The organism is Methylobacterium sp. 001424705, assembly GCF_059816145.1.
The window spans coordinates 1-57,671 of sequence record NZ_JCBANU010000015.1 but is presented as its reverse complement, the minus strand read 5'-3'; the positions used below and the strand labels follow the sequence as shown (position 1 = coordinate 57,671).

Sequence of the window (57,671 nt, the reverse complement as noted above, 5' to 3'; positions counted from 1 at the left end):
GCCGGTCTGAAAGCGATCGGCGTAGGGGCTTTGCGTCTCGCGCATGGGGCGCTCCTGAATCGCGCTCGCGGACTGAGCGGCGGCGTTCTGAGGCGAGAGATGGGCGTGCGCCCCAGGAGACTCAAGGACAGGAGACTCAAGGACATGAAACTCACGGACGAGAGACGCTAGGACGAAACTCGGGCATGCGCCGCGAGATCACCGCGGCCCCGCGGTCTCACGGGGGCGGGCGGCCGGCCGGCACCGGCTGGCCGCCCGGGTCCGCGTCTGCGGCCTCGGGGGTCTCGAGATAGTAGTGGCGCAACAGGAACAGGCGCGCCCCGTTGACCGGTCCGGCCTCGGTAGCGAGGCCGAGGAGTTCCGCACCGGGACCGAAACGGCAGGTGACCCAGCGCTGACGCGCGGCCTGGCCGGGCCGCCCCGCCACCGCGTAGTCGACCCGGAGCTCGTCCGGCGTCGCGCCCGCGCCGATGCGCAGGAGCTTCACCGCGGTCTCGGGGGGCGCGAGCGCGGGCACGACCCGCCGGCAGATCATGGCGCGCTGACGATCGACCGAACTCTCGCAGCCGGCGAGGCCGAGGAGGGCGACGCCGGCAGCGAGCGCGATGCGGAGCCCGCGCGCGGCCGGTCCGGGGCTCACGCGCCGGCGCGCAGCCGCTCGGCGACCCGCAGGGCATAGTAGGTGAGCACGCCGTCGGCGCCCGCGCGCTTGAAGGCCAGCAGGCTCTCGACCATGGCGCGCTCGCCGTCGAGCCAGCCGTTGCGGGCGGCGGCCTCGATCATCGCGTACTCGCCCGAGACCTGATAGGCGAAGGTCGGCACGGCGAATTCGTCCTTCACCCGGCGGATGATGTCGAGATAGGGCAGGCCGGGCTTCACCATCACCGAATCGGCGCCCTCCGCGATGTCGAGGGCGACCTCCCGGATGGCCTCGTCGGAATTGCCCGGGTCCATCTGGTAGGTGCGCTTGTCGCCGACCAGGGCCGCCTGGGTGCCGATGGCGTCCCGGAACGGGCCGTAGAAGGCGCTGGCGTACTTGGCCGCGTAGGCCATGATCTGAACGTCGCGAAACCCGGCCCGGTCGAGGCCGGCCCGGATCGCGCCGACGCGCCCATCCATCATGTCGGAGGGCGCGATGATGTCGGTGCCGGCTTCGGCCTGGATCAGGCTCTGCTCGACCAGGAGAGCCACGGTCTCGTCGTTGAGGATGGCGCCGTCCTCCAGCAGGCCGTCATGGCCGTGGCTGGTATAGGGATCGAGGGCGACGTCGGTCATGATCCCGAGCTCGGGCACCGCCCGCTTCACCGCCCGCACCGCCCGGCAGACGAGGTTGTCGGGGTTGAGCGATTCCGAACCGGTGGGATCGCGCAGGCTGGGCTCGGTGTAGGGAAAGAACGAGATCGCCGGGATGCCCGCGCGGGCGGCCTTCTCGGCGTCCCGCACGATCTCGTCGACGCTGAGGCGCTCGACGCCCGGCATCGACGCGATGGGCTCGCGCCGGCCCGACCCCTCGATCACGAAGAGCGGCCAGATCAGGTCATCGACCGTGAGGGTATTCTCGCGCACGAGGCGGCGCGACCATTCGGCCTTGCGGTTTCGGCGCGGGCGCTGGGTGATGCCGAGCGGGGCCGGGCGAGCGGCCTCCTGGGCCGTCTCGACCGCCAGGGGACGCGGGGTCGCTGGTTCGTTGGTCATCGTGGGCGAACTCGATGGTTTTCGCCCCGGGCCGTGACCGGGAGCGGCCTTGGCCGGGGCGGGCGAGCACGGGCCTAACACATCCGGAAAAGCCTCCGAAACCCGTGATGCCGACGCAGGGATGGCTGGTCTTCGTCCACGGCAGGCCTGCGCCACGCGCACAGCGCAAGGGCCTCCGGAAACGCCCCTCCGATTGACGCCAAGCGCCAAAACCTCGTCTAAGCAGGCGATCCAGGCGGGAGGACTCATCCCTGGCGGGAGGACCCATGGCGGAGACGGGCGAAGCGGAGATCCTGTTGGAGCGGCGCGGGGCGGTGGGCCTCGTGACGTTGAACCGGCCGCGCGCCCTGAATGCCCTGTCCCTGGCGATGCTCGGGGCGATGCAGGCGCAGCTGGACATCTGGGCCGGCGACGCGGCGGTGACGCGGGTGGTGCTGCGCGGCCGGGGCGGGCGCGCCTTCTGCGCCGGCGGGGACATCCGCCAGATCTACGCCCTCGCCAAGGCCGGCGCGCCCGCGTCGGTCGATGCCTTCTGGCGCGCCGAGTACGGCCTCGACGCCACCGTGAAGCGGTTCGCCAAACCTGTGATCAGCCTAATCGAGGGCCTGGTCATGGGCGGCGGCAACGGCCTCTCCGTCCATGGCAGCCATCGGGTCTCGTCGGAAAGCTACAGCTTCGCCATGCCGGAAGTCGGGATCGGCCTGTTTCCCGATGTCGGCATGACCTTCGTGCTGCCGCGCCTGCCGGGATCTACGGGAACCTACCTCGCCCTGACCGGCGCCCGCATCGGACCGGGCGACGCCCACGCGGTGGGTCTGGCCACCCACCACGCCGCGGCGGGGGATTTCGACGGGATCGTCGACGATCTGGCCTCCGGCGCGCCGATCGCGGCGGTGCTCGGCGCCCATGCGCGGCCGGTGCCCGAGCCCGGGCCCCTGGTCGCGGCACGGGCCTGCATCGACGCGTGCTTCTGCGCCGACACCGTCGCGGAGATCCTGGCGCGCCTCGATGCGGACGGCGCACCCTTCGCCACCGAGGCCGCCGCCCTGATGCGCACGCGCTCGCCCACCAGCCTGGTTCTGGTGCGCGAGCAGATGCGCCGCGGCGCGGGCCTGAGCTTTCCCGAGGCGATGCTCACGGAATACCGGATGGTCAGCGCCCTGATGCGCGGCCACGACTTCTTCGAGGGCGTGCGCGCGGCCGTCATCGACAAGGACGGCGCGCCCGCCTGGGATCCCGCCACCCTGGACGCCGTCGACCCCGCGACGATCGCCGCGGCCTTCGCAGCCACGGGCGGGCCGGAGCCGTCCTTCACCGGATCGTCCGAGTCATGAGAAGAGGTCCGGCGTGCGCGGATTGACCAAGGTCCCCGGCTCCCGCGAAATCCGCGGACGCAATCAGGACGGGGGTGCCGACCGGATCGAGCGTGCGCCCCAGGTGCCGCAGACCGGCTGGGACGTGGTGCTGGTCTGGTTCATGCGCCTCACCGCCCTGTTCTGGCTCGCGAAGGCCGTCGCCACCTGGGCCGGCATCCTCGACATCCTGCCCGGCGGACGCCCCTTCGAATCGGAGACGCTCGGGCGCCAGAGCGTGATCGTCTACTTCGCGGTGATCGATCCGATGGCCGCGGTGGGCCTCTGGCTCACCAGCGCCTGGGGCGGTGTGGTCTGGCTGCTGGCCGCCACCAGCGCGCTCACCCTGGCGGTCCTGACCCCGCAGCTCCTGCCAATAGCGCCCGTCTACCTGGCAATACAGGCCGGGATTATTGCGTTGTATTTTATCTTGTCTTTCCTGGCGGCGCGGGAAATCCGGTAAACGTCGGGTTACGACGTTCGCTTCATCTTGCATTTACCCAGAGAGGTAAATCGCAAATTCATCCTATCGCTTAAACCGTCTTTCATCTGCGACTCCTAGGTTGGCTTCATGAGCGGTGGCGAAGAACACCGGCCCTGAAGCACAGAGATCTGAAGAGGCCCACGATGAAGTCCCAGGCTGCCAAGGTTAGCAAGACCGAAACCGCTCCCGAGACCGTCCCGGCCCACGGCTCGTATCTTGAGGCTCTGCACCTCGTCGAGCGCCTGCACCGCCGCCTCCTCGACGTGATCAAGGACGAGTTCGAGCGTCGCGACCGCGAGGACGTCAACAGCGTCCAGGCGCTGCTGCTCTACAATATCGGCGACAAGGAACTCACCGCGAGCGAGCTGCGCACCAAGGGCTACTATCTGGGCTCGAACGTCTCCTACAACGTCAAGAAGCTCGTCGAGGCCGGCTACCTGCACCACGCCCGGTCGAAGACCGACCGCCGCTCGGTCCGCATCAGCCTCACCGACAAGGGCCGTCAGGTCCACGACATCATCCAGAGCCTCTACGACAAGCACGCCCGCACCATCCAGCCGATCGGCGGCATCTCGGACGACGATTTCGGCCGCCTCAACACGGCGCTCAGCCGCCTGGAGCGCTTCTGGACCGACCAGATCCGCTACCGCCTCTAGGACCGGATCGCGGGCGATCGCGGCACCGCGCAAGCCCGGCTCGCCGGGCTTGTTCGCGTTCCGGGGCCCCGGTGACGGCGTCCCGCTCCGTCAGGAACCCGCGTGCTCGGCCGATTCCTCGCCCGCCGGCTTGCCGTCGTCCCGGGCGCGGTGGAGCATGAAGATGGCGAACACCATCGTGAGGATCAAGCCGGCGAGAACGCCGAGCTCGATCATCGAGGCCTGGAACAGCGCCTGCTTCTCCGGCGACCAGTCCTTGGCGTGGGTGATCTCCGACGATTGCAGGGTGATGACGAGGACCCGTCGGATCGAGGCGATGAGGCCGACGATGAGGAAGGGCTCGCAGGTCAGCTTGCCCGAGCGCATCGAAACCCGCACCGTGTGCAGGATCTCGATCAGCATCAGCAGGAACAGCAGCCGGTCGACCACCTCCAGGATCTGATCGGCCCCGCCCAGGTGGCGCACGGCTTCCCAGGTCAGCGCGGTGGCGTCGATCAGGGCGACGAGGGCGGTCAGGGCGAGGAGGATTCCGAGCGCCGCGTAGATCGCGTGCTCGGTGTGCAGGAAGACGAAGCTCGCCGCACGCGTGAGCCGGCCCTGATCGTCCCGGTCGTCGGACATGACGCGCTCCTCCTCTGTCGGGTCGATCAGACAGGATCGGCGGGCGGGCGTCCAGTGCGGCCACGCTTCGAGAGCGTGCCGGCCGGAGCGCCCGGGCCGGGCGACGCGATCACGACCGCGTCAGCCCCGGACGAGGATCGGCCGAAGGGGCCCGCGATCGGTCACAGCATGTCCTCGACCCGGATCGGCAGGGACCGGATCCGGCGGCCCGTGGCGTGGAACACCGCGTTGGCGATCGCGGCGTTGACGCCGATGATCCCGAGCTCCCCGAGGCCCTTGAGGCCGAGGGGATTCACGCCGTCGTCCGGGTCCGGCACGAGCAGGGCCTCGACCTCCGGCGCGTCCGCGGCGGTGGCGACGAGGTACTCGGCCAAATCCGCGTTGCGGTAATGGCCGCGGTCGAGGATCGTCTCCTCCAAAAGCGCTGAGCCGAGCCCCCAGATCATCCCGCCGGTGAGCTGACTCCGGGCGGTCAACGGGTTGAGGACGCGGCCGGCCGCGAAGGCGCCGAGGAGGCGCGGCACCCGGATCTCACCGGTCTCGTCGTGAATCAGCACCCGCGCGAACTGGGCGCCGAAGGCCCAGGACACGGCCTTGCCGCCGGCGCCTGTCCCGAGGGCTATCCGGCCCGATCCGATCGCCTCCAGGGCCTCCGGCCCCGACCCCTCGGGGGTGAAGGCCGCCACCGTCTCGATCCCGTTCGGGTCGAGGCCCGCGACGAGCGCCGCCAGCGGACAGGTCCGCCCGTCCGGGGCGACGAGATCGCCCGCATGCGGGCGCAGCGTGGCGGGATCGGCTCCGGCCAGGGGACCGGAACTGATGGCGGCCCGCGCCAGGCGGGCCCGGAGGGTCTCGCAGCCCTGTGCCAGGGTGTGGAGCAGGCTGGTCGTGGTGGAGGAGCCGCCCGAGAGCCCAGCCGCCGGCAGCGCCGTATCGCCCAGGGAGACCGTGACGGCCTCGGGCGTGGTCCCGAGCCACTCGGCGGCCCCGAGGGCGAGCAGCGTCGTGATCCCGTTGCCGATCTCGTGATGGGCGGTGGCGACGGTGGCGCGGCCATCGGCCCCGAGGTGGATCCGCATCGTGGCGGGGGAAATCTTCACCGGCCGGGCCGAGGCGGCGCAACCGAGCCCGATCCGCCAGGGGCCGTCGCGCATCCGCCCCGGTTCCGGATCGCGCGTCGCCCAGCCGAAGGCCTCCGCGCCGGCCTCGAAGCAGGCCATCAGCGGGCGCGAGGAGAACGGCTTCCCGGAGATCGGGTCGGCGGCCGTGTCGTTGCGACGGCGCAGGGCGATCGGGTCGATCCCGAGGGCGACCGCCATCTCGTCGACGGCGCTCTCCAGGGCGAAGAGGTAGGGCACCTCGGGCGGCGCCCGCATCGGCCCGGGGGTGTTGCGGTCGACCCGCACGGCGCGCTCGTCGGTGCGGACGGCCGGGCAGGCATAGAGGCTCGCGGTGACGTCGGTGCCCTCCATGGCGAAGGGATCGAAGCGCGAGGCGATGACCGCCGCCTCGTGCACGAGGGCGGTGAAGCGCCCGTCGGCGCTCGCCCCGAGGCGGATATCGTGCCGGCTTTCCGGACGGTAGTTGGCGATGGTGAAGCCATCCCGGCGGCTCGCGACCAGGGATACCGGCCGCCCGAGGGCGCGGGCCGCCAGGGCGACCGGGGCCGTGTACTGCGCCAGGGCGAGCTTCGCGCCGAAATGGCCGCCGATCAGGCCCGAGACCACCCGGATGTCGCCCGGATCGAGGCCGAGCTGCGCGGCGAGCCCGTGCCGGACCGCGCCGACGTAGCGCGACGGCTCGTGGACCGTGAGGCGCGGGCCGTCCCAGGTGCAGGTGGTGGTGAACAGTTCGATCGGGTTGTGGTGCTGGATCGGCGTCGCGTAGCGGGCGGACACGGCGACGTCGGCCCGCGCCAGGGCGTCGTCGGCGTCGCCGATCCGGGGGTCGTGGTGCTCCGGCTTCAGGTCGGCGAGGCACACGACCTCGGCCCCGGGCGCGTCGAATCCGTCGGCGAAGGCCTCGGCCGCGTAGTGCACCCGCGTGCGGGCTGCCGCCGCGCGGGCCGCCTCGACGGTCTCCGCCACCACCAGGGCGACGATCTGACCGGCATACGCGACCGCGTCCGATCCCAGCGGCAGGTGCCCGCTGTTGGCGTAGCCCCCGGCCATCAGGTGCTTCACCGGCCGGATCGCGCCAGCGAAATCCCGATGGGTGAAGATGCGCAGGCACCCCGGGACCGCCTGCGCGGCGGCGAGGTCGAAGCCGGTGATCCGTCCGCGCGGGATGGTGCTGGTGACCAGGGCGGCGTGGGCGAGACCCGGCAGGCGGGTGTCGGAGGCGTAGACCGCCGTACCCGTGACCTTGGCGGCGCCCTCGACGCGGGGATGGGGATGACCCAGCCAGGCGGGGGGATCGCGCAGATCGGTCGGTCTCGCCATCGGGCTCTCCTCGCCTCACGGCAGGGGTAACCGCCGTTCCGGGCCGGCCGATCCGGGCGCGACCGCGAGTCGCTCGTGTGTCCCCGTCGCGTCGCGAGGACAGGCCCTCAGCCCAGGAAGGGACGCAGGTGGTCCAGCACCAGGTCCGGTGCCTCCTCCTGCAGCAGGTGTCCGCAGGGGAGGGCGTGCCCCTCCACCCGGTCGGCCGTCTCGCGCCAGGTGGCGGCGACGTCGTAGAGTTCGCCGACCGTGCCCTGCGCCCCCCAGAGGGCGAGGAGCGGCGCGGTGACCCGGCGTCCGGCGGCGGCGTCGGCGGCATCGTGGTCGAGGTCGATCCCGGCCGCGGCGCGGTAATCCTCGCAGATCGCATGGAGGCTGCCGGGCGCGCGGTAGCAGCGCAGATATTCCCGGATCATCGCCTCGCTCGGGATCCCGGGCGTCCGGCTCTGGCCCGCGAGGTGATGGCGCAGATAGGCCTCCGGGTCGGCGCCGATCATCCGCTCGGGCAGGGGCGCCGGCTGGATCAGGAAGAACCACCAGAAGTACCGGGTCGCGAAGGCCCGGTCGGTGCGGGCGTACATCGTCAGCGTCGGGGCGATGTCGAGGACGGCGAGGCGGTCCACCGCGGCGGGGTGATCGAGGGCCAGGCGATGCGCGACGCGGCCGCCCCGATCGTGCCCGACGACCGCGAAGCGCTCGTAGCCGCAGGCGTGCATCAGCGCGACGGCATCGGCCGCCATGGCCCGCTTGGCGTAGGGGGCGTGATCGGCCGTCGAGTCCGGTCGATCCGAGTCGCCGTAGCCGCGCAGGTCGGGGGCGACCACCGGATGGCCGGCCTCCCGAAGCCGGGGCGCCACCGCGTGCCAGGTGGCGTGGGTCTGCGGATGACCGTGCAGGAGCAGCACCGGCAGACGCGGCCCGCCCGGGGACAGGGCGACCCGGAGACGCAGGTCGGGCAGCGTCGCGTCGGCGAGGTCGAAGCCCGACAGGAACGGACACGGCCCGCGGCTGAGGAGAGCGATCGGCGGCATGGTGTCCCCGGAAACGTCGCGGACAGGGTTCGACCGTCCCGGCGCCGTAGCTGTGCCGTCGGGGCCGGGCAGGGATTCGGCCCGCGGCGAGGATGGCACGGGCGGCGCGCGGCGGCGAGACTGCCGCGCCCGTGCCGGGCCGGCCATCGGGGGCGGCTGCGTCGGGGGGACCGCGCGTCTCAGCCCTTCCAGTTCTTCAAGGCCCCGAACGGGCTCAGCGCCGGGTCGGCCGCCGGCGGGTTCAGCACCGGCTCGACCTGCGCGATGGCGTCCGCCAGGGAGAAGGCCGAGCCGCTGGTCAGCTTGCCGCCGGCGGCATCCTTGTGGCCGCCGCCGCGAAAGCGCCGCGCGCCTTCCAGGGCGGTCTCGTTGTTGGAGCGGAAGGACATGGTTCCCGCCCGCTGCACGTTGAGCACGCGCTTGGCCCGGCCGCTCTCCATGATCAGGTCCGAGACCCGCTGGAAGGTGCCGGAATCGAGGCCGAAGGACATCAGCGTGCCGTCCGAGAGGGGATGGAACAGGTCCGAGCGGGCGAGCACCCGGGCGATGCGCATGCGGGTGGTGAGGGTGCGGTCGTCGCCTTCGTCCTCTGCGAGGTAGCCGTCGAGGATCGCCTTTCGCAGGACCGGCACCTGGCCCTCGATCACGGCCGGAGAGGCGCCCTCGCCAAGGAGGCGGGCCGCGCCGAGGAGGAGGTCGCCGACGAACCGGTCGTGCCAGGGATGCCCGATGGGCACGAGGTTCGAGACGTTGTCCCAGAACATCTCGTCGAGGCTCAGGCCGTTGCGGAAGGCCGGCCGGTCCTTGCGCCACAGATCGACGGCATCGACCGCCGTCACCAGGGCGCCGAGGATCGGATCCGCGCCGGTCTCGCGGGTCGCGTAGAGGACCCGGTGCTCGTAGGCCATGCGGGTGGCGCAGCAGGCCTCGTCGATGAGCACGACGATGTTCGGATCTTCCAGGTCAAAGCGCTGCAGACTCGGCGCCGCGGGATCGGCCTGCGGCGCGAGGCCCTGCTCGCGCAGCTGGTCGACCGAGGAGGCGTGGTGATCGAGGACGACGAGGCGGTGGCGCGCCGTCGGATCGCGGCGGCGGTTCAGGGCGGCGAAGTTGCGGATGAAGGTCACGGCCACCGCCTCGAGGCCGAGGTCGGTCATCACGATCATTTCCGGGGCGGACGCCTTGCCGAGGCGCTTCAGCTCGGTCTCGACCACCGGCCCGACATCGGAATAGCGCGGCACGTGCACGATGCGGGCGACCTCGGCGAACTGGCCGACCACCGTGGAGGCGCCGTAGCCGTCGAGGTCGTGGTGGGTGATCTGGGTGATGTTCAAGAACCTGTCCTCGGGCGAATCGCCAAGCGCGGGCTTCGGCTGTCCTGGGCGCCCTTATGCTGCACGCCCCGGTCCACGGCGAGCCCCCGCGCGGTGAGCCGCGGCGAGGCTGCGTCGGTTCCGCGGTGGATCGAGACCCGTCAGGGCTTGATTCCCGTGCCCGGACCGGGATTCTGCGAACAGACCACGAACACCAGCGACAGAACGATCGGAGGAACGTCCGCGATGGACCCGGACGATGCGGGCGCGATCCGCAAGATCATCCATATCGACATGGACGCCTTCTACGCCTCGGTGGAGCAGCGCGACGACCCGGCGTTGCGGGGCCGCCCGGTCGCGGTGGGCGGATCGCGCGAGCGCGGCGTGGTGGCGGCGGCGAGCTACGAGGCGCGGGCCTTCGGCGTCCGCTCGGCCATGCCCTCCGTCACGGCGCGCCGGCTCTGCCCCGACCTGGTCTTCGTCAAGCCGCGCTTCGAGGTCTACCGGGGGATCTCGGAGCAAATCCGGGCGGTCTTCGCCGAGCATACCGACCTGATCGAGCCCGTCGCCCTCGACGAGGCCTATCTCGACGTGACGGAGAATCGGCAGCGTCTGCCGACCGCCACCGCGGTGGCCCGCGCGATCCGGGCCTCGATCCGCGCGCAGACCGGCCTCGTGGCCTCGGCGGGCGTCTCCTACAACAAGTTCCTGGCCAAGGTGGCGTCCGACTTCCGCAAGCCCGACGCCCTGTTCGTGATCACCCCCGCCATGGGGCCGGCCTTCGTCGAGGACCTGCCGATCGGGCGCTTCCACGGGATCGGCCCCGTCACCGAAGCGCGGATGAAGGCGCTCGGCATCCTGACCGGACGCGACCTGCGCGCCCTCAGCCTGGAGACCCTGACGAAGCGGTTCGGCGCCTCGGCGCCCTACTATTATGGGGTGTCGCGGGGCATCGACGTCCGTCCGGTCCGGGCGAACCGGATTCGGAAATCCATCGGCGCCGAAAACACCTTCTCGGAGGACTCTGCCGATTACGGGGTGCTCGCGGGGCGCCTGGCGCCGATCCTCGACAAGGTCTGGGGCGCCGCCACCGCCAGGGAGGTCCGGGCCCGCACGGTGACGCTCAAGGTGAAGTTCGCGGATTTCGAGCAGATCACCCGGGCCCGCTCGCTGCCCGGCTTCGTCCCGGACCGCGCCGTCCTGGAGGAAACCGTTCTGGTCCTCCTGCGGGACCTGTTCCCCCTGCGGCGCAGCGTCCGCCTCCTCGGCGTCTCCCTCTCCGCCCTGGAACACGGCCCCGCGCCCGAGCCGCGCCAGCTCGGCCTCGGATTGTAATGGCGCGCCCGGTTCCCCGGCGTCAGGGACACGCCGCCGCGCCGGCGACGCGCCGGCCGCGCCGCAGAACGAGGAGGAAAGCGAGGCCGACCGCCGCCATTGCTGACCCCGCCACCGAGACCGCCGGATAGCCTCCGCCGAGGTCGATCACGAGGCCGCCTAGGGCCGCACCGATGGCGTTGCCGAGGTTGAACGCACCGATGTTCAGGGCCGAGGCGAGGTTGGGCGCCTCGCCGGCCTCCGCCATCACCCGCATCTGTAGGGGCGGCACCAGGGCGAAGCTCGCGACGCCCCAGAGCAGGATGAGCGGGGCGGCGACCCAGCGCGAGTCCATCCCGACGGCGAACACCCCGAGCAGCAGGACCAGGGCCACCAGGGAGGCGATGATGGTTCCGTCCACCGTGCGGTCGGCCAGGCGTCCGCCGGCCCAGTTCCCGAGGGTCAGGCCGACGCCGTAGACCACCAGCATGGCCGTGACGAAGGAGGCGTCCGCCCCCGTCTCGATGCGCAGGATCGGGACGATGTAGGTGAAGACCGTGAACATGGCGCTCGACCCGAGGACCGTGAGCGCGAGGGCGCCGAGGACGGCCGGCCGCGCCACGACGCGCAGCTCCGCGCGGATGTCGGGGGCGCCGTCCACGGGCAGGGGCGGCAAGGCCAGCCGCAGCGACAGCATCGCGACGGCGCCGATGCCGGCGATGCCCCAGAAGGCCGCGCGCCAGCCCAGCGCCTCCCCCACCCAGGCGGCGAGGGGCACGCCGCCGATCGTCGCGATGGTCAGGCCGGAGAACATCGCGGCCACGGCGGCCGCACGCCGCTCGGGCCGTACGAGGCTGGCGGCCACCACCGATCCGATCCCGAAGAAGGCGCCGTGGTTGAAGGCCGTGACGATCCGTGCCGCGAGCAGCATCGCGTAACCGTCGGCGAGGGCCGAAATCACGCTGCCCACTGTGAAGATGCCCATCAGGCCCACGAGAAGCGCCCGGCGCGGCACCCGCGCGAAGGCGAGGGTCATCAGCGGGGCGCCGATCAGGACGCCGAGCGCATAGGCGCTGACCAGCAGGCCGGCGGCCGGGATCGAGACGCCGAGATCGTTCGCGATCAGCGGCAGCATGCCCATCGGCGAGAATTCGGTGACGCCGATCCCGAAGGCGCCGATGCTCAGCGCCAGCAGGGCAGGATAGATTGTCATGGGGGTTGCCTCTCGGTCATTGTTCCCGACAGGCACATGATGCAGCGCGACACCGGGCGGTAGCCCGATCTCCGGACCGACATCTGTGCCTCAGGAGCACGAATGCCGCGAGACCGAATCGACCGGACGGGGGAGATGGCGGCCTTCCTCGCCATTGCGCGAGACGGCAGCCTGTCCGCGGCGGCCCGCGGGCTGGGGCTGACCGCCTCCGCCGTCAGCCGCATCGTCGCCCGCCTGGAAGCACGCCTCGGCGTGCAGCTGATCGTGCGGACCACCCGGACGCTGCGCCTTACCGCCGAAGGCGAGAGCTATGCCCGTGCCGCGCGCCGCATCCTCGCCGATATCGCCGAGAGCGAGAGCGCGGTCGCCGATCAGGCCTCCCCCCGCGGTCGGGTCCGGATCAGCACCGCCTCCGCCCATGGGCGTCTGGTGATCGTGCCGTTGCTGGCGGAATTCGTGACGCGCCATCCCGGCATCAGCGTCGACATCGACCTCAGCGACCAGGTCGCCGACATCCTCGGCGGACGGGCCGATGTGGCGATCCGCTTCGGGACTTTACCGGACAGCCCGCTCACCGCGCGCCGCCTCGGCGACACGGGCCGGACGGTCGTGGCCTCGCCCGCCTATCTGGCGCGGGTCGGAACGCCGGAGATCCCCGCGGATCTCGCCCGACACAACTGCCTCGACTTCAACTTCCGCCGCGCCGAGCCCGGGTGGCCGTTCCGGGAGGAGGGACGCGATTACCTCCTGGCGGTCTCCGGCTCCATGTCCGCCAACAACGGCGAGACGCTGGTCCAACTCGCCCTCGGCGGCATGGGCATCACCCGTGTCGGGCGCTTCCACATCGCCGACGAACTGGCGAGCGGGCGCCTCGTGCCGCTGCTGGAGCGCTACAATCCGCAGGACCGCGAGGCCATCCATGCGGTCTTCGTCGGCGGCCCGTCGATGCCGGCGCGCGTCCGGGTGCTGATCGACTTCCTGGCGGAGGCGCTGCGCTCGCCGAGGGGATCACCGCCGCCCGACACTCTCAGCCCAAACGAAAGGGGCGCCACCCTTTCGGACAGCGCCCCCTCGGATCAGCCGGTCCCGCGAGCGGGACCCGCGATCGCCCTTAGTTGAAGGGATCGATCTCGGCGGACTCGTAGCTCGTCACTTCCATGCCGACGCAGACTTCCTGGACGATGGGGGCAGACCACTTCATGACATCTCTCCTGGTTGGTTTGGGGGTATGAAAGCCGAACCCGGATGGGTTCGATCCACTCTTCGACGAGAAACGGCCTCGAAAGGCCGCGCCTTAGTTGAAGGGATCGATCTCGGCGGACTCGTAGCTGGTGACTTCCATGCCGACGCAGACTTCCTGGACGACGGGGGCGGACCACTTCATGGGAAACTCCTTCGTGTTCGACGTCCCTGATATGCCGTTGTGTTGGGCACAATACAAGTGGACGCTACACTTATATTTCTCATAGGATCGCGGGAAAGTTCCCATCCTGTGCCCGGGCGTTGCCGCGCTTTCGGCCCGGCACTCCGGACACCGGAGATATGATGCCGACACCTCGCCCGTGCGAGGGGGTCTGCGATGGGTCGGCCCCGGACCGGACGGCAGGGGCGCCACGGGTGCGGAGGAAAGATCCGGCCGAGGCCGGTTTCGGCTTGACGCCCCGGGGAGGGGAGGCGCACTGACGCGCCGCCGAACGGGCCTGCGCGGGGGTCACGACTCACCGCGCGGCGCGCGCTTCGGCTCCCTCTCGACGATTCCGATGCCCAGCGACAATCCAGACCGATCGCCCGCGCCGTGCGCGGCCGCCTCCGCTTCCTTCGCCTGACGCCCCGCTGACCGGGCCCGGGCGGCCCGGCGCGGGACGGCCCCTCACGGCCGGATCGCGCGCCCTGCGAGGTGAGCCCATGAACGAGATCGCTTCCTTCCCGACCGGCATCGATCCGGCCGTGCTCGCCGCCCGCCTGTCGGACGAGCGCGCGCCCGACATCGTCGAGGCGCTCAACGACGAGGCGCCCGAGGTCGCCGCCGCCATCCTACTGGGCCTGCCCGTGGAGCGGGCGATCGAGGTGCTCGATCAGCCCGAGCTCGACTGCGCCGCCGACATCATCGAGATGCTGCCGCGCGACCGGGTCGCCTCCTACCTGTCGGGCATGTCGGCCGACCGCATCACCGACCTCTTCCGCGAAATCGAGGAGCCCGGCCGCTCGGACCTGCGCGCCCGTCTCGACGCCGAGACCCGCGGGGCCGTCGACCGGCTGAGCACCTACGGCGAGGAGACCGTCGGCTCGCTGATGACGACGGAATTCGTCGCCGTGCCGGGCAACTGGACGGTGCAGCAGACCCTCGACCACGTCCGCCAGGTCGAGAAGACCCGCGAGACCATCTACGCGATCTTCGTCCTCGACCCGCGCACCCGGGCCCTGACCAAGGCGGTGCCCCTGCGTCGGCTGATCTCGGGCAATCCGGGCGACAACGTGCTCTCGGTGGCCCCGAACCGACGTCCGCTGGCGGTCTCGCCCACGGCCAGCCGCGAGGAGGCCGCCCGTCTGATCTCGCGCTACGACCTCCTGGCGCTCCCCGTCATCGACGCGGTCGGGCACGTCATCGGCATCGTCACGGTGGACGACATGATCGACGCGATGGTCGAGAAGCAGACCCAGGACGTGCAGCGCTTCGGCGGCATGGAAGCCCTGCCCGAGCCCTACATGGACATCGGCTTCGGCACGATGATCCGGAAGCGGGCGGGCTGGCTCTGCGCGCTCTTCCTCGGCGAGATGATGACGGCCACCGCCATGCAGGGCTTCGAGGGCGAGCTCGAAAAGGCCATCGTGCTGACCCTGTTCATCCCGCTGATCATGAGCTCGGGCGGCAATTCCGGCAGCCAGGCCACCTCGCTGCTCATCCGCGCCCTGGCCCTGCACGAGGTGCGCCTGCGCGACTGGTGGCGGGTGGCCCTGCGCGAGGTGCCCACCGGCCTCGTGCTCGGCACGATCCTCGGCGCGATCGGCATCGTCCGCATCGTGGTCTGGCAGAAGACCGGCCTCTACGACTACGGCGAGCACTGGATGCTGGTGGCAGCGACCGTGGGGGCGGCCCTTATCGGCATCGTCACCTTCGGCTCGCTCACCGGCTCGATGCTGCCGTTCCTGCTGCAGCGCCTCGGCTTCGATCCCGCCACCGCCTCGGCACCCTTCGTCGCCACCCTCGTCGACGTCACGGGCCTCGTCATCTACTTCTCGGTGGCGATGCTGATCCTGCGCGGAACGCTGCTGTAGAGTTTGTCAGGGATACGTGGAAACCGGTTGTACCGGAAAGACAAACGGACATGAAAAGGATCCTGAGCCTGTCTGGTTCCGGATGAACCTGACAGACTCGAAGGCCGCTTCAGGCCCGGGGCCGGAGGCTCAGGTCGCTGAGCACGGAGGTGGCGAGGCGGTCCGGCCCGATCTCGTGGGCGGAGTAGCCGACGAGGGCGGCGAGACTCTCGCGGGCCCGCCAGACGCGGCTCTTCACCGTGCCGATCTTGCAGCCCATCACCCTGGCGGCCTCGTCGTAGGTCATGTTGTCGATGGCCACCAGCGTCAGGGCCTGGCGCAGGGTCGTGGAGAGCCGCCCGATGGCAGCGTTGACGTCCTCCAGGTCGAGGACGGCGCCCTGCGCCGGCAGGGTCACCAGCTGCGCGGCGTAGCTGCCGTCGCTGTCCTCGACCTCGTGCACCCGCTTGCGCTGGCCGGAATAGAACGTGTTGCGCATGATGATGGTCAGCCAGCCGCACACGTTGGTGCCCGGCGTGAAGCTCTCGCGGTACATCCAGGCCCGCAGCATCGTGTCCTGGACCAGATCGTCGGCGCGCGCGGCGTCGCGGGTCAACGAGAGGGCGTATTTGCGCAGCCCCGGCGCATGGTCCCGGAGCCCCTGGCGGACCTCGGCCGTGAGAGTCTCGCCGCGGGCGGCGAGCACCGCCTCGAGACGGGCGAGCAACGCGGCGAACCGGTCGGGCGGGTCGTCATCGAGGGAGGCATAGGCATCGCGCAGGTGCTGCCCGAGGGTTCGTCGGATCGACGGCGCCAGCGGGGGAGCGTTCTCGGGACGGAGGCGGGTCGACGCAGCGGATCCAGATTGCGATGTCATCCAGTCACTTCTCATTCGGCCGGGAAGGGCATGAGCCCGATCCCCCTCAGTCCGCCCGAGTGTGCAAAACGAGAGATTTATCCGCATCAACACAGGTTAATGGGAAGACCTTCAAAGATTTATGCGCGAAATCGTACGTTTACGTCTGGATCGAAAGACAACCCGGCAAAAGTCTTCTCGAGAAAATACATGATAGCAAGACGCAAAGAACCCGCCACGGCCATTGCCGGGCGGGCCGAGTCCTGGGAGGCGTGTCCTGGGAGGCGAGTCCCGGGAGGAACGCGTGATGCGTCGTTCTTCAACCCTGCAGGAAAGCAAGTGTTCACTGCCTCGCGTCCGCGACAGGGCGATGTCACGCGCCCATCGGCCGAAGCCGGACCTGGCCTGGTCGACGGTGCAGGCGCCCCGGTGCGTCGCGGCATTCGACAGGGACCACCCCTCCGGGTCAGGCGCCCTCGATCAGGCGGAGATATTCGGCTTCGGGTACGCCGTAACTGCCCCCCGCCACGGCCAGCAGGCCGGTCCGGTCGAGAACCCCGATCCGCCCGCGACGTGCCTTGATCAGGCGGTTGCCCTCCAGGAGCTGCAGGGCGAGGGTCACCGTCGTGCGCTGGACGCCGAGCATGAAGGACAGGAAGTCATGGGTCACGGTGAGTTCGTCGCCGATGACCCGGTCGTGGCACATGAGCAGCCAGCGGGCGAGCCGGACCTCGATGTTGTAGCTCGCGTTGGCGAACGCGGTCTGCGCCGTTTGGACCAGGAGGGTCTGGACGAACCGCAGCAGCAGGTTGCGCAGCGTGAGGCTCTCCTCGGTGGCGGCCATCAGCACGGCGGCGTCGATGGCCAGCATCTCACCCGCGTTCTGGACGAAGTGGTCGTAGGGCGTGCGGTCACTCCCCAGCAGCACCGGTGCGGCACCGACCACGCCCTCGGGCCCGATGATGCCCACCTCGACCCTGCTCGTCCCGGAGGTCGTGATCGACGCGTAGCCGGCCTCCGGGAAGTAGAGGTCCTGAATCGGTCGATCCGGATAAATCAGACCTTGGCGCAGCTCCGTCGTCATCGCGCGCAGGTGCGGCTGAAGCAACCGATAATCACCTGGCGAGAGACGTTTGAGCAAGCGGTTACGGACGGCAGATTGCTCTAGCAGCGACACGGGCCTGTCCCTTGGGGCAAGAGCACAAATAGTCTCTCACGGACCCATATTCAGGAATATATACAAGCGATTTTGCGACTATCTGTACGATGTGAGACAAAGGCAAGCCCGCCAGGAGATCTGTCGGGTAGACGACATTCCTCCAATGTCGGGCACAACACCAAAGGCGTCGTGCCCTGTCCGACATGCTTCTTTGGGATTTATGAACGCTGCGGTTCGGGGAATATCGCAACAAACCGAGGGTCCTGGCCGTAGTGACGCAAGGGTTCGGCCGTTCTCGGCCGATGATCCTGCGAGCACGGCTCGGTTGGTCCACGCGCAGGCGGAGCAGCCCGGAATCGGTCGGGGGAGGGGTTCGACACCGTGACGGGTTGGGTGAACGCGAGAGGGTGCGATCGCGCGTGGCGACAGGCACCGGAGCGGTGTCGATGACGGCGTCGGACTCCGATCCGGATTTGCCGCATCGCCTAACCCTGCACGATGACGACGATGTGATGATTCCGCTGATCCGGAAGCTGGAGCGGTTCGGGCCGGTATCGACCGAAGATCGCGCGATCCTGACGCGGCTCTGTGGAGCCATCACGCTCGTCGGACCGCGCATGGAGATCGTGCGGGAGGGTGAGCGTCCCGACGGCGTCCATGTGCTCCTCGAAGGCATGGCCTGCCGGTGCAAGCTGCGGGCCAACGGAACCCGGCAGATCCTCGCCTATCTGGTCCCGGGTGATTTCTGCGACCTCGATACCGGCCTGCTCGACCGCCGGGACCACGCGATCACGAGCCTTTCGGCCTGCCGCTTCACGCGCATGGATTTCGTGCCCCTCGGGAACCTCGTCCGGGAGCAGGCCCCGCTGGTCATGACCCTGCGTCGGGCGAACCTTGTGGACGACGCGATCCTGCGCGAGTGGATCGTGAATCTCGGCTCCCGCTCGGCCATCGAGCGGATCGCACATCTGTTTCTCGAATTGCTGATGCGCCTGCGGGCCGTCGGACTGGTGCGGGGCGACGGCTACGATCTTCCGGTGTCCCAGCTCGATCTGGCGGATGCGACCGGCCTCGCGAGCGTGCACGTCAATCGCACGCTCCAGGATCTGAAGCGCCAGGGGTTGATCGAGCTGCGCTCGCGCATCCTGACGATCCGGAACGTCCAGCGGCTGACGAGCCTGGCCGGCTTCGATCCCCGTTACCTGTCGCTGGATCCCATGGCGTCCCGCTAGGGCGCATCCCGGTCGGCGACCCGAGTCAAGGATCTCTCGCCAAACGGGCCCCGAAACGCCTTACGCGATCGGACGGGCGACCGGGTGAGCCGCGCGGATCTCCTCGGGAAGCGCCTGAAAGTCGATGTAACCGGCTTCGCGCGCCATCGCATCGAGAGCGGACACTTCGTCGAGCGCGCTGCCGGTCCAGAGAACGGCGCCATTCGACTGCTGACGGACCTCGAAGATGCTCATGGTTCGTTAACCCTCGACCGGAAAAGGTCTATGATTGTCCTAACGTGACGGCTGGCAAAATGTTGCCGATCCTCGCACCGAGCGAGGTCGATGTCCCGGCGACCCGGACATCGCCCGAGAGGTGTGCCATGAATTTGCCGGTCTCGCCCCGCAAGCCCGTACTTCCCACCCGCGTCGAGTGCCCTGCCATGCGCCCCCCTCGGCCCGTGCCGTTCGGACACCGGTTTCGTTTCGCCCTCGCGGTGCTGGCCGGCGCCGCGTCGCTCGCCCCCGTCGCCCGCGCCGCGGAGCCGGCGGCGGTTCCCGATCCGGCCGCCGTCGCACCCGCCGTGACGGTGGCATCGGCCGTCGCCCGCGAGATCGTGGAGTTCGCTGTCGTGACCGGCACGCTGGTGCCCCGCGACGAGATCCTGGTGGCGCCCGAGATCGAGGGCCTTCGCATCACCGACCTGCTGGTGGAGGAGGGCGCCGGAGTCGCCCGGGGCCAGCCCCTGGCGCGGCTCTCCCTCGAGATGATCGTGACCCAGGAGGCGGCCAACGCCGCCGGCATCGCCAAGGCTCAGGCCGCGATCATCCAGGCCCGGAGCCAGATCGTGCAGGCCGAGGCGGCCCAGGTCGAGGCGAACCTTGCCCTCGAGCGCACGCGCAGCCTGATCCGCACCGGCAATGCCACGGCCGTGACCCTGGAGCAGCGCGTCTCCGCCGCCCAGGGCAACGAGGGCCGGCTCGCGGCCGCCCGGGGCGGACTTCAGCTGGCCGAGGCCGATCTGGCCACCGCGCGGGCCCAGGGCGCCGAGATCGCGTTGCGGCGTGCCCGAACCGAGATCCGCGCCCCCGAGGCCGGGATCGTCAGCCGACGCACCGCCCGGGTGGGGGCCACCGCGACCGCCGCCGGGGAGCCGATGTTCCGCCTGATCGCCCGGGGCGAGATCGAACTCGAAGGCGAGGTGCCGGAGGTATGGATGCCGCGGCTCCACGTCGGTGATCCGGCCCGCCTGGACTGGGACGAGGGGCGGACCCTGAAGGGGCGGGTGCGGCGCATCGATCCGGAGATCGATCGTACGACGCGCCTCGGACGCATCCGCATCGGCCTCGATCCCGATGCGAGCCTGCGCATCGGCGCCTTCGCCCGCGGCAAGGTCGAGGTCGCACGCCGCACCGGCGTCGCGGTGCCGCTCTCGGCGGTGCTCTACGGCGCCGATGGCGGCGCGAGCGTCTTCATCGTCGCCGGCGACCGCGTCGAGGCCCGCCGGATCGTGCCCGGCCTCGCCGCCGACGGCGTTCTGGAGGTTCGCTCCGGCGTGAAGGCGGGCGAGGTGGTGGTGGCCCGTGCCAGCAGCTTCCTGCGCGACGGCGATCGCGTCCGGCCCGTGGTTCCACCCATCAAGGCGGCCGAGGCCGCGACGCCTCCGGCGGCCGATGCCGCCTCCCGCTGATCGGACGATCCCATGCGCCTGAACATCTCGGCCTGGGCGATCCGCAAGCCGATCCCCTCCCTCGTCCTCTTCCTGGTGCTGGTGGTCCTCGGACTGGTCAGCTTCCGCGCGCTGCCGATCACGCGCTTTCCGAACATCGACATCCCCATCGTCTCCGTCCAGGTGCTGCAATCCGGGGCCGCGCCCTCGGAGCTGCAGACCCAGGTGACCAAGGTCGTCGAGGATGCGGTGGCGGGGGTGAAGGGCGTCAAGCACGTCATCTCGACGATCTCCGAGGGCGTCTCCAGCACCACGATCGAATTTCGCCTGGAGGTGAACAGCGACCGGGCGGTCAACGACGTCAAGGATGCCATCTCGAAAGTGCGGGTGAACCTGCCCCGCACCATCGAGGAGCCGATCATCAACCGCGTCGAGATCGCGGGCCTGCCGATCATGATCTACGGCGCCTCGGCGCCCGCGATGACGCCGGAAGACCTGTCATGGCTCATCGACGACGTCATCGCCCGGCAGGTGCAGAGCGTGAAGGGCGTCGGGGGCGTCGAGCGCCTCGGCGGCGTCGCCCGCGAGGTCCGCGTGACCCTCAAGCCCGACCGCCTGCTGGCGCTGGGGATCACGGCCGCGGACGTGAACCGGCAGCTGCGCCTGACCGCCGCCGACATGGCGGGCGGTCGCGGCGAACTCGGCGGGCAGGAGCAGTCCATCCGGACCCTGGCCGGGGCGGCCAGCCTCGACACCCTGGCGGAAACCTCGATCGTCGTCCCCGGCGGGCGCAAGGTCCGCCTCGACGAACTCGCCACCCTGGTGGACGGCTCGGAGGAGCCGCGCACCTTCGCGCGCTTCAACGGCGAGCCCGTGGTGGCCTTCGCGATCTCGCGCTCCACCGGTGCCAGCGACGCGGAGGTCGCCGTCGGCGTCGCCAAGCGCATCGCCGAACTCGGCACCCGCCATCCCGGTGTGCGCTTCGACCTGATCGACACCTCGGTCACCAACACGGTGGGCAATTACCACTCGGCGATGCTGTCCCTCGTGGAGGGGGCCGCCCTGGCGGTCGTCGTGGTCTTCCTGTTCCTGCGGGACTGGCGTGCCACCCTGATCGCCTCGATCGCCCTGCCGCTCTCGGTGCTGCCGACCTTCTGGGTGATGAGCAGCCTCGGCTTCTCCCTGAACGCCGTCAGCCTGCTCGCCATCACGCTGGTCACCGGCATCCTCGTCGACGACGCCATCGTGGAGATCGAGAACATCGTTCGGCACATGCGCATGGGGAAATCCCCCTACCGCGCCGCCCTGGAGGCCGCCGACGAGATCGGCCTCGCCGTCATCGCCATCACGGCGACGATCATGGCGATCTTCGCCCCCGTCTCCTTCATGAGCGGCATCGCCGGGCAGTACTTCAAGCAGTTCGGGCTCACCATCGCGGCGGCGGTGTTCATGTCGCTCCTGGTGGCCCGCCTGATCACGCCCCTGCTCGCCGCCTATTTCCTGCGCGATCACGGCCCCGATCACACCCACGAGGGCCCGGTGATGCGGGGCTACACCCGCGTGGTCGCCTGGTCGGTGCGCCACAAATTCATCACCCTGGTGCTCGGGCTCGCCTGCTTCGCCGGGTCGATCCTGTCCACCGGGCTGCTGCCGGCGGGCTTTCTCCCCGCGGAGGACGCCGCCCGCACCATCTTCGTGGTGGAACTGCCGCCGGGGGCTCGCCTCGCCGACACCACGCAGGTGACGGACGCCCTCGTGGAGCGCATCCGCGCCCTGCCGGAGGTGCGCAGCGTCTTCGTCGACGGCGGCCGGCAGCTCCCCGGGAAGAAGGAAGTCCGGCTCGCGACCTTCACCATCAATCTCACGCCGAAGAACACCCGCCATCGCACCCAGAAGCAGGTGGACATCGCCATCCGGGCGATCCTGCACGACGTGCCCGACATCCGATTCTGGGCCCTGCGCGAGGGCGGCCAGCGCGACGTGACCCTGATCGTGTCCGGCCCCGACAAGGCGGTGGTGGCGGAGACGGCGGCCAAGCTCCAGCGCGAGGCCGCGGGCGTACCCCACCTGGTCAACGTGCTCTCGACGGCCCCCTTGGACCGCACCGAGATCCGCATCCGCCCGAAGGCCGGGGTCGCGGCCGATCTCGGCGTCACCACCGACCTCATCGCCGAGACCGTGCGGGTCGGCACGATCGGCGACATCGGCGCGAATCTGGCCAAGTTCAACACCATCGACCGCCAAGTGCCGATCCGGGTGCAGCTGCCGGAGCGCCTGCGCGGCGACCTCTCGCAGCTCGAAACCCTGAAGGTCCCGGTCAAGGGCGGCGCGGCCGTGCCGCTCTCCACCGTGGCCGATCTCAGCCTCGGGCGCGGCCCCACAGCCATCGACCGCTACGACCGGGCCATCCGGGTCGCCCTGGAGGCCGACATGGAGGGCTCGGACGCCCTCGGCGCCCTGATCGGCGCCGTCCTCGCCCTGCCCACCGCCAAGGACCTCCCGCCCGGCGTCACCATTCGCCAGACGGGCGACGCCGAGGTGATGGGCGAGGTCTTCGAGGGCTTCGCCCTCGCCATGGGCGCCGGCCTGATGATGGTGTTCGGCGTGCTGGTGCTGCTGTTCGGGAACTTTCTGCAGCCGCTGACCATCCTGTTCTCGCTGCCGCTCTCCATCGGCGGCGCGATCCTCGGCCTCCTGATCTTCAACAAGCCGATCTCGATGCCGGTGGTGATCGGCATCCTCATGCTGATGGGCGTCGTGACCAAGAACGCCATCATGCTGGTGGATTTCGCCGTCGAGGAGATGGCCCGCGGCGTCGACCGTGCCACCGCGATCATCGATGCCGGCCGCAAGCGCGCCCGGCCGATCGTGATGACCACCATCGCCATGGCGGCCGGCATGGTGCCCTCCGCCATGGCGCTCGGCATCGGCGGCGAGTTCCGCGCGCCCATGGCGATCGCGGTCATCGGCGGCCTGATCGTCTCCACGGGCCTGTCGCTGGTCTTCGTGCCGGCGATCTTCGTCCTGGTGGACGACCTGTCGCGCCTCTTCGTGCGGGTCTTCGGCCGCTTCGTCGGACGCGTGGACGAGCCGACGGAGGGCGCGTTCGCGCGGCCGCCGACCCATTCGGCCAACGACCCGAAGCCGATCCTGCCGCCGCGCATCGCGGCCGAATAGGCCGCCAGCAGGGGGGCGAAACGAAAAGGCCCGGACCTTTCGGTCCGGGCCTTTTCGTCGGCGGTCCTGGGCTCGCGCGCGCTCAGCCCTCGCTGCGGGCGGCCAAGCGGCTCGCGGCGAAACAGAGGCCGCCGGCGACGATGAAGAGCACCACGAAGGTCTTCACGGTGGCGTAGAACAGCGCCGGCTCGATGCCCGCATCCGTGTAGAGCACGGCGCAGATGGCGGTGATCGGCAGGAGCAGGAGGATCAGGAGGGGGGTCAGCGGGCTGTTCATGGGCGGGTCTCTCAACCTCTGTCGGACCCGGTTCACCGGTCCCTGTGGCGTTTGCTGCGCCTCTCATAGCATCGCCCCGCACCCGGCGCCAAGCTGGATCGGCCACGCTTTCCTGCGGTCGATGAGCCCGGATCAGGCCGGGATCCGCACCGTGGCGCGCAGGCCCCCGAGCGGGCTGTCGTGCAGGCTGACGTCGCCGCCATGGGCCCGGGCGATGTCGCGGGCGATGGAGAGCCCGAGGCCGGAGCCGCCCGCATCCTGGCGCGCATCGTCAAGGCGCACGAAGGGCTTGAACACCTCCTCGCGCTGATCGGGCGGGATGCCCGGGCCGTCGTCGTCGATGGAGACCAGGAAGGCCCTCGCCTCGCGCCGCCCCGTGATCGCGACGGTCTCGCCGTAGCGGGCCGCGTTGGCCGCGAGGTTGAACAGGCAGCGCCGCATGGCGTCGGGCCGCAGGGTCAGCCGCGGATGGTCCTCGAGGTCCACCGCCTCCACATGGGCGCCGAGGCGCTCGACGTCGGTGCGCAGGTCCTCCAAGAGCGCGCGCATGTCGGTGGGCACCGCCACCTCGCCCGAATCGCCCCGGGCGAAGGCGAGGTAGGCTTCCAGCATGCGACTCATCTCGTCGACGTCGCGCTGCAGGTCCTCGACCTCGGGGGTCTGCTCGACCAGGGCGAGGGAGAGCTTGAACCGCGTGATGATGGTGCGCAGGTCGTGGCTGACCCCGTTGAGCATCGTCGTGCGCTGCTCCATCGCCCGCTCGATGCGCCGCTTCATCTCGATGAAGGCGTGGCCGGCCTGGCGCACCTCGCGGGCCCCGCGGGGCCGGAACTCGATCTCACGGCCCTTGCCGAAGCTCTCGGCGACGGCGGCCAGCCGCAGGATCGGCTTGATCTGGTTGCGCAGGAACAGGATCGCGACGCCGAGCAGCACCAGGGACGAGCCGCTCATCCAAAGGAGGAAAATGTGCGAATTCGAGGCGTAGGCCATGCTGCGCCGGGCGGTGACGCGCATCACGCCGTCGGGAATCGCGACCCGGATCTCGATGAGGCTGGAGCGGCCCACGGTGTCGATCCAGTAGGGCCGGCGGATCTGGCGCCGGATCTCCTCGGACAGGGCCTCGTCCAGGATCGAGAAGAAGGGCCGCGGCCCCGCCGGGGGGAGCTTGGCCCCCTTCAGGATGTCAACGTCGAGGTTGAGCCGGTCGTTGGCGATCCGGGTGAGGGTCTCGGAATCCTTGTCCTGCGGGTAGCTCTCATAGATGTCGATCAGCGCGGCGACGTCGGCGGTGACGGCGGAGGAAAGGCGGCGCGTCACGAGCTGCCAGTGGCGCTCCATGAAGGTGTAGGCGATCACAGACTGGAGCAGCACCACCGGCGCGATGATGATGATGAGCGATCGGGCGTAGAGGCCCTTGGGCAGGAGATCGCCGATGGCGCGGCTGACGATCCGCCACATCCGCCGGGGCCGGGGCAGGGCGGCGAGGCGGGTCGCCGTGCGCTGGAGCAGGCCGGTACCGGCCATGGGCTCAGTCGACCGCGAGGCGGTAACCCACGCCCCGCACCGTCTGCAGGAACAGGGGATTGGCCGGATCGACCTCGGTCTTCCGGCGCAGGCGGTTGATCTGCACGTCGATGCTGCGCTCGGCGGCGAGGCCGCCGCTTCCGGCCAGGGCCTCCCGTTCCACGTTGCCGCCGGCGGCCTGGGCCAGGAGGGTGAGGATCTCGCGCTCGCGCTCGGTGATCCGGATCAGCTCGTCCGCGCGGCGCAATTCGCCCCGGTCGATCCGGTAGGCGAAGGGTCCGAAGGTCACGGTGTCGTGGCTCTGGGCACGGCCGCCGGCCTCGTTGCGCCGCTTGATGATGTTCGACAGGCGCAGGATCAGCTCGCGCGGCTCGAAGGGCTTGGGCAGATAGTCGTCGGCGCCGATCTCCAGGCCCATGACCCGGTCGTTGGGATTCGAGCGCGCGGTCAGCATCAGGATCGGCACGCGCGAGGTCTGGCGGACTTCCCGGGCATAATCGAAACCGCTCTCGCCGGGCATCATCACGTCGAGCACCAGGGCATCGAAGACGAAACACTGCGCCTTGGTGCGGGCCTCGGGCACGTTCCCGGCCGCGGTGACGCGGAAGCCCTGCTCGTAGAGGAAACGCGACAGCAGTTCCCGTACCCGGCGATCGTCGTCGACCACCAGGACGTGAGGCGCATGGTCGGGAAGATCGGCGGTCGGGCGCGCCCCGGGCGTGGCCATCAGGCGGCCTTGCCGGCGCGCCGGGACATCAGGCGCTGCACGGCCGCGCGCGCGTCGGGTTCGATCATGCCGAAGAGGAAGCTCTCGGCGGAGAGGGGAGCCTCGCCGCCGCGCTCCGATGCCGCGAGGGCGCGCGCCACCCGCCGGCTCTGGACCCGCATGAGGTCGCCGGCGAGGTCCGCACCGGCCGCGGTGCAGAACAGCAGCCGCTGGCGCCGGTCGCTGGTGCCGGTCTTCTGCGCGATGTAGCCCTGCTCGATCAAATCCTTCAGCACCCGGTTCAGGCTCTGCTTGGTGATGCGCAGGATATCCAGGAGTTCGGCGATCGTAAGACCCGGATAGCGGTCGACGAAGTGCAGCACCCGGTGATGGGCCCGGCCGAAGCCGTACTGGGCCAGGATGCGGTCGGGGTCGCCGACGAAATCCCGGTAGGCGAAGAACAGAAGCTCGATGAGATCATCGCCGGAACCGGAGGACGGCAGCGGCGTATCGGCGTCGGCATCTCGCATCGCGTGGGCAGTCACGTCTCGGGCGACCTCGATGTACGTCAGCGTTGTTGACATGTTCCAGCCCGGACGCGACCCGTCAAGCCTGGGATCGGAGGACGCGTGACGGCACGCCGAGCCCCGTTCCCACAATGGGAACAGCCGATCGCGAGAACCGCCTACGTATCCGAACCGCGCGAACCCGTGAGACAGATGACCACGGGACGACAGGCCTTATCGGGCGTAGGCGCAGGAACCCGCCGTTGAGCCTCGCGTTCACTAGAACATTTCGTGAACCAGAGGATCCGAACATGGCCGGCACCCAGGCGAACAAGACCCAGGCATCCAAGTCCGACTCATCGAAGTCCGACTCATCGAAGTCCGGCACGTCCAAGTCTGACGCTTCGGAAGCTCACGAGAACCCCAAGACCGATCCGAAGGACGTCTCGAACCAGATCAAGGATCCGAGCGAGTGGACCACCGGCGGCGAGCCGATGACCGGCGCGCAAGCGTCCTACCTCAAGACCTTGTCCGAAGAGGCGAAGGACCCGGACGCGTTCGACCCCGATCTCGACAAGGCCGAGGCATCCCAGCGGATCGATGCCCTGCGCAAGGAATCCGGCAAGGCCTGACCGTCGCCGCGGGGCCGGCCGGCTCGATCCGATGGCCTGGACGGGTCGGGCAAGCGTGAAAGACGGACCGGGGGCCGACGCGCCCGGCCCGTCGCATCGGCTCAAGTCCGGACTTCGACGATCCGTTTAAGTCCTCCGCAAGGAAGGTCGCGTAACGTTTCCCACGATCGACGTCCGCGAAAGATTCCCTGGGGCCATGACCGAACTGGATTGCGAACAGGCCAGGGGTCGGCGGAGATTTCCGGCGCGGCACGATCTGCAGATCCTGGCCCGTCGCTTCCTCGAAGACACGTCCGGATCGACGGCCCTCGAGTACGGCCTGATCATGGCCATGGTCTTTCTGGCGATCGTGACCGCGATGCGGTACTTCGCCGACCAGACGACCGCGATGTACAACTATATCGGCGCTGCCCTCAACCGATCATCCTGAGTCCGAGCCTGTTTCGTCGCCGTGCATCCGCGTGACCATTCGGCAGATGTGACCCAGTCTCGGACGCGTTCGGTCCGCGAGCGCTCCGCAGTCCGAACGATCCCCGGCGCTGCATCGACGTAGAACACCGGGCCGGAAGCCGGCGGTCCGCGGGACGCCGTCCGCCCCCGCTTCGCGAAACAGGACGGCGGACGCGCGCCGCGACGCCGCCCACGCTTCGGCTGAACGGCGAGCCCCACCGGGCCCGTTTCGTCGCGGCGGCAATCACGACCTTTCGCTCCTCTCCAGCGCCGACGCTGCGACCGGCCCTCGCGCATCGATCGCGCAAACGGGTGGCACCCCGGCGCCATCGTGCCCCTTCCGACGCTTCGACTTAGGTGCGGCCACCAATCCAATCCGCAACTGCGAATCCAACCGCTAAAAAAAGTGCCGCAACGGCGTGTGAAGTTTCGCATGCCGTTCCACAGACTCGTGGGAAGCACCTAAGTGCAAGAGAACGAGCTTTCCGCCCCTCACCGTCCCGTGCCGGCCTCATTGCACAATTGCGCGACTTTCACATTGCCAGATTAAATGTATTCTTATACCTTTGATGTATTGAGATATACCTACAAAAGTATTGCTGTTAGATTCTGTACGGATTTTAACGTTGTGAAATCCTAGACACACTATAGACAAATCGATACATGGAGCGCAACGATGTCGTCCGGCCCCAATCCTTCCATCACGTACAAGAATTTCGTGGAACTGCGGCCGGCTTCAGACGGGTTCTTGGTGGGCAATGTCATGTCCGACCCGCCGGGCTACACGCTGACGGAAACCGCCAGCACCGGGTCAGGCGACAACCTCGGCGTGTTCGGCGATACGCCGAATGAGCCCATCACCGTGATACAGCCCGATGGGACACCCTACCCACAGAGCCTCACCTACTATGGCAAGACCGGCACCGATGGCACCGTCGTGCGCTTTCCAACGACAGGCGAGAAAGCCGGCAGTTACGTCTACATCCTGTTCACCAACCAAGACGGCTTTCAGTACAACAATTCCGTCTCGAACGTGGACCAGTCGCCCCTCGCCCTCTGTTTCGGGTCCGGCACGCGCATCCTGACGACGCGGGGCGAGGTCGCCGTCGAGGACCTGCAGGTCGGCGACCGCGCCGTCACCGCCTCCGGCCGCCACCGTACGATCACCTGGACCGGCCATCGCGATCTCGGGGCAGAGCGGCCGCTGCCCGCCGACCAGTCGCCCATCCGCATCCGGGCCGGCGCCTTCGGCCACGGCCTGCCCAGGCGCGACCTCTTCCTCTCCCCCGGGCATCCCGTCCTCGTCGGCGCCGATGCCGAGGCGCAGGGCGGCGTACTCGTGCCGGTCATGTGCCTGGTCAACGGAACCACCATCGCCCGCACCAGCCTGGCGCGCGTCTCCTACTGGCACGTGGAACTCGACGCCCACGACATCCTCCTCGCCGAGGGCCTGCCCGCCGAGAGCTTCCTCGACTTCGGCTGCCGCCCCTTCTTCGAGGAGGCGTCGGATCACAGGCTGCACCATCCGGACTTCGTGCCGCCGGGGCTGTCGGCCCGGTGCCGCTCGGTCGCCCTCGACGGCCCCCTCGTCGAGGCGGAGCGCGCCCGTCTCGATACCGTCTTCGCCCAGATTCTCGCCGAGCACTGCGACTGGGATGCGGGCACCCGCCACTTCGCTCCCGCCGCCCAGTAGGCGCCGGTTCGTCCACGATCCGGCGCCTTCGCGACACCCAGAGCACGCCCCCAGTCCTTACGCCCGACGAGACCGTCAGAATCTACCGAGTTGTGCATTTCGACGAGCCGCTTCGGCCGGGCGAAGAACGTGGATCAGCATCCATCGCCGTTGCGGTCTCCATCATGGCAATCGCTCGGCGCGACACACACGGAACGACCTTGTCTCCGGCAAATCGGTCGGACGGCATCCCGCGCAACCCAATCCATGAGAGGCCCGCACCATGGCATCGACGCAGACGTTTTCCCGCTTCTACTCGCTGGGAACGGCCGACAGTAAGAACGGCGACGACATGATCGCGATCGGCAGCAGATCGGGAGGGACGGAGGGCCAGTTCGTGCTCAGCGATCTGCCGTCGACCGACGGGTCCGACGACCCGAACATCCTGGGCGACACCCCGGCCGACAAGATGCAGATCGTCCAAACCGTCGGGGATCAATCGACCACGTTCACCAATCGGGAGTATGTCGGCCAGCTCGGAGATTCGGGCGGCGTCGTCACCCGCGTCTTTTCAGCAGCCAGGGGTGAGTACGTCTACCTCCTCTACTCGAACGATGTTTACGAGCCGGGGCAATCCATCACCGTCCAGCAGGATCCCTACGCCCTCTGCTTCGGATCCGGCACGCGCATCCTGACGACGCGGGGCGAGGTCGCCGTCGAGGACCTGCAGGTCGGCGACCGCGCCGTCACCGCCTCCGGCCGCCACCGTACGATCACCTGGACCGGCCATCGCGATCTCGGGGCAGAGCGGCCGCTGCCCGCCGACCAGTCGCCCATCCGCATCCGGGCCGGCGCCTTCGGCCACGGCCTGCCCAGGCGCGACCTCTTCCTCTCCCCCGGGCATCCCGTCCTCGTCGGCGCCGATGCCGAGGCGCAGGGCGGCGTACTCGTGCCGGTCATGTGCCTGGTCAACGGAACCACCATCGCCCGCACCAGCCTGGCGCGCGTCTCCTACTGGCACGTGGAACTCGACGCCCACGACATCCTCCTCGCCGAGGGACTGCCCGCCGAGAGCTTCCTCGACTTCGGCTGCCGCCCCTTCTTCGTGGAGGCGTCGGATCACAGGCTGCACCATCCGGACTTCGTGCCGCCGGGGCTGTCGGCCCGGTGCCGCCCGGTCGCCCTCGACGGCCCCCTCGTCGAGGCAGAGCGCGCCCGTCTCGATACCGTCTTCGCCCAGACCCTCACCGAGGACTGCGCCTGGGATGTCGGCGTTCATCGTTTCGGTCTGGCGGCTGCCTAGGCCATACTGCAGGGTTTCGACGCATGCATGCAGGCTCGCTGTCCCTCGACGCCTTCCTCAGCCGACGATCCGCCGAACGCCGCCTCGCGCGGCTCACGCACGATGTCGGCCTGCCTGAAGGCCGGGGGCTGGAGTTCGGTGCAGCGTCGAATTCGACGCCCTTGCCGGAAGGTCTGCGCGTCACCTATCTCGACCACGCCGTCGACGCCGCTGCCGTTCACCCCGACGCTGTCCAGGCCGATTATGCCTGGAGCGGCTCGACATCTCTGGCCGAGCGGATCGGGCGGACGGATTACGACTTTGCCATCGCTGTCCATGCCGCCCACCGCGTCCCAAACCTTCTCGGCTGGTTTCGTGGTATCCATGCCGTGCTGCGTCCTGGCGGTGTCCTCAATCTCTCCTTACCGGACCGCCGCTACACCTCCGACGTAAGCCGGCGGGAGAGCACGATCGCCGAATTGGTCGAAGCGGATCTTCTCGCGTACGAACAGCCGAGCCCACGGCAGATCTTCGCTCACACCTACGAAACGCGCACCGTCGATCCTGCCGCAGTCTGGGAGGGCACGGATGTGTCACAGGCCCGGCGCCTCTTCGCGGAATCGGCTCTGCCTCTCGCGCACGCGCGCGCGGCTGAAGCGCTCGCCTCAAAGCATCATGCGGCATGTCATTGCTGGGTCTTCACCCCCCTGTCGTTTCTCACCGTCATCGAAGAGGCGACCCGCCTCGGTCGATTTCCCTTCGTCTTTAACCAGATCGCCGGGACGGATCCCGGCGGACACGAGTTCTTCGTGTCGATGCGGCGCGATGTGCAGGAAGATCAGCAGGTTCTTCGCCCGATGCAGGAAGGCTCGATCCAATATCTCCGGGCGATCCTGGACCGACAGCGCCGGATCGCCGAGCTCGTCGCCCGTGACTGACGGAGGGGCCCGGCGAACGCGTCCAAGCCCCGAGAGGCAGGCGCGCTCCGGCTCTGAGTTCGCACTGTCGACCCGACTTGCCGGGAGGGCTGTCCCCGAAGCAAAGAATGTGGACGGTTGCTGCGTTCCGACAGATTGGTTCTCGTCGATGGGCAGTCGTCTCTGAGGCACCGGAGCACCCGGACCGGTTCGCCTGTGGCCTTTCGCGGGCTGGGGAAGGCGCCTTTGGAGAAAGCGCGTGGCAGGAACAGTGAGCCACGGGAGTTTCAGGCTTGCCGGCGGTCGATCGGCTGGACCTCCGCGCGGTCAGGCTGTCGGCTCGATCCTGATCCAGAAGCCCGCCCTCCTGACCATGCCGAGGCCGACCGATCGGGCGAGAGTTTCGAGAGCGGCAACCGGGTCGAACAGATTGAACACGCCAGAGACGCGTTGGTCCACGACAGCTGGGTCCAATAAAACGAAGCCCGCGTAATAGGGTCTGATCTGTTCGACGATATGACCGAGCGTCTCGTTGTCGACGACCGCAAGTCCGGTCGTCCAGGACGACTGGGCATCGACATCGACCTTGCTGAGACGGACCTCCGCTCCATCGAGGCTGAGGCGCTCGCTCGCCTTGATCGTCATCCGGCGCCCGGCCCCCGACAGGGTTCCCCCACCGGTCAAGCCCGTGATGCCCACGTGCCCGTCCCGACGATCGAAGACGAACGCGCCGGCCGAAGCGGCAAACCGGACCAGTCCGAGGTCGACGACAAAGGGCCGGGTATCCGCGCGTGCGACGTTGAGCATCATCCTGCCGCGGACAAACTGGAGACCGCGCTCCTCCGGTCCGAGCGCGAGATTGAGCGACGAACGCGGTGCGAGGATCACGTCGCTCCCGTCGGCGAGCTCGAACTGCTCATGCTGGGCCGTGCGCGTGTAATGATCGCTGAGAACGTCCTCCATCGGCACGAAGCGCTGCAGCAGCGCTGCGCCGGCCCCACCGCTGGCACTGAGCCCGACCAAGCCCTTCAGGACCGCCCGACGGTCGCGCCGCATCGCCGGGTCCTGCATCTGGGCGACCGCACCGCGCGGAAGCCCGGACTGGGCCAACACGTCGAACGGCTGAAGGCCGCCCGACATCCGATTCCAAGCCTCGGCATTGCCCGGGCTCGCGCGGCGCCAGCGCTCGAAGTCGCGAAGCTGCCGTTCCGTCATATCGCCGGAGTTCAGCGCAACCATCCACTTGATCGCGGCGCGCCCGGTCTCGCCGATCCGGGGATCGGCAATTTCGTCCCGCGTTCGGGCCTTCGCCATGCCCTCAACTCTCCAACCTGGCGACGTAGACGGCCGAAAACCCTTGCGTCATGTATTTGCTCACGGCACCGAGCGAGACATTCAGGTGCTGGGCGATGTCCTTGTTCGACATACCATCGATCTGGCTCATCAGGAACGCCGTTCGAGCCCGGACCGACAGGTTCGCCAGGACTTCGTCCACCTTCTGCAACGCCTGCAGAATGATGAGGCGCTCCTCCGGCGAGACGTCTACCGCTTCCGGGATGGTGAGGAGAGCCTCTTCGTAGGCGTTCTGGAGTGTCTTTCGACGGCGCGCATCGAAGATGATGCGCTTGGCGATCGTCGTCATCATGGCCCGCGGCTCGCGTACGCTCTCCATGTTCGGCAGCGTAAGAAGCGACAGGAACACGTCCGCGACGATGTCCTCCGGAGCGTGCACGGTCCATGTTTGCCGCGACAGCCACGAGCCGAGCCAGGACGAATGCTCCCGGAACAGCGTCTCGATCAGCCTTGAATTCTGTCCAGCCACGACGCTAGCCATTTGAACCCCCGCACGCGTGCTGCCGTGCCTCGCTCACCGAGCGATTCCGGCCATTGCCCACCTCATCTGCTTCCATTTACAAGCTTTTGAGAATTCATCCTCTAGAAATCCTATCTATACAGTCTTGTTATTTCGATTTATGAGACTTGCTACTTCTGTATATTTGTCCAAACTGCGCTTTTTATATCCGTCAAAGAGAGATTACACACAATCAACCAGCCTCTCTGTCACCACTAATTTTTCCTATAGACTGAAACCTAGACCAGAATAGATATGCATACCGCGTGCCATAGATTGATAAATTTACATCTTGAGCAGATCTACGCAATCTATCTTTCGGACAAATTGCAACGGACAGCCTGAACGAGGCTCATGGGCGGTTGCAGAGCACGGATCAGAGCCACGGCGTGACGCGGGCGGTCGCAGCGCGGCCCCATCTGGCGCAAACGGTTTGCGATCGGTCCGATCATCCGCGTGTTGGAGGCCCGTAGCCGATGTGAAGCCGGTCGCCGGTCCCAGTCCTTTGCGGCTGTGATGGCATCGCCCTCGACGGCAAGGTCGCGGACGACCGGGGTGCCTCGACGCCGGGTCGGATCTGAACCCGATCGTCGACATGCGCCCGCGAGCGCTTCCCCCTGGAAAAGGCTTCCGAGCCGGCCGGGGCGGAAGGTGGAAAAATCAGGATCGCGACGCTCTGACGGACGCTCGGACGGCCCCCTTCGCGAGGGCACGGCACGAGGTGGATTGCAGGCCACACGGATCCGCAGTGAGCGGGGCGAGTCGGTACGCGCCGGGCTCGCATTGAAAGCCTTTGCGTCACAAACCGCGGCCCCGACGTCGGCATAGATCGCGGCCTGGAACCGGATAGCCATCGGTGGTCGAGCGAACGAGCTGGACCGCGTTCGTGGGCGGGATCAGGCTGGAGGACCGAACCGCGAGAGCGATGTCCGCACGCGGGAGGCATTCCGCCTGCGCAAGACCGAAGGTCTGTGGTCAGCCGGCGCCATTCTCGGAACGGACCAAGCCGCCCGCCCGCCCGCGCTTCGGGCGAAGCCGATCGATCGGCGCGGAGCCGCTGTCACGAAAGGGTACGCGAGTTAATCGGTCGCGCCCCCATCGTCTCCATGCCCGTCGCTCCGGAGACACCTCCGGCTGCGGATCGACGGGCGATGGGTGGCGGATGTAACGCCGCCGTGAGCCGAAGAAGGCTTCGACCCCGACGAGCTAGAGCCGTGCCCTGGCGGATTGAATCGCTTGGGGTAGGCAGTCTGGATTGCGTGCGATTAACTGAGCGGGCTTGTGAGGGAGGATTGCCATGCCTTCAGCCCTGTCGATCGATCTGCGCGAGCGCGTGGTCGCCGCGATTGAAGCGGGCTCATCGCGGCGTCAGGCAGCCCAACGCTTCGGTATCGGGGCAGCCAGCGCGATCCGGTGGCACGAACGCTACCGGCAGGACGGGCGGATCGCGCCCAGGCCCATGGGCGGCGACCGCAACTCGCAGCGCCTGGAAGCGCAGGCGGCCCTCATCCTTCGGACCTACGAAGAGCATCCGCAATCCTTTCTGCGTGAGCTCCGCGACAGGCTCTCGGAACGCGGTGTCCGGGCAAGCACGAGCAGTCTGTCGCGCTTCTTCGCCCGGCACCGCATCACCCGTAAAAAGGGGCTGTCCACGCGGCCGAGCAGGAGCGGCCGGATGTGAAGGCCGCGCGCGAGGACTGGTTCGAGCGTCAACTCGATCTCGATCCGGATCGCATGGTCTTCCTCGACGAGACGGCCGCCACGACGAAGATGGTCCGCCGGTATGGCCGTGCTCCGTGCGGTCAGCGCTGCCGGATCGCCGTACCTCATGGGCACTACAAGACCACCACCATCACCGCCGCCCTGCGCGCCACGGGATTGATCGCCAGGACCGTCTTCGATGGAGCGACAAATGGCATGCGCTTCCGGGCCTACGTCACCGACACCCTGGCTCCTGTGCTGAAGCCCGGCGACACCGTCATCCTCGACAATCTGAACGCCCACAAGGTCGCCGGGGTGCGCGAAGCCATCGAGGCGGTCGGCGCACAGGTGCTCTATCTCCCGCCCTACAGTCCGGACTTTAACCCCATCGAACAGGTCTTCGCCAAAGCGAAAGCCCTGCTCCGGACCGCCGCAGCGCGAACCGCCGACGACCTGACCCGCGCCATTCACGACGCTTTCGCGGCGTTCAGACCTGACGAATGCCGAAACTATCTCACCGCCGCTGGATACGATGCCTATGATCCAATCTGAGCGGGCACGGTTCTAGTTGGACGTACCGCGTCCGATCGAGGCCGGAAGCAATCTGTCGTAAAGGGCGATCAGGTCCTCGCCCTGATCGGATGCCGTGCGCATTGGTGTCTCCGGAGTCGGTGGGCTCCCCAGGAAACGGTCCGGATCCGCATCGATGCGCACGAGCACGTCCCGCAGACCGGTAGGGGAGCCCACGTCGATCCGGAAGCCGTTGACCCCTTCGACGATTTCCTCGCCGATGGCACCCCGGTCGCTGGCGACCACCCACAGCTTGGACACCTGCGCCTCCCGGGTCACCAATCCGAAACTCTCGGGCCAGAGCGACGGGGCGAGAAGAACGTCCATCTCGGCATAAAGGGCGCCGACCCTGTCCTGAGGCACGTTGCCGATGATCCGCACCGGTGTCGTGCCCCAAATCTCCTCGGTGATCTGGTGGGTCGACAGCGTGTGATCGACCAGGGTGAGAGACAGATTGCTGAAGCGCGAGGCCTTCAGGACGACTTCGATCAGCGTCGCGCCCTTGTGCAGCGTGCGGCCCCCAATGTGACCCAAGCGGACCCGGCCCGTCGCGCTCGGCCGCCGGACGGCTGGTGCGAGCCTCGGAACGCCGTTCGGGATCGCAATCGTCTGTGGGAATCCGGCTTGCCGATAGACGTCGGCGAAGGTCTCGGACACCGCGCAGATCGCCGCCGCCGAATCGAGTGCCCGCTTCAGCCGGCGTCGTCTGGCGATCGACGCCATCGGGTTTTGCGCGTGATCTGAGGCGTCGCGGAGCGGGTCTTGGGAAGAGGACCGGATGGAGCCGTCCAGATCCGTGAGGAACTGGTAGTCGGAGATCCACCAGGCGTCGTGGGCGGTGACGACGTAGGGGATGGCGCGCGCCTGCACCACCTCGACCACCGCGGCCGTGAGGCGCTGCACGCAGTGAAAGTGAACGAGGTCGGGAGCAAATCGCTCGAGCAGATCCTCGAAGGGTGGACGCATCTGCGGATTGGTGGGGCGCCAATCCATATGCATCTCGCTCGGCCCCGCGATGCGGTAGACGGGCACGCCACGATAGGCGTCGATGCGCGTGCGGTAGGGAACGCCACCGTCGAGGTCCGTGGCCACCACAGCGATCTCGAAACGGTCGGCGGCGTGGTCGAGGAGGTGATCGAGGTTGTCGCGGACGACGCGTGTAGCGCCCCCCAACGTCTGAGGTGGGAAGAAGACGTTCACGATGAGGATGCGCGGTTTCGAGGCATTTCCTGCCCGGGATGCCGTCACCGAGCGGGCCTTTGCGGGGGCGCAGACGCCTGCGGGCCACGGGGATCCGATCACCGCCGGACCGGCCTTGCGAGCCGGCAACGCCGCTTGGGGTTGATGGATCGGCGACGGCAGGAGATGCCGCAGCGTCTCGACCGCGGTGTCCAGACCATGAGAGGCGATCGCCCTGGCGCGGGCCTGCGCGCCGATGCTGCGGCGCTGGTCCGGATCGGTGATCATCAGGCGAAGCGCATGCGACCAGTCCTGGGCGGTCTCGGCGAACAGGACGTCTTCTCCATCGCGGAGAAGGTCTCGATAAGTCCGGGTTGGGCTGACGATCGAAGGGATGCCGCACATGGCGGCTTCAAGCCACTTGATCTCGCTCTTGGCGTCGGCGAAGGGCCCTGGAGCAAGGACCGAGAGATTGATGTCGGCGCCCGAAAGGCATTCCCAATAGGCACTCACGTCGTCCGTGAAGGGAACCTGAACCACGCGATCCGCAAAGGGCCGGAAACGGTCGTCGAGGCGGAGATAGCCCGCGATCACCAGCCGCGTCTGCGGATGCTCCTGCAACGTCTCGATCAGCGCCGGCGCCGCAAGTTCGGTGAAGTCGCGGTTGTGCGCGCGCGTGCCGGACCCGTAGAACAAAGTCAGCGCCGTCTCCGAGAAGGGTGTGTGGGATTGGGCGAGAAACGGCAGGTTGCGCGTATCGAGGCCGTTGCGAAGGACGTGGCAGGTGCGCGAACGGACCAAGGGGCGCATGGCCTCGGCGAGGGCCGGAGTCGATGCGAGACCGACATCACAGGCCTTCAGGGCGTAGCGGAACAGGGGCACATCGTATTGAAGACCGATGTGCTGCGAAACGCTGATCTGGCCCTCGAAGCTGTCCAGCGAATCCGGATAGTGGTTCGGATCGAAAACCAGGTCGTCGATCTCATAGATCGTCGGTAGGCCGAGGGCGCGCGCGTAAAGGATCGCATGAAGGATCTCGGGGCGAGCGGCGACGCGGTAGAAGATGACCGCCGCAGCCTTGTCGATCGCCCAGCGGCTCTGGGCAGCGTCGTGATGCGCGAACACCTCGACGCTCCAGCCGCCATGTTCGAGCTGCTGAATCTTTTGCACGACGCGGTAATGCTCGCATTGGGGCAAGTCGCGGTTCGCGACGATCACGATGTGGCCGGTCCTGGGCGCCGGCAGGCGCGCCGGCAATGGGTCGGCCAGACGGATCAGGTCCGCGATCTCGTCGAGGCAGGCCACCAGGCTCTCGTCCGCTTCGCTGCGCCGCCCGGCGGCGTAGAGCTCCCGCGCCCGCGCGCCCGCCAGGTCGAATGCCCCGGTAATGGCGCGGTGCGCCGCTCCGCGCCAATGGGGTGAACCATGCCAGCTCAGTGCCGAACGACGGACATGCGCGACGGCGTCCGGCACACTGCTCGGCTGTCTGAGCAGACCGTCGATCGCGTGGATGTGGCTCCAGACGATCGCATTCTCGGCATCCGCCGCAGCGACGAAGGCGCGCGTCGCTTCGTCCGCGCGGCCGAGCTTGTGAAGGGCGTCTCCACGACGGTGGTGAAGGCGGCCGATTTCCGGAGCGATCCGCAGTGCTCTGCTGTAGGCGCTCTCGGCCGTCGTCGCGTCGCCGCGGTTCAGATGATATTCGGCGATCTGCTCCAGAAGGTGCGCCGAGCAGGACTGTCGCATGGCCTCGACCTCCGGCAAGAGGAAGCCCAGTGTCACGAAATGCTTCAGAACCTCGAAACGCCCGGCTTTCGGCTGAGCCACCTTTCGAGATAGCATTCGGCGGTAAGTCTTCTCATCGAAGCATTTCGGAAAGCCGTCCTCCCCGATCAATTGAACGAGGGCGGCGGCCTCCGTGCCGGGCACGCCCCGCGACACCCCTACGCCGAGCCATTTTCGATACAGGTCGAGATCGCTCTCATTCGCTTCGCGAGAGTCGCGCTGTTCCCGATAGAAGACGGGATCGAATTGCAGGCGCAAGGCGATGGGGGCGAGACGTCCCAAGCCCATCGTCAGAAAGAGGAACAGACCTTCCATACGCGAGGCGGGCTGCCAGGGTAGCCAAGCCTCGTTCAGCAGCGAAAATTCGTGCAGCACGAACCGGCTGATCCAGGGCCCCGGCAACAAGCCGGCACCGATGAGAAGATCTGCGAAGGTCGCGGGTGGGGGAGCAAGACCGGCTGCCTTCGCGCCGATCACGCCAGCCGTCAGCATGCATGCGTAATCTTGCTCGAAGGCAGTCAAGTCCAGGCAGAAGGACCGCCCCTCAGCGCGACCGAAGCGAAGATAGTGCTCCTGGAGTTCCCAATGGTTCGTCAGCCCGACCAGATCGGCATGAAGGGCCTGATAATGCTGGGGAACGAAGTGCGATGGAAGGGGACCGTATTGCCGTTCGAGGGTTGAGATCATCGTGTCAGCATTGGGGAAGCGTCCCTCGCGACGACCATAATCGGCGTAGTGCCGAAGAAGCGCGTCATCCTCAGCCAGGACAGCGAGATCGCTGTAGTATCTGCGGTAGAATTCAAGATCGATCCCGCCGAGGACAGAATCGCGTTTCCCGCGGATCGCCCTATCAGCCCCGCATTCCGATGTGGGCGCCGCAGAAGCGTCGTCTTCACGCGAGGCCGCATGACGGGGAACGCGATCGCGCTGACCACGCCTCTTCTGACGCATGAAGCCACGACCCAATGCGTTGCGGAGAAGCGCGGCAACTGCATTGTCCAAAGTCAACCGATAGGCCTTGCTCATCGCTCGATCCCCGCAAGTCCCGCTCGACACGTCGTCTTGCCTGTTCGCGTCGGGACCCATCCGAGTCTCTGTCTGACGACGCAGGCGAATCCCTATGCAGGTCGACGTCGGCGCTTGGCTGATACGCTGACGCCGCAACCCCACACGCCGGGAACGACGCATCGCGGCGCGACCTCTTTCACCTCGCGGTCGATACCGGCCCTGAATTCCTGCGGTGCCGGCAAGCCTGCCAGAGCCGGCACCGATCCCACCCGCGATCCGCGTCGCGGGCTGGTTATGGCCCTCCCGACACCGGTCAGCGAAGTCTCGGGACCGGGTGCGGACAGCCGATCGGCCGGGGGGCATCGCCCTCAGTGCGGGGCAAGAAGCGTCTCGACGGGCGCGACGGTCCAGCTCCCTCCGGGCGCGAGGGTCAGCATCAACGCATGGTATTTCAGGATCTCCTCTCGGTGGCCGACGCTGACGAAGCGCGCTCCTGTCTGTGTCAGCACACCGTAGAGATGGGCTTCCGTCGCGCCGTCCACCGCACTCGTCGCCTCGTCGAGGAAGACCAACCGCGGGCGCGCGAGCAGCACCCGGGCGAAGGCTAGGCGCTGCTGCTCGCCGAGCGACAGGATCTGGCCCCAGTCCCTGACCGTCGAAAGACCGTCGTGGTCCGCCGCGAGATCGCCGAGACGCACCGCCCTCAGCGCCTCGAGCAGGACGGCGTCGGAGGTCTCGGCCCCATCGGGATAGAGGAGCTGAGTGCGAAGGTCGGCGTGCGTCACGTAGGGGCGCTGAGGCAGGAAGAGACAATCCGCTGCGGGGGGCATCACCACCCGGCCCGTCCCCCGCGTCCACAGGCCCGCCATGGCGCGCAGCAGCGAACTCTTGCCGACACCGGTCTGGCCGACAATGACGAGGTTCTCCTGCGGTCGCAGCGTCACGCTCAGATCGCGCACCAGCCGCTGCTCGCCCCCGGGCGTCTCAAGGCTCAGGCCGTCGAGGGCGACCGTATCGGGCCGGCGCGCGAACACGATCCCCTGATCCATCGCCCGTGTTGTTGCGAGCGCATCGAAGCGCTCGACGATCTGCGCGATGCGGACCGTGTGCGGGGCGATGCCCGAGAGCGGAGCCAGGATGCCGAGCAGGGCCGAGGCCGAGTTGGCCACCGTGAGCGTGACCGCGATGCCCTGCGTCAGCGTGCCGAAATCGATGTCGCCCGCGAACAGGCGGGGCGCAAGGATGAGATAGGGAACACCGACCCAGGCCACCCCGAAGAGGAGAGGGGCCATGTCCGTCACCGCGCGCCGGAACAGCGTGACGATGAGGTCGCGCCGCACCGCCGCCCCCACCAGGCCGTGAAGCCGGACCTGCTCGGCCGGCTCCCCGCGGTAGAACGCGATGGCCTCCGCGTTGGCGGCGATCTGGGCGAGACCGTAGCGAAGGTTGCCCGCGGCCATCGCGGCCGCGTAGCGCAGGCGCACCAGTGGCAGATAGCCGAGATAGGTCGCGATCGCCTGGCCGAGGCTGAGGCCGAGGATCACCAGCACCAGCCGGCCATTGATGGTCGTGAGCACGGCACTGCCGGCCGTGAGGGCTCCGGCAAAGCCGAGGACTTGAACCGGGAGACCGAAGAACTGACGGACGACGATGGCGAGGCTTTCCTGGATGCGCTGGTCCGGATTGTCGAGGTCGCCGCGCTGGGCGATGTCGTAATAGGCGCGCGCTCCGAGGTACCGGTCCGTGACCCAACCGGTCAGCCAGATCCGCCAAGCTTTCGTGATCCAGCCAGCGAGGATCATCGCCAGCCCGGCCAAGAGGATCTCGCCGAGGAAGAGGCTGGCGTAGAGCAGGAATTGCCAACGGAACAGCGCCCCGTCGTGCGCCGTCAACGCGTTCGTCATGTCCTTGAGGACGTAGGAGGCGGCGAGATTGAAGGTCGTGCCGAGGGTCGTCTGGCCGAGGATCGCAGCCATACCGATCCAGTAGGGCCACGCCGCGCGCCGGGTCCAGAACGGCACGAAGAAGCGGGCGATGCGTCGCAGAAGCCGAAGGTCGAGGCGGAGATCCGCTCTGCTCGCAGCGCGCGATACCGACGGATCGAAGCGCGCCGCCGCCGGATCGGCCGCGCTCACGACGCGTAGGCCCACGTCGCGACAGGTGCGTATTCCCACCGGCCGCCGGATCGGAGCGTCAGGACGTGGCTGTGGTGCGCCACGATGCCGAGCCGGTGCCCGACGCTGATGACGCTCGCGCCACTGCGGACGAGTCGGGCGTAGAGCTGTAATTCCGTCTCCGGGTCCACGGCGCTCGTGGCCTCGTCGAGAAACACGAAGCCGGGTCGTCCGACGAGGGCCCGGGCGAAGGCGAGCCGCTGCTGTTCGCCCCCGGACAGGATCTGCGCCCAGTCGCGGACCGCCGAGAGGCCGCCGTGGGTCTCAGCCAGGTCCGGCAGGCGTACCGCCTCCAGGATCGCCAGGAGCTCGGGATCGGACGCGTACGATCCGCGTGGATAGAGCAGTTGTTCCCGGAGGGAACCGGCCGGGAGATACGGCCGCTGCGGCAGGAACAGCGTCTCCTGGGCCGGCGGCATGAAGAGGCGGCCCTCGCCACGGCTCCACAGGCCGGCCATGGCGCGCAGGAGCGAGCTCTTGCCCACCCCCGTCTCCCCGACGATTACCACGCTTTCCCCCGGCCGGATCACGAGCGACAGGCCGGTCGCGAGACGGCGGGCGCCATCGGGCGTCTCGAGGGTGAGCGCCTCCACCGCCACATGATCGTACCCGCGCCGCAAGGTGATCCCGGACCGTTCGGCGCGGGCCCGGGCCATGGCGTCGAACCGTTCCTGCAAGGGGGCGAGCCGGGAAACCTGAACGGCAAGCTCGCCGAAGGCCGCCACGATCGCCGAGACCGTATCGATGACTCCGCGCATCATCAGGGTGATGGCCGTGGCCTGAGCCAGGGTTCCGTAGCTCAACGCGCCGCTGGCCACCTGTCCGCTCAGGACCGCGTAGGGCAACGCCATCCAGGCGAAGGATGTGGCGGCGTTCACCGTCAGGTACACCAGCGCCCGGAACCGCTCGAAGCGGAAGATCCGGTCCGCAGCTGCGCGCGTACGCGCCATCACCGAGCGCCGCGCCGTCGCCTCGCCCCCATAGAAGGCAATTGCCTCGGCGTGATCGCGGATGTGTACGAGATCGCGGCGCAAATCGCCCTCGGCCACCTGGACGGCAATCTGCCGCCGCACGTCGAGTGGAATGATGAGGGTGGTGGCGCCGATCTGAGCGAGACCCAGCAGGGGCACCCAGACGAGAAAGCGCTGGTCGAGGGAAACGAACACGACGACCGCCGCACCGAGGCGAGCCGCGACGCTCACCGTCCATTGCAGGATTTGAATCGCGTGCCCGACGAACGGCGCGACGCTGTCGGCAATCCGCTGATCGGGATTGTCGAGATCGCCCTGGAGCCTGACGTCGTAATAGGCGCGTTCGGCCAGATATTGGTCGATCACGTGGCGGCTCAACCAACGGGACCAGGCCGCCTCGACGAAGCCGTCGACGATGAAGCGGATCTGTGGCAAGACGGTCTTGACCGTGAAGACGAACAAGTAAGTTAGGAGCGCAGCCTCGAACGCTGCTTGGTTTCCACTCAGAAGCTCGTCCGTTACAGTCTTGAGCAGCGCGGCGGCGCGCACGACCAGATATGAAAGTAGCATCCCCTGGCTGAGTAACACTGCCACCCCGATCCAAGCCGGCCAAGCCTGCCGCTGGCGCCAGTACGGTACCGTAAGACGGAGAATGCGGTGGGCCAGCGACGCGTCGATGCGGGGCCGATCGTCTGCGGCACAGGCGGTCATGTGTTCCGAATGAAGCTCAAGATGCGATGCGTGCGCCCTACGAAGGGCACCGAACGCGACGCCCTTCGAAACCGGGATCGAAATCTTCAGGTGCGACCGATCGTTGTCGAGGTTAAGTAGACCTGAACGTCCGCCGTCGGTGCGGAAATCAAAGATTCGACATTTTCTCAGTTTTCAAAAATCTCAGAAAGAGCACTTGGCTGCGAAAAGAAAATTTCGCCCCTGACCAATACCGATAAAACGACTGTCGTAACTGGGGTTGTAATAATACTTATCCATCAGATTATTCGCTTTGAAACTGAGAGACCACTGATCGATGTCGTATCCGATGAATGTATCAACCGAAACAAAGCCGGGAACCGGATAAACTTTGTTGTTTACATCAAAAACCGTGCTGTCGGAGTTCCCACGCCCGCCTGCGCCGATCGTTAGCCCCGTCAGGCTGCCCTCTTGCCAGGTGTAGGTCGCCCAAAGACTGCCGGTGTATTGCGGTATTCCTGCAAAAGGACTCGTATTCTGCGGACTTACGAACTTTACAACCGTCGAAGCAAATGAAGCAATGAGATTTAGGCCCGGATAGAGTTCTCCTTGCATATCGAATTCGACACCCCGGCTCGTCTGCCCAGGCACAAGGACGTATTTACTCGTTATGTCACAGTCATTTGTCGGGCATATCGTTACATTTGTGGCGGCAAGATCGAAATAACTTGCGGTAAGACTCAGTTTCTTGTCGAACATGTAAGCCCGTCCGCCGGCTTCCCATTGATGTCTTTGTTCCGGCGGAAATGGAATCCCAGTCCTGTCGTTGAAGCCCGCAGCTGGGACGATCCCGGTATTCACATTACCGTAGGCGCTGAAATATGGGGTTATGTCGAAGACCGCACCCGAAGACCATGTCATTCCGCCCGACTTGATCGACGAACTCGGCCTTCCCCCACCGGAAGAACTGTTGGTGAAATCATCGTACCGAACGCTACCCGTGATATGCAACCGATTATCCAATGTATCGAATTTGTCGATGACATAGTACCCGAGGGAACTAGCTCCCAACCCTCCCAATGCCGATTGGGGAATGATCGTCGGCCGGAATAGGTCTTGGATTGGAAGTCCGGTATACGGATTCGTGAAAAAATTCTGAGATGCAGGAGCGGGAACTTGTGAATACGTAATTTGCGTCGATGAATAATCCAAACCGAATTTCAAGGTTTGGCGCGCAAATCCTGCGTCGTAAGTACTCGTCAAATCGACCTGCTCGAACAATCTTGAAAACTGATAATTACCCTGAACCTGCGTGGTGCTGTAAGTGCCATTTCGACCTGGGCGGCCGATCCAAGAACCGGTATTCAAGCCATCCGTCGATGTATCGTAACGCAGTCGGTTATGAAGAACGATGTTGGAACCCAGAATATCTCCGAAGTCGTGCGATTGTTCGCTGAAGAGCTGGATCAGCTTTGAGGTGTAACCCAGGTCCGGGTTGATTTTCGGAATGCCTCTCGGGAGCCGCAGGATAGGGTGGAACGGGTCGGCGCCCAGACGCGGAATGAAAGTATATTGGACCGGCTTTCGTGCCTGGTCGGTGTAAGTCAGCCCAGCGAGCAATGACGTTTCGCCGTCCGTCCAGCGGACGCTCGGTGCCAGGAGGTACTCGTGAGGATCTCGGTACCCCGCGTAATTGCTGTCCGCCGCATTCCCGGACGCAACGAAACGGTAGGTCAAACCCTGGGTATCGGCGACGGGCCCGCCGAAGTCGAAAGCGAGCGTCTTGTACCCATAGGAGCCATACCGCACCGTGGCATCGCGGATGACCGTCTCGGTCGGCCGCTTCGTGGTAACGTTCACGCCTCCCCCCTCCAGCGTTGCGCCGGTCAGGATGGCACTGGGTCCTTTCAGGACTTCGATGCGCTCGACGTTGTCGATTGGGGGCTGGCCATAGATCGTCATGCTCCGGTTGAACGACCCGATGCCGTCGACCATCACACCCTGGGTCTGGAAGCCGCGGATCACGAAATTGGCGCGGCCATCGCCGCTGGCGCCCAGCGTGACACCGGAAACGTTCTGAGCCGCATCTGCGGCACTCGTGACGACCTGGGACTGGATCACCTTCTGCGTCACGGTCGTGATCGTGTTCGCCAACTCCTTCGTCGGCGTACCGGAGAGACGCGACGAGGTGCCCGCATCGCCGGCCTGGAAGCCGACATCGCCGAAGCGTGAGCCCCCGCTCGCGTCGGTCACATCGATCGCCGCGATATCGCCGAGCCCCTGCGTGCTGACGCCGGTGTCGCGATCCGCGACGACGGTCACGCCGCCGCCGGAACCCGGCACGATGTGCAGGCCCGTTCCGCCCAGGACGCGCATCAGGGCATCCCGGACGACGACCCGGCCCTTCAGCGCCGCGGCCCGTCGGCCCGCAACGATCTCCGGCGGAAAGGAGATCATGATCCCGCCCTGACGGGAGATCGCGATCAGCGTACGGCCGAGATCCCCCGCGGGGATATCCAGCTCGACCAGCGTATCGAGGCCGGCAGAGGCTGGGCTGGCGCTGGCCATCAAGGCGGCAAATACCGGAGGACCGGCCCGATACGCTGATCGCCTCAGGACACTGAACATCGCGGCTCCTCGAACTCGGGTCACACCCTGTTGTCGGAGCCGACGCCCAAGTTCCCACGGTCGCGCTCGGGGTTATTCCACATCCGAAGGGTTACAGGCCGCTGCCGGAGCCGATACCCTTCGTCAGGGCCAGATCCGGTGAGACGCCGCGTTCGAAGAAGGCTTCCATCGCCGCACGCGGCGGCTCGAGGTCGAGGTTGCGCTCCGCCAACCAGTCCGGATCGAGGTGGGTGCTGCGGTAGCGCTCGCCGGAATCGCACAGCAGCGTGACGACCGAGCCGTGCTCGCCCGCCGCCGCCATGCCGGAAACGATCCGCGCCGCCGCCCACATGTTCGTCCCCGTGGAGGCACCGCAGGAGCGGCCGATCCGTTCGGAGAGGACACGCGCGGCAGCGAGGCTTGCCACGTCCGCCACCGCCTCGCTGCGGTCGATCAGGTCCGGCAGGAAGGACGACTCGCAGCGCGCCCGCCCGATGCCTTCGACGATCGACGCACACCCTGCAAGGGTGCGCACGGACCGGTCGGCGAGGTGCCGGTGGAAGACCGAGGCGTCCGGATCGGCGAGGCAGAGCTGTGTCGCGAGGCGCCGATAGCGGATGAAACGCCCGATGGTGGCGGAGGTGCCGCCGGTGCCGGCGCCCACCACCACCCAGGCCGGGATCGGATGGGCCTCGCACGCCATCTGGGCGAAGATGGACTCGGCGATGTTGTTGTTGCCGCGCCAATCCGTGGCCCGCTCGGCGAAGGTGAACTGGTCCATGTAGTGGCCGCCATGCGCGGCGGCGAGCCGTTCGGCCTCGGCATAGACGGCGCCCGGGTCCTCCACGAAGTGGGAGCGTCCGCCGTAGCGGGCGATCTGGACGACTTTCTCACCGGAGGTGGTGCGCGGCATCACCGCGATGAACGGCAAGCCGAGTAGTTGTGCGAAATAGGCCTCACTGACCGCGGTGGACCCGCTCGAGGCCTCGACGATCGTCGTGTCCGGCCCGATGCGACCGCTGCAGAGGGCGTAGAGGAAAAGCGAACGGGCCAGGCGATGCTTCAGACTGCCGGTCGGATGGCTCGACTCGTCTTTGATGTAGAAGCTGATCCCGGGGCAGGCGGGCAGTGGTACGCGAAACAGGTGCGTGTCCGCGGATCGATTGACGTCGGCTTCGATCGTCTCGATGGCGCGCGCGACCCAGGCCCGCGCCCGACAACCGGGGGCGGGAACGGCGCTCGGATCGGGCGCTTCGGGATCCGGACCATCGGCGGCCCGGCTCACGCGAACCGTCCCGTCGCCTGGGCGATACCGACGCCGATGAGGAGCAAACCCGTCGTGCGCCGGATCAGGCGATCCCCCGTCCGGCGCAGCAGGCGTCCGGCGCTGACCCAGGTCACGGCTGCGACCAGAGAGAGCGCACAGAACGTGGCCTGCAGGACGGCGAGTTGCAGCATGACGGGCTGAGCGGCGTCGACGAACTGCGGCAGCAGCGCACAGAAGAAGAGGATCCCCTTCGGATTGAAGGCGGTGACCAGGAAGACCCCGGCGAAGGGGCGGCTATTCGGGGGCGTTGGTGCGGTCCGGAACGAGGGCCGGGCGAACAGGGTCGAGAGGCCGAGGCCGATCAGGTAGAGCGCGGCCACGATCTTCAACACCGTGAGGACATCAGAGGACGCCGCGAGCAGGGCCCCCAATCCGAAATTGCAGATGGTCAGCGCGAAAGTGTCGCCGAGAACGGCGCCCGCGATGATGAAGGGGAGTGTGCTGCGGCCGGGCTGGGAGGCGTAGCGGAGGATGATGAGGGCAGTCGGCCCCGGAAGCGCCAGCGTGAGGCAGGATGCAGCCACGAAGGCGAGCCACGTGTGGAGGGTCATGTTCGGAAACCGGAGGAATGGGAGACCGATGCGAAGGACAGCGGCTCGAGGACACGGCCCCGAGCGTCCCGCCGGGGACGGCGAGACGCTCGGGGCGAGCTGAACGGCGCCGTGGACGGTCCTCCGCGGCGAGCACGCGACCGACGGGGCAGCGAAGATCCAAGCCCGATCGGAGCGACAATCAGGGGCCGGCGAGGCGGCAGCTATCGCCGTCGCAGACCATCGATGGCGGCGGAGTTGCGATGGAGGGGGCGGGCGTACGGCAGCGCTCTCGGAGAGCCGCGAGGGCTGGCTTCATGTCGTCGTCCGCATTGAACGCGTGTGCAGCCTCCCAGGCGGTCTTGGCGTGGACGGCGGCGTCCTCGTGACGTCCGGCCGTCAGCAACGCCTTCGCGTAGGCCTCCGCGAGACGCCCCAGAAGCCTGGGATTCGGCTCACTCCCGACCAGCGACCAAACCCGGTCCAGGGCCTCGATCGCCAGGGCCGCGACGGGACCGGATGCCGGCTCCTCCAGGGCTTCGCCCTGTTGCGTCAGGCCGAGCCCGATCTTGAAGAGCATATTGACGTCGTCTGCGCCGACCTCGGTGATCAGGTGCCGTCCGTAGGCCAAGGCCGCCTCGCTGCCGGCCGCTAGTTGCTTGAACTTACCGAAGCCAAACGTCCGCTCCAGCGCGGGCTCGGCGGTAAAGGCCGTGTCGTAGACCCGCAGCATGCCGTCCCGGTCGCCCATGTCGGCGCAGGCACGCACCGCCCGCTCCAAGGCCCAGGCCTCGCGGACCTTGTCCCGCAGCAATTGTGCCCGGTGCGCCTCGGCGGCAGCGGCGAGCTCCCAGCGTCCTTCGACCACCGCAGCGAGCGGCGCATCCAGGTTCATCGGATGTCCGATCCAAGCGATGCGACCCGCGCCATCCACGATGAAGGCCGTCGGCACACCCTGCTGGTAGGCCGCGTCGCACCAGGCGGCGCGCATCAGGCTCCGGCCGATCTCGTGATCCGGCCGGCGGTCGACGGCGATCCGGTAGCCGATCCGGTCGTCCCACGTGCGCACGAAGGTCTGCACGACCTCAAGCTCCGCCCATCCGACGGCAATCCCAAGGATCAGCACGGCCGGATGGCGCCCCTGAAGATCCGTCAGATGGGGAATGCTGGCGGCGCAGGGGCCACACCAGGTCGCCCAGAATTCGACGACGTGGACGCGGCCCGGTGCGAAGCCCGTGATCGGTTCGCCTTTCAGAAACGTCTCGATCTCGATGGCCGGAGCGGGATCGCCGATGAGCAGCTCGGACGAGGACATGAGTGACGACCTTCCTAAGGACTGTGTCGCGCGGGACTCGACCAAGCGGGACTCGGCCAAAATGGCCTGAAACCTGACCCGTCCGCCGACGCGGACCGGGCGATGCGTCCGGTAGAGCGGAGCGGAGCCGTCACTTGCGCGGCAGGCGCCCGGTGGGTTCCGCCGCCGCCAGCGGCGGAACCGATGGGGGAGTCGGCGGGGCCTCGGATGCAACGGTCCGAGGACCGGTCAACGGCAGCAGGACTGCGTTGACTGGGGCGAGGGCCGCGTCGAAGGCATGAAGGCCCTCGGTGATCGGTCCCACGATCCGTCCGACCGGTGCGAAGACGTAGGCGACGAGATCCGGCCCCAGCGCATTGTCCGGCCGCGGTGGCTTCTGCCCCGGCGGATCGAAGCCTCCCGGTGCCGGAGTGGAAGCCGCGGAGGCGGCGAGAAGGCCGGCCCTCGCGGAGCCCTCCCGCCCGGTACCGGGCTGGGCCACACCGGGTGCAGCCGGTGCGGTCGTCCCGGGCGCCAGCGGTTGCGCTTCAGCGGCGAATGGTCCCCCGAGGATCAGCCCAAGGCTCATCATGACGATCGATCTCACGTCCTGTCCCTCCAGATCGGGCAAGGGTGCCGCCCGCATGTGCCCATGAAGAAAAAAAATTGAGCCAGGCGGCCCAATGGCGGGGAACCCCTGGGTTTGCCGGCTCGGGATACGCCGACGCGATCACGGCACCACCGGATCACCGGCAATCGCCACGAGCAGGCGACCATCACCGATGAGGCGCGCCGCAGCGCGTCGCGCGTCCTCCGAGGTCACCGCGGCGATGCGCGTGTTCTGGGTGTCGAGCCAGTCCCGCGGGCGCCCGTCGAGCTGCAATCCCAGCAAGAGGGCTGAAATGGCCGAGGAACTGTCGAGGCGCAGCTTGGAGGAGCCGATGAGGTAGCCCTTGCTCCGCTCCATCTCGTCGGGCTCGAGGCCCTCGCGAGACAACCGGACAAGCTCCGCCTCGATCACGTCGAGCGCCTCTGCGACGCGATCGTTCCGGGTCGCGGTGCGGCCCACGAGAGTCGAGGCGCCATCCGCCACCTGAAGGGCGGTGCCCATCGCGTAGCAGAGCCCTCGCTTCTTCCGGACCTCCCGAAACAGACGCGAGGACATGTCCCCGCCCAGGCACTGGTTCACCACGGTGGCGGCAGCGAAGTCCGGGTCCTTGCGGGAGGGGCCGGGCCGTCCGAAGCGAATCGTCGATTGCGGAAGGTCGAGCCGGGTGACGATGCGTTCGCCGAGCCCCTGCAGCGCGATCGCCGGCGTCTGCGCCGGCGCGCCCATCGGGAGTTCGAGGAAGACGCGATCCAGGGCAAAGCAGAGATCGTCCGGCCCGATCGCACCGACGACGGCGACTCGCAGGTTGTTGCGGTTCAGCATCCGCGTCTGCACCGCCGCGAGGTCCGCCTGCTCGATCCGCGGCAGGCTGTCGAGATCCCCAGAGGTCGGCTGGCCATAGGGATGCCCGGCGAACCCGCGCGCGGCGAAGGTCTGGTTCACCACCTGATCCGGGCGGCTGAGGCCGGCACGAACCTCCGCCTCCATCGCGCTTCGAACCCGAACGATGTCGTCCGCGGCCAGGCGTGGGTCACGCAAGGCGAGGCACAGCAGATCGAAGGCCGCTTCGGTCTCGCGGGCGAGCGTCTTGAGTTCGCCGCGCAGGCTGTCGCTCCAGACCGAGAAGGACATCTGGATCGCACGGTCGCCCAGGGCCCGGCGGAACGTACCCCCGTCCATCGATCCGGCGCCCTCGGTGAGCAGGTTGGCGAGCATTCTTACGGTGCCGGCCCGGCCGCATGGATCGAGCGTGGGACCGCCCCGAAACCCGAACTGCATCGACAGGATCGGCAGCGTATGGTCCTCGAGGAGCCAGGCCTCGATACCGCCGGGGCTGCGCAGACATTGCACGCGGGCGGCGAGGGGCTTGCCGGAGGGGTTCGGCCTCACCGAAGGGTGAGGCTTCCCGGAAGACGTCATGTGAATCGTCATGAAGAGAGATCTTCCCCGGTCAGGCCGCTCGAGACCGAACGAGATGGCCCGATACGCCGCCCCGCCACTCCAGCAGGGCAAGAGCCTGCTGGAGTGCGTCGGCGTCGACCGCCTCGATGCGGGCCTGCCACGTCGCGAGATCGTCGAGCGTGAGGCCACAGCACAAGGCCATGCCGTACCAGTTGGCGAGGCTCACCTGACTGTCACGGGCGTACAGGGCGCTGGCTACGAGTTGCGTCTTGGCGCGCGTGATGGCGGAGGCCTCGAAACCCGAGACCCGCAAAGCGTCGAGCAACGCGTCGATCGCACGGTCGAGATCCTCGGGCGTGGTCCCGAACGCGGGTGAACCCTGGATGTAGAAGCGCGACGGACCGCGGAAGAGGGCGGACCAGTAGGAGGCCTCGACGCGGGTCGCACAGGCCTGCGCGACGACGAGTTGCGTGTGGAAGATCGAGGTGCTGCCGCCGCCCAGCAGGAAGGCGAGCACGTCCAGGGCCTCCGCCTGGCCCGGGGCCGCATCGGCGGGCGAGGGGACCTGATGCAGCCGCGTCAGTTGCGGGTCGCCGACGGTGGTCTCGACCAGGGTGATCTGCCGGTGGGCCCGGCTCGGCGGATTCGCCGGGTGCCAGCGCGCGGACGGCGCGCCAGAGGCCGGGATCGCACCGTAGATCTCGGCGGCGAGGTTCCGCACCGCCTCCGGTTCGGCATCGCCGGCCACCACCAGGAGCGCATTCTCGGGCGTGTAGAAGCGCCGGTAATAGGCGAGGGCATCGGCCCGGGTCAGGCCGGCGATCTCGTGACGCCAGCCGATGATGGGACGCCCCGACGGATGGGCCGGGCTCGCGGCGATCGCCACCGCCTCTCCGAGGAGGCCGGCCGGGTTGGCATCCGCAACCATCGAGCGCTCCTCCAGGACGACGCCCCGCTCGGTGGTGACCACGGCGTCTTCGAAGACGAGATTGCGCATGCGATCGGCTTCGTAGGCCATGCAGGTCGCCAGGTACTCGTTGGGGATACGCTGGTGATAGGCGGTGAAGTCCCAACCCGTGAACGCGTTCTCCTCGCCGCCCAGCGAGGCGAGGATTTCACTGAAGACGCCGGCGGGATACCGCTCGGTGCCCTTGAACATCAGATGTTCGAGGAAATGGGCCAGTCCGGACTTGCCGGGCGGGTCGTCCGTCGAACCGTTGCGGTACCAGATCATGTGGGTGACGATCGAGCTGCGGCGATCCGGGATGACGACGACCTGCATCCCGTTCTCGAGCCCGAATGCCGAGACCGCGATGGCCGTGTGCGCCGCCGCCGGGGGGGGCGGAAGGTGGGACGATTTCGGAGGCATGTCTGCTCGTTTCGGGTTTGGAAAGGTGCCCGGCTGGGAGGCGGGATCTTGCGTCCCGTGCCTCGGCCGGAGCGCTACCGGCGGCTGAAGTTCAACGGGATCGTTTGCGTGATCGGTTGGCCGCCCGGGGGCGGCGGGAAGGGGGCCGCCCGGTACATCACGGCCACCGCCTCGGCATCGAGGGCCGCATTGCCGGAGGATGCGATGAGGCGCGCGCCCGTCACGCTGCCGTTGGCCGCGAACGTGACGCTCACCACCGACACCCCGACGGCGCCGGCCGCGGACGGGGGGAAGCGCTTGGCGCGGACGATCCGGGCGCGCATCTCGTTCTGCCAGGTCGCGCGGGACGCCTGGCTGATCGCCGAACCGGCGGCGGCGGCGGCGGTCCGGTTCGCATTCTGCTGGTCCGACTTCGGACCGCCGCCGCTCCGGGACGCTGCACTGGGATGAGACTTCTTCTGGACGTGGATTTTCGGGGCTGGCTTCTTGAGAGGCCGCGGCTTCTCGGGCGGCTTGGGTTCGGGCGCTTTGGGTTCGGGCGCCTTCACCTTTTTCGGGATCGTCGGGGGAAGAACGGCCTGGGGTGCGACCTGCGGCGGGGGCGCCTCGAGAACCGCCTCGGGATCGGGCGGTGGCGGAGCCTCGTCGAAGGGCTCCGGCTGGGCCTGTTGTGCATCCGGCGCCGCCGGACCGTCCTTGGCGTTGTCCACGTCGGATTTCGCGACGGTGGGCTCAGGCGACATGTCGATCATGATCGCCGCAGGCATCTCCTGCGGAGCGGAAGCCTTCTCGGACCTCTGCGTCAGGGCGAGGTAGAGTCCGACATGGACGGTGAGCATTAGGAGGACGGCCAACGCCCAGCCCAAGAACCGGAGCAGCACGGACGGCTCGGACCTTTCCAACTCCGCGCGACGCTGCTCGGTGGCCTGAAGAAAGGCTTCAGGCGGCGGATGCATCATGGTTGCACTCCGCCGGACGTCTCCTCGAGACCGACGAGGCCGACCTTGAGATAGCCTGCGCTGCGCAGCAGGTTCATCACCTGCATCAGTTCGCCGTAGGGCACACCCTTGTCGGCCCGCAGGAAGATGCGCTCGTCCTTGTTGCCTCTCGTCGCGTCATCAAGGGCCGCGCCGAGATTCGGCCGGGCCACCGCGTCCTCTCCCAGGGTGACGGAAAGATCGGATCTGATGCTGACATAGACCGGCTTGTCCGGCCGCGGCTGCTGGGGTGCGGAAGAGGTCGGCAACTCGACCGGCACACTCACGGTCGAGAGCGGCGCCGCGACCATGAAGATGATCATCAGCACCAGGATCACGTCGATGAACGGCGTGATGTTGATCTCGGCGTTCTCGACGAGATCGTCGCCGCCGTTGGATCCGAGATTGACGGCCATGCGCCTACTCCGCAGCCAGGCGCAATTTGGACGGGCGGCCGTAGGTGACCGCCTCACGCGTGTCGAGGTCGCGCGACAGATGACGCATGACCAGCGCGACGGCGTCGCCGACCAAGGCCCGATAGCCGGTGATCGAGCGCGTCAGCGCGTTGTAGATCACGACGGCGGGGATCGCCGCGACGAGGCCGATGCCGGTGGCAAGCAGCGCTTCGGCGATGCCGGGCGCCACCACCGCGAGAGAGGTGGTGTTCGAGTTGGCGATGCCGATGAAGCTGCCCATGATGCCCCACACGGTGCCGAACAAGCCGACGAACGGGCCGATCGAACCGATCGTCGCCAGAATTCCGGTTCCGGACGCCATTCGCTTGCCGATCTTGCCTTCGATCCGAGTGAGCGCGATGGCCGCCCGCTCCTTGATGCCCTCGCTTGGCAGCCCCTGCGAGAGCACGACCTCGCCCTCGACCTCGATCAGCAGAAGCGCCCCGATGCCGCGGCGAACCTGGTCATTCGCCTCCGGCAGGCTGGCGACCGACCGTAGCGCCTTCAGGCTCGACCGGATCTGCCGTTTGGCGAAGGCCAGGCTCAGCGTCTTCACCAGGAGGATGGCCCAAGTCACCACCGACGCCAGGAGAAGCGTCACCATCACCGCCCGCACGACGACGTCCGCACTGAAGAACATCCCTATGGGCGAGAAGTCGTGGGCGGCACCGGCCGCCTTGCCGGTGGCCGGAAGCTGCGCGCTCGTCGCGCCGGGTCCCGCCGGCACGCTCGCGGGCGTGGACGCCGGGGGGAGCGCGGGCGCGCCTGGTACGCCCTTGTCCGGCGCGACGTTGGTCGATGCGGCGTCTGCCGGTGCCTCGACGTCCTGCGCAGCTGCTGGCGTGGTGATCGCGGCCGCACCTAGCAGGATCAGGGCCGTGATCGTCAGGGCAATCCCACGCCGCGGACCGTTCGCCGAACCGGATTCATGAAAGGCCGTCGTCACCGTCATTGGGCTGAACCTTCGTTGCAGTCACCGTAGTGCTCCGAAGGCTCTGTGGGACGAGGCGCGCAATCTGCCACCCTACCCCTGCATTTTCCGGTTTGCCCAGGGTTTCACGCGAGGGCGCGGACGACCTGTGGGGCCCTCGGTGCAGCGTGTTCCCGAGTGCGGTGTATTCGAGTCCGGCGCGCGTCCTGGACTCGACAAAGAGATTGTTATCCTTCCCGCGGTCCTCATCGAAGCTGCAGCCTATCAGGTCGAGGACATTTCGGTTCACAGTCACGACGGGTCCATTGGACCGGAAACGAACGACCGTCTGCGAGCGGTGAATGGCGGCGATCCGGCTGGCATCATCGCCGTTGGGCAGCCGTTCCTGCGCATCCACCCATGACGATCGCCCGGCGCGACGTCTCATCCGCGACGCGGAGACCACGGTGCATGCCGATCCGCGTCGGGCGCTCTGTGTCCTTGCGGAACGCCTTCTCCGGGACCTGCAAGCCCGGGGCATCGACCCTCGGGCGATCGTCGAGGGATATGGAACCCAGCGGCGCGTCCAGGTCGAGCGCGACCGCGAGGATGTCCGGCGTGGACTGCGCCATGAACCTGAGGCGGGCGCGCCACGGTCGGGTTGCAGCATCGCGCCGGTCATCGGCGATGTCGTTCGCCGCAGCATCGCGGGCCCTTTTTGACCCCCGTTGCGGTCAGCCTTCGGACGTCGATTGCGGTCACCCTGGCGCCGGATGATCGTTCACGTTCACGTCAATGATCCGAATATACCAGATATTCGCCAGGCTTAATCGGAACTCGCCGTCACGGAGGCCGGTTACGGCGGGACTTGATTTGAGCGGATGGGAGTCCCGGTGACACTCGGCGTCGACAGGCATGAACTCCAGCAGATCGTGGCCGGACTGAGCGAGGGCGTGATCCTGGTCGAGCCCGACCAGACCATCGCCTACGCCAATGCGGCGGCGCTGGCCATGCATGGGGCCGAGAGCCTTGAGGAACTCGGCGGAACGGTGGATGCCTACCGCGAGCGCTTCGCCCTGCGCTACCGCAACAACCATGCCCTCAACCAGTATCCGATGGAGCGCGTCGTCTCGGGCGAGCGTTTCCACGACGTCATCGTCGAGGTCACGCGCACTGACCGACCCGATGCCGACTTCGTCCACTCGCTGCGCAGCCTGGTTGCGACCGACCGCGAGGGCCAGCCGAGCTGCCTCGCCCTTATCCTCAAGGACGTCTCCGACCAGTTCGAGGCCGAGGCGCGCTTCGAGGCGACCTTCAACGCCAACCCCGCGCCCGCCGTGATCTGCCGGCTCGCGGACCTGCGCTTCGTCAAGGTCAACCTCGGCTTCCTGGAGATGACCGGCTTCACCCGCGAGGCCGTCATCGGCCGCAGCGTCTACGAGGTCGACGTCCTGGCCAATGCCCGCAACCGGGACCTGGCGATCGATCGTCTCAACAGCGGCGGCACCATCCCGCAGATGGAAGCTTGCCTCGACCTGCCCGACGGCGGCACCCGCTTCGTCATCGTGGCCGGGCAACCGATGGAACTCGGCGACGAGCGCTGCATGCTCTTCACCTTCGCTGACCTCGAACTGCGGCGCAAGGCCGAGACCGCCCTGCGCCAGAGCGAGGAGCGCTTCGCCAAAGCGTTCCGCCTCACCCCCGTGCCAACCCTGCTGGCCCGCGCTGAAGGTCTGGCGATCACCGGCGTGAACGAGGCCTTCAGCCGCGTCTTCGGCTTCGGTTCTGAGACGGTCACCGGCCGCACGCCGGCCGATCTCGACCTTTGGGTCTCAGAGCCGCAGCGCGACCGTTTCGAGACGGCCCTGGCGCGCACCGGCTGCGTGATGGGACTGGAGGTCTGCCTGCGTCATGAGGACGGGAGTAACCTCGATTGCCTGGTCTCGGCCGAGCGGGTCGAGATCGGCGCGGAGGCCTTCGTCCTCCTGGTGCTGCAGGACATCACTGAGCGCAAGCGGAGCGAGCGTGAGCTGTTCGAGGCGATCGAGGCGGTGATGGCCGACACCTCTTGGTTCAGCCGCGGACTGATCGAGAAGCTGGCCCACCTGCGCCAGCCCGGCGCGGGCCATCAGGATGCGGTCTCGCCCAACATGACGGTGCGCGAGCGCCAGATCCTGGACCTGATCTGCGCCGGGCTCTCGGACGAGGTCATCGCCAAACGACTGAACCTGTCCAAGAACACCGTGCGCAACCACGCGGCGGCCCTCTACCGGAAGCTCGACGTGCACAAGCGTTCCGAGGCCATCGTCTGGGGCCGCAACAACGGCTTCCCGACAGCGTCGTCCGGGTAAAAAAACCTGGATTACCGGTACATTCTCACTATTGAAGCGGCAGTCCGAGGGGCCATCTCACGAACCAGGGACGACGGGCCGAGGGTTCCACCGCCGAACATCACCGTCCGCCGGATCGGTGCCCATCCTGCCGGGAGCTTCGACATGACCGCTCCCAGATCGCCAGCCTGCGCTCTGCCAGAGCCCGACGCCCACCGGCGCTGGGTCAGGGCGACCGGCGGCGAACGGATCGGCGAACGGCAGATCGGGACGGGGGACCCTACCCGAACCGACACCAGGCCGGGATCGGCCCGGCGTCAGCCTCCGCGAGATCGGAGACGGCGTTCTTCGCCGCTCTCTCCGCCAACACACCCACAACTCCGCGCCACGAAGCGCGCACAGCAAGGACAATCATCATGGTCGACACGGATCGCATCACAGGCGCCGCCAAGGAGCTCGGCGGCAAGGTTCAGGGCACGGTGGGCGATCTCACCGGCTCGAAGCGGGACTCGCTCGA

At 67.9% G+C, this 57,671-nt stretch carries 49 protein-coding genes (1 of these 49 running past the window's edge); 18 read left to right on the top strand and 31 right to left on the bottom strand.

The genetic code is table 11. The features are described from left to right. From AC6EUL_RS12895 to hemB, 3 genes are all read right to left on the bottom strand, one after another. Positions 1-45, bottom strand: partial view of an RDD family protein gene (locus AC6EUL_RS12895; RefSeq protein WP_056274637.1) — the beginning only. It extends 444 nt beyond the left edge of the window; 45 of the gene's 489 nt are visible here — the first part of the coding sequence; the start codon lies at positions 43-45; its stop codon lies off the left edge, out of view. Positions 46-217: 172 nt separating this feature from the next. Then, a complete protein-coding gene (locus tag AC6EUL_RS12890; RefSeq protein WP_499870477.1) occupies positions 218-640 on the bottom strand; it encodes a hypothetical protein in 423 nt (140 codons plus the stop codon). Continuing rightward, positions 637-1,695, bottom strand: coding sequence for a porphobilinogen synthase (gene hemB, locus AC6EUL_RS12885; protein ID WP_056274641.1), 1,059 nt, complete (start codon positions 1,693-1,695; stop codon positions 637-639). The genes AC6EUL_RS12890 and hemB overlap by 4 nt, the downstream gene beginning before the upstream one ends. Before the next feature lie 266 nt (positions 1,696-1,961). Here hemB and AC6EUL_RS12880 point away from each other — a divergent pair, with 266 nt between their 5' ends. The 3 genes from AC6EUL_RS12880 to ldtR all read left to right on the top strand — a co-directional run bounded on the left by AC6EUL_RS12880 (position 1,962) and on the right by ldtR (position 4,187). After that, a complete protein-coding gene (locus AC6EUL_RS12880) occupies positions 1,962-3,029 on the top strand; it encodes an enoyl-CoA hydratase/isomerase family protein (RefSeq protein WP_499870476.1) in 1,068 nt (355 codons plus the stop codon). Positions 3,030-3,042: 13 nt separating this feature from the next. Then, on the top strand, positions 3,043-3,510 hold the full coding sequence (locus tag AC6EUL_RS12875) for a DUF6163 family protein (RefSeq protein ID WP_499870474.1): 468 nt from the start codon (positions 3,043-3,045) through the stop codon (positions 3,508-3,510). 164 nt (positions 3,511-3,674) lie between these two features. Then, on the top strand, positions 3,675-4,187 hold the full coding sequence (gene ldtR, locus AC6EUL_RS12870) for a transcriptional regulator LdtR (RefSeq protein ID WP_056213676.1): 513 nt from the start codon (positions 3,675-3,677) through the stop codon (positions 4,185-4,187). Between the two features lie 90 nt (positions 4,188-4,277). Here ldtR and AC6EUL_RS12865 read toward each other — a convergent pair whose 3' ends face one another. The 4 genes from AC6EUL_RS12865 to AC6EUL_RS12850 all read right to left on the bottom strand — a co-directional run bounded on the left by AC6EUL_RS12865 (position 4,278) and on the right by AC6EUL_RS12850 (position 9,614). After that, positions 4,278-4,808 carry a phosphate-starvation-inducible PsiE family protein gene (locus AC6EUL_RS12865; RefSeq protein ID WP_056274646.1) on the bottom strand — a complete coding sequence of 177 codons (531 nt, stop codon included), beginning with the start codon at positions 4,806-4,808 and terminating at the stop codon, positions 4,278-4,280. A gap of 161 nt (positions 4,809-4,969) precedes the next feature. Continuing rightward, positions 4,970-7,249, bottom strand: a complete 2,280-nt coding sequence (locus tag AC6EUL_RS12860) for a xanthine dehydrogenase family protein molybdopterin-binding subunit (RefSeq protein WP_499870471.1) — start codon at positions 7,247-7,249, stop codon at positions 4,970-4,972. A 107-nt stretch (positions 7,250-7,356) separates the two neighbouring features. Next, entirely contained in the window at positions 7,357-8,280 is a 924-nt protein-coding gene (locus AC6EUL_RS12855) for an alpha/beta fold hydrolase (protein WP_056495776.1), read from the bottom strand. Positions 8,281-8,459: 179 nt separating this feature from the next. Further along, positions 8,460-9,614, bottom strand: coding sequence for a dimethylmenaquinone methyltransferase (locus tag AC6EUL_RS12850; protein WP_499870469.1), 1,155 nt, complete (start codon positions 9,612-9,614; stop codon positions 8,460-8,462). Positions 9,615-9,839: 225 nt separating this feature from the next. Here AC6EUL_RS12850 and dinB point away from each other — a divergent pair, with 225 nt between their 5' ends. Further along, the gene (gene dinB / locus AC6EUL_RS12845) at positions 9,840-10,928 is read left to right on the top strand and encodes a DNA polymerase IV (protein WP_056213667.1); all 1,089 of its coding nucleotides are present in this window, start codon (positions 9,840-9,842) and stop codon (positions 10,926-10,928) included. 22 nt (positions 10,929-10,950) lie between these two features. On the opposite strand, the gene AC6EUL_RS12840 is transcribed toward dinB, so the two are convergent. After that, the gene (locus AC6EUL_RS12840) at positions 10,951-12,120 is read right to left on the bottom strand and encodes an MFS transporter (protein WP_499870466.1); all 1,170 of its coding nucleotides are present in this window, start codon (positions 12,118-12,120) and stop codon (positions 10,951-10,953) included. Between the two features lie 102 nt (positions 12,121-12,222). On the opposite strand from AC6EUL_RS12840, the gene AC6EUL_RS12835 reads away from it, so the two are divergent. Beyond that, the gene (locus AC6EUL_RS12835) at positions 12,223-13,239 is read left to right on the top strand and encodes a LysR family transcriptional regulator (RefSeq protein ID WP_082513950.1); all 1,017 of its coding nucleotides are present in this window, start codon (positions 12,223-12,225) and stop codon (positions 13,237-13,239) included. Here the strand turns inward: AC6EUL_RS12835 and pqqA (AC6EUL_RS12830) are convergent. Together pqqA (AC6EUL_RS12830) and pqqA (AC6EUL_RS12825) are read right to left on the bottom strand one after the other, a co-directional pair. Beyond that, positions 13,232-13,321, bottom strand: coding sequence for a pyrroloquinoline quinone precursor peptide PqqA (pqqA, locus tag AC6EUL_RS12830; protein WP_056213663.1), 90 nt, complete (start codon positions 13,319-13,321; stop codon positions 13,232-13,234). The genes AC6EUL_RS12835 and pqqA (AC6EUL_RS12830) overlap by 8 nt on opposite strands. A 93-nt stretch (positions 13,322-13,414) precedes the next feature. After that, on the bottom strand, positions 13,415-13,504 hold the full coding sequence (gene pqqA / locus AC6EUL_RS12825; protein ID WP_019902976.1) for a pyrroloquinoline quinone precursor peptide PqqA: 90 nt from the start codon (positions 13,502-13,504) through the stop codon (positions 13,415-13,417). Positions 13,505-14,025: 521 nt separating this feature from the next. On the opposite strand from pqqA (AC6EUL_RS12825), the gene mgtE reads away from it, so the two are divergent. Continuing rightward, a complete protein-coding gene (gene mgtE / locus AC6EUL_RS12820; protein WP_056274654.1) occupies positions 14,026-15,396 on the top strand; it encodes a magnesium transporter in 1,371 nt (456 codons plus the stop codon). A 109-nt stretch (positions 15,397-15,505) separates the two neighbouring features. On the opposite strand, the gene AC6EUL_RS12815 is transcribed toward mgtE, so the two are convergent. Continuing rightward, positions 15,506-16,252, bottom strand: coding sequence for a sigma-70 family RNA polymerase sigma factor (locus AC6EUL_RS12815; RefSeq protein WP_499870462.1), 747 nt, complete (start codon positions 16,250-16,252; stop codon positions 15,506-15,508). A gap of 445 nt (positions 16,253-16,697) precedes the next feature. After that, positions 16,698-17,408, bottom strand: coding sequence for a Crp/Fnr family transcriptional regulator (locus tag AC6EUL_RS12810; protein ID WP_499870460.1), 711 nt, complete (start codon positions 17,406-17,408; stop codon positions 16,698-16,700). Positions 17,409-17,692: 284 nt separating this feature from the next. Between AC6EUL_RS12810 and AC6EUL_RS12805 the strand changes: the two genes are divergently transcribed. After that, complete coding sequence (locus AC6EUL_RS12805; protein WP_499870458.1) at positions 17,693-18,622, top strand: Crp/Fnr family transcriptional regulator; 930 nt, start codon at positions 17,693-17,695, stop codon at positions 18,620-18,622. A 60-nt stretch (positions 18,623-18,682) separates the two neighbouring features. On the opposite strand, the gene AC6EUL_RS12800 is transcribed toward AC6EUL_RS12805, so the two are convergent. Next, a complete protein-coding gene (locus AC6EUL_RS12800) occupies positions 18,683-18,856 on the bottom strand; it encodes a hypothetical protein (RefSeq protein WP_181259671.1) in 174 nt (57 codons plus the stop codon). Positions 18,857-19,044: 188 nt separating this feature from the next. On the opposite strand from AC6EUL_RS12800, the gene AC6EUL_RS12795 reads away from it, so the two are divergent. Together AC6EUL_RS12795 and AC6EUL_RS12790 are read left to right on the top strand one after the other, a co-directional pair. Next, positions 19,045-20,292 carry an efflux RND transporter periplasmic adaptor subunit gene (locus tag AC6EUL_RS12795; RefSeq protein WP_056274660.1) on the top strand — a complete coding sequence of 416 codons (1,248 nt, stop codon included), beginning with the start codon at positions 19,045-19,047 and terminating at the stop codon, positions 20,290-20,292. A gap of 12 nt (positions 20,293-20,304) precedes the next feature. Then, the gene (locus AC6EUL_RS12790; RefSeq protein ID WP_499870456.1) at positions 20,305-23,448 is read left to right on the top strand and encodes an efflux RND transporter permease subunit; all 3,144 of its coding nucleotides are present in this window, start codon (positions 20,305-20,307) and stop codon (positions 23,446-23,448) included. Between the two features lie 82 nt (positions 23,449-23,530). Here the strand turns inward: AC6EUL_RS12790 and AC6EUL_RS12785 are convergent, their stop codons facing one another. From AC6EUL_RS12785 to AC6EUL_RS12770, 4 genes are all read right to left on the bottom strand, one after another. Further along, a complete protein-coding gene (locus AC6EUL_RS12785; RefSeq protein ID WP_056213650.1) occupies positions 23,531-23,725 on the bottom strand; it encodes a hypothetical protein in 195 nt (64 codons plus the stop codon). Positions 23,726-23,857: 132 nt separating this feature from the next. Then, positions 23,858-25,249 (bottom strand): ATP-binding protein, encoded by a 1,392-nt coding sequence (locus tag AC6EUL_RS12780; protein ID WP_056274663.1) that lies wholly within the window; start codon positions 25,247-25,249, stop codon positions 23,858-23,860. Between the two features lie 4 nt (positions 25,250-25,253). Further along, positions 25,254-25,976: a response regulator gene (locus AC6EUL_RS12775; protein WP_056213646.1), complete on the bottom strand. Its 723-nt coding sequence runs from the start codon at positions 25,974-25,976 to the stop codon at positions 25,254-25,256. Next, on the bottom strand, positions 25,976-26,485 hold the full coding sequence (locus AC6EUL_RS12770) for a MarR family winged helix-turn-helix transcriptional regulator (RefSeq protein ID WP_499870558.1): 510 nt from the start codon (positions 26,483-26,485) through the stop codon (positions 25,976-25,978). Before AC6EUL_RS12770 ends, AC6EUL_RS12775 begins: the two co-directional genes overlap by 1 nt. A 287-nt stretch (positions 26,486-26,772) precedes the next feature. Here AC6EUL_RS12770 and AC6EUL_RS12765 point away from each other — a divergent pair, with 287 nt between their 5' ends. From AC6EUL_RS12765 to AC6EUL_RS12745, 5 genes are all read left to right on the top strand, one after another. Beyond that, the gene (locus tag AC6EUL_RS12765; protein ID WP_499870453.1) at positions 26,773-27,093 is read left to right on the top strand and encodes a DUF3072 domain-containing protein; all 321 of its coding nucleotides are present in this window, start codon (positions 26,773-26,775) and stop codon (positions 27,091-27,093) included. A 196-nt stretch (positions 27,094-27,289) separates the two neighbouring features. Next, the gene (locus AC6EUL_RS12760) at positions 27,290-27,523 is read left to right on the top strand and encodes a Flp family type IVb pilin (RefSeq protein ID WP_499870451.1); all 234 of its coding nucleotides are present in this window, start codon (positions 27,290-27,292) and stop codon (positions 27,521-27,523) included. 783 nt (positions 27,524-28,306) lie between these two features. Next, positions 28,307-29,236 carry a Hint domain-containing protein gene (locus AC6EUL_RS12755; protein ID WP_499870449.1) on the top strand — a complete coding sequence of 310 codons (930 nt, stop codon included), beginning with the start codon at positions 28,307-28,309 and terminating at the stop codon, positions 29,234-29,236. Between the two features lie 262 nt (positions 29,237-29,498). Continuing rightward, positions 29,499-30,518 (top strand): Hint domain-containing protein, encoded by a 1,020-nt coding sequence (locus AC6EUL_RS12750; RefSeq protein ID WP_499870447.1) that lies wholly within the window; start codon positions 29,499-29,501, stop codon positions 30,516-30,518. Positions 30,519-30,541: 23 nt separating this feature from the next. Then, complete coding sequence (locus AC6EUL_RS12745) at positions 30,542-31,435, top strand: class I SAM-dependent methyltransferase (protein ID WP_056271923.1); 894 nt, start codon at positions 30,542-30,544, stop codon at positions 31,433-31,435. A 306-nt stretch (positions 31,436-31,741) separates the two neighbouring features. Here the strand turns inward: AC6EUL_RS12745 and AC6EUL_RS12740 are convergent, their stop codons facing one another. Then, entirely contained in the window at positions 31,742-32,728 is a 987-nt protein-coding gene (locus tag AC6EUL_RS12740) for a DUF4880 domain-containing protein (protein WP_499870445.1), read from the bottom strand. Positions 32,729-32,732: 4 nt separating this feature from the next. Further along, positions 32,733-33,248, bottom strand: a complete 516-nt coding sequence (locus tag AC6EUL_RS12735; protein ID WP_056271917.1) for a sigma-70 family RNA polymerase sigma factor — start codon at positions 33,246-33,248, stop codon at positions 32,733-32,735. A gap of 1,315 nt (positions 33,249-34,563) precedes the next feature. Here AC6EUL_RS12735 and AC6EUL_RS12730 point away from each other — a divergent pair. After that, a protein-coding gene (locus AC6EUL_RS12730) for an IS630 family transposase (protein ID WP_156389644.1) occupies positions 34,564-35,519 on the top strand; the annotation gives its coding sequence in 2 pieces (ribosomal slippage) (positions 34,564-34,915 and positions 34,915-35,519; 957 coding nt in all). A gap of 12 nt (positions 35,520-35,531) precedes the next feature. On the opposite strand, the gene AC6EUL_RS12725 is transcribed toward AC6EUL_RS12730, so the two are convergent. The 12 genes from AC6EUL_RS12725 to exbB all read right to left on the bottom strand — a co-directional run bounded on the left by AC6EUL_RS12725 (position 35,532) and on the right by exbB (position 54,866). Then, positions 35,532-39,527 carry a glycosyltransferase gene (locus AC6EUL_RS12725; RefSeq protein ID WP_499870442.1) on the bottom strand — a complete coding sequence of 1,332 codons (3,996 nt, stop codon included), beginning with the start codon at positions 39,525-39,527 and terminating at the stop codon, positions 35,532-35,534. A 350-nt stretch (positions 39,528-39,877) separates the two neighbouring features. Further along, positions 39,878-41,644, bottom strand: a complete 1,767-nt coding sequence (locus AC6EUL_RS12720; RefSeq protein ID WP_499870440.1) for an ABC transporter ATP-binding protein/permease — start codon at positions 41,642-41,644, stop codon at positions 39,878-39,880. Then, positions 41,641-43,365: an ABC transporter ATP-binding protein/permease gene (locus tag AC6EUL_RS12715; protein ID WP_499870438.1), complete on the bottom strand. Its 1,725-nt coding sequence runs from the start codon at positions 43,363-43,365 to the stop codon at positions 41,641-41,643. The genes AC6EUL_RS12720 and AC6EUL_RS12715 overlap by 4 nt, the downstream gene beginning before the upstream one ends. 183 nt (positions 43,366-43,548) lie before the next feature. Then, entirely contained in the window at positions 43,549-45,972 is a 2,424-nt protein-coding gene (locus tag AC6EUL_RS12710) for a TonB-dependent siderophore receptor (RefSeq protein ID WP_499870436.1), read from the bottom strand. A gap of 91 nt (positions 45,973-46,063) precedes the next feature. Further along, on the bottom strand, positions 46,064-47,140 hold the full coding sequence (locus AC6EUL_RS12705; RefSeq protein WP_499870556.1) for a PLP-dependent cysteine synthase family protein: 1,077 nt from the start codon (positions 47,138-47,140) through the stop codon (positions 46,064-46,066). Between the two features lie 92 nt (positions 47,141-47,232). After that, positions 47,233-47,829, bottom strand: coding sequence for a LysE family translocator (locus AC6EUL_RS12700; protein WP_499870434.1), 597 nt, complete (start codon positions 47,827-47,829; stop codon positions 47,233-47,235). A 181-nt stretch (positions 47,830-48,010) separates the two neighbouring features. Continuing rightward, on the bottom strand, positions 48,011-49,168 hold the full coding sequence (locus tag AC6EUL_RS12695; RefSeq protein WP_499870432.1) for a TlpA family protein disulfide reductase: 1,158 nt from the start codon (positions 49,166-49,168) through the stop codon (positions 48,011-48,013). 664 nt (positions 49,169-49,832) lie between these two features. Then, positions 49,833-51,101: a M16 family metallopeptidase gene (locus tag AC6EUL_RS12690; RefSeq protein WP_499870430.1), complete on the bottom strand. Its 1,269-nt coding sequence runs from the start codon at positions 51,099-51,101 to the stop codon at positions 49,833-49,835. A 61-nt stretch (positions 51,102-51,162) separates the two neighbouring features. Further along, on the bottom strand, positions 51,163-52,482 hold the full coding sequence (locus AC6EUL_RS12685) for a M16 family metallopeptidase (protein ID WP_056219826.1): 1,320 nt from the start codon (positions 52,480-52,482) through the stop codon (positions 51,163-51,165). 74 nt (positions 52,483-52,556) lie between these two features. Continuing rightward, on the bottom strand, positions 52,557-53,363 hold the full coding sequence (locus AC6EUL_RS12680) for an energy transducer TonB family protein (protein WP_499870427.1): 807 nt from the start codon (positions 53,361-53,363) through the stop codon (positions 52,557-52,559). 74 nt (positions 53,364-53,437) lie between these two features. Then, positions 53,438-53,875 (bottom strand): TonB system transport protein ExbD, encoded by a 438-nt coding sequence (gene exbD, locus AC6EUL_RS12675; protein WP_499870425.1) that lies wholly within the window; start codon positions 53,873-53,875, stop codon positions 53,438-53,440. 4 nt (positions 53,876-53,879) lie between these two features. Then, positions 53,880-54,866 (bottom strand): tonB-system energizer ExbB, encoded by a 987-nt coding sequence (exbB, locus tag AC6EUL_RS12670; RefSeq protein WP_499870423.1) that lies wholly within the window; start codon positions 54,864-54,866, stop codon positions 53,880-53,882. 320 nt (positions 54,867-55,186) lie between these two features. Here exbB and AC6EUL_RS12665 point away from each other — a divergent pair, with 320 nt between their 5' ends. The 3 genes from AC6EUL_RS12665 to AC6EUL_RS12655 form a co-directional block, all read left to right on the top strand. Then, complete coding sequence (locus AC6EUL_RS12665; protein ID WP_499870421.1) at positions 55,187-55,546, top strand: hypothetical protein; 360 nt, start codon at positions 55,187-55,189, stop codon at positions 55,544-55,546. A gap of 171 nt (positions 55,547-55,717) precedes the next feature. After that, entirely contained in the window at positions 55,718-57,175 is a 1,458-nt protein-coding gene (locus AC6EUL_RS12660; RefSeq protein WP_056271926.1) for a PAS domain S-box protein, read from the top strand. A gap of 395 nt (positions 57,176-57,570) precedes the next feature. Further along, the coding region (locus tag AC6EUL_RS12655; RefSeq protein ID WP_499870554.1) for a CsbD family protein at positions 57,571-57,671 on the top strand (101 nt) is incomplete at its 3' end.

Bases quoted from the DNA above. Each gene is read 5' to 3' on its own strand.
- hemB (WP_056274641.1), bottom strand. From the start codon at position 1,695: ATGACCAACGAACCAGCGACCCCGCGTCCCCTGGCGGTCGAGACGGCC.
- AC6EUL_RS12880 (WP_499870476.1), top strand. From the start codon at position 1,962: ATGGCGGAGACGGGCGAAGCGGAGATCCTGTTGGAGCGGCGCGGGGCG.
- ldtR (WP_056213676.1), top strand. From the start codon at position 3,675: ATGAAGTCCCAGGCTGCCAAGGTTAGCAAGACCGAAACCGCTCCCGAG.
- AC6EUL_RS12865 (WP_056274646.1), bottom strand. From the start codon at position 4,808: ATGTCCGACGACCGGGACGATCAGGGCCGGCTCACGCGTGCGGCGAGC.
- AC6EUL_RS12860 (WP_499870471.1), bottom strand. From the start codon at position 7,249: ATGGCGAGACCGACCGATCTGCGCGATCCCCCCGCCTGGCTGGGTCAT.
- AC6EUL_RS12855 (WP_056495776.1), bottom strand. From the start codon at position 8,280: ATGCCGCCGATCGCTCTCCTCAGCCGCGGGCCGTGTCCGTTCCTGTCG.
- dinB (WP_056213667.1), top strand. From the start codon at position 9,840: ATGGACCCGGACGATGCGGGCGCGATCCGCAAGATCATCCATATCGAC.
- AC6EUL_RS12840 (WP_499870466.1), bottom strand. From the start codon at position 12,120: ATGACAATCTATCCTGCCCTGCTGGCGCTGAGCATCGGCGCCTTCGGG.
- AC6EUL_RS12835 (WP_082513950.1), top strand. From the start codon at position 12,223: ATGCCGCGAGACCGAATCGACCGGACGGGGGAGATGGCGGCCTTCCTC.
- pqqA (WP_056213663.1), bottom strand. From the start codon at position 13,321: ATGAAGTGGTCTGCCCCCATCGTCCAGGAAGTCTGCGTCGGCATGGAA.
- pqqA (WP_019902976.1), bottom strand. From the start codon at position 13,504: ATGAAGTGGTCCGCCCCCGTCGTCCAGGAAGTCTGCGTCGGCATGGAA.
- mgtE (WP_056274654.1), top strand. From the start codon at position 14,026: ATGAACGAGATCGCTTCCTTCCCGACCGGCATCGATCCGGCCGTGCTC.
- AC6EUL_RS12815 (WP_499870462.1), bottom strand. From the start codon at position 16,252: ATGACATCGCAATCTGGATCCGCTGCGTCGACCCGCCTCCGTCCCGAG.
- AC6EUL_RS12805 (WP_499870458.1), top strand. From the start codon at position 17,693: ATGATCCTGCGAGCACGGCTCGGTTGGTCCACGCGCAGGCGGAGCAGC.
- AC6EUL_RS12800 (WP_181259671.1), bottom strand. From the start codon at position 18,856: ATGAGCATCTTCGAGGTCCGTCAGCAGTCGAATGGCGCCGTTCTCTGG.
- AC6EUL_RS12795 (WP_056274660.1), top strand. From the start codon at position 19,045: ATGCGCCCCCCTCGGCCCGTGCCGTTCGGACACCGGTTTCGTTTCGCC.
- AC6EUL_RS12790 (WP_499870456.1), top strand. From the start codon at position 20,305: ATGCGCCTGAACATCTCGGCCTGGGCGATCCGCAAGCCGATCCCCTCC.
- AC6EUL_RS12785 (WP_056213650.1), bottom strand. From the start codon at position 23,725: ATGAACAGCCCGCTGACCCCCCTCCTGATCCTCCTGCTCCTGCCGATC.
- AC6EUL_RS12780 (WP_056274663.1), bottom strand. From the start codon at position 25,249: ATGGCCGGTACCGGCCTGCTCCAGCGCACGGCGACCCGCCTCGCCGCC.
- AC6EUL_RS12775 (WP_056213646.1), bottom strand. From the start codon at position 25,976: ATGGCCACGCCCGGGGCGCGCCCGACCGCCGATCTTCCCGACCATGCG.
- AC6EUL_RS12770 (WP_499870558.1), bottom strand. From the start codon at position 26,485: ATGCGAGATGCCGACGCCGATACGCCGCTGCCGTCCTCCGGTTCCGGC.
- AC6EUL_RS12765 (WP_499870453.1), top strand. From the start codon at position 26,773: ATGGCCGGCACCCAGGCGAACAAGACCCAGGCATCCAAGTCCGACTCA.
- AC6EUL_RS12760 (WP_499870451.1), top strand. From the start codon at position 27,290: ATGACCGAACTGGATTGCGAACAGGCCAGGGGTCGGCGGAGATTTCCG.
- AC6EUL_RS12755 (WP_499870449.1), top strand. From the start codon at position 28,307: ATGTCCGACCCGCCGGGCTACACGCTGACGGAAACCGCCAGCACCGGG.
- AC6EUL_RS12750 (WP_499870447.1), top strand. From the start codon at position 29,499: ATGGCATCGACGCAGACGTTTTCCCGCTTCTACTCGCTGGGAACGGCC.
- AC6EUL_RS12745 (WP_056271923.1), top strand. From the start codon at position 30,542: ATGCATGCAGGCTCGCTGTCCCTCGACGCCTTCCTCAGCCGACGATCC.
- AC6EUL_RS12740 (WP_499870445.1), bottom strand. From the start codon at position 32,728: ATGGCGAAGGCCCGAACGCGGGACGAAATTGCCGATCCCCGGATCGGC.
- AC6EUL_RS12735 (WP_056271917.1), bottom strand. From the start codon at position 33,248: ATGGCTAGCGTCGTGGCTGGACAGAATTCAAGGCTGATCGAGACGCTG.
- AC6EUL_RS12725 (WP_499870442.1), bottom strand. From the start codon at position 39,527: ATGAGCAAGGCCTATCGGTTGACTTTGGACAATGCAGTTGCCGCGCTT.
- AC6EUL_RS12715 (WP_499870438.1), bottom strand. From the start codon at position 43,365: ATGACCGCCTGTGCCGCAGACGATCGGCCCCGCATCGACGCGTCGCTG.
- AC6EUL_RS12710 (WP_499870436.1), bottom strand. From the start codon at position 45,972: ATGTTCAGTGTCCTGAGGCGATCAGCGTATCGGGCCGGTCCTCCGGTA.
- AC6EUL_RS12700 (WP_499870434.1), bottom strand. From the start codon at position 47,829: ATGACCCTCCACACGTGGCTCGCCTTCGTGGCTGCATCCTGCCTCACG.
- AC6EUL_RS12685 (WP_056219826.1), bottom strand. From the start codon at position 52,482: ATGCCTCCGAAATCGTCCCACCTTCCGCCCCCCCCGGCGGCGGCGCAC.
- exbD (WP_499870425.1), bottom strand. From the start codon at position 53,875: ATGGCCGTCAATCTCGGATCCAACGGCGGCGACGATCTCGTCGAGAAC.
- exbB (WP_499870423.1), bottom strand. From the start codon at position 54,866: ATGACGGTGACGACGGCCTTTCATGAATCCGGTTCGGCGAACGGTCCG.
- AC6EUL_RS12665 (WP_499870421.1), top strand. From the start codon at position 55,187: ATGGCGGCGATCCGGCTGGCATCATCGCCGTTGGGCAGCCGTTCCTGC.